Here is a 56,742-nt window from a genome sequence, read left to right on the forward strand (position 1 = left end):
TCGGCGGCCTGGCGACGGCGGTAGGCCACGGTGCCCGCGGCGACCGCACCAGCAGCGGCCAGCGCACCCACCCCGATCGCCGCCTGCTCCTCGATGCCACTGGTGGCACCGGCACCGGTGTCAGCACCACCGGCAGGCATCTGACCCATCTGCGAGGCGTTCAGCACCCCACACGCCGCCGGCGCAGTGGCCTCCAGCGGCAGCGAGGGGTCCAGCGAGCTCTGCCCGGCCTCGGCGTCGTACTCACCGTTGCCGTTCACATCGATACCGTGCACCACCAGCACCGCGGTACCGGCCGCGAACGCCTCCTGCGTGGCCTGGTCGATGCTGAAGGTCCGCTCGTAGGTGTAGCTGTCCCCCTCAGGCGTCGGGAAACGGTCCACCGCCAGACCACTGTCCGCCCCGGTGTCACCCTCGGTGGTCAACGACGCACCGATCATCCCGTAGAACGGCTGGCCCTCGGCGGTGCTGATGATGCCGTCGCCGTCCGAGTCGGCCGACGCCGGCGGGCACACGCCCTGCGCCCCGATGTGGAAGTGCTGAGCGTGCGGCGACCCGGCCAGCACACCGTTCGCCTCGACGGTGACGGTCGCCTGGTCCCCCTCCAGCGTGACCATGCTCGTACCGGTGACACCCGAATCGTTCAGCGAGCCCAGATCGGCCTGGTAGCTGCCGTCATGGGCAGCCGAGGCCGCACTCATCGTCAGCAGCGGGAACGCCGCAGCAGCGATCGCGACGGAGGGGATGGCGAATGCCTTGCGCATGGAGACTCCCTTGTCTCGGGCGCCTCCGTCCGGGAGGACGGAAGCATCGAAAACGGTTGTCGACCGTCTCCGGGATGGTGGAGGGGCGCGTTGTTGCACCACCGCCCATCAGGGCGTCGACCCTGGATGTGGCGAGCAGGTCCCCCCGGCTGCGAGTGCAGCGCCGGTCCCGCGCCTCCGTCTGACGCTTGATCACATGCCCGCGTCGGCCTGGCCAGCAAACCCCTCGCAACCCCATTGCGCGTTACGGTTTCATGACGGCCGTGACGCTGCCCGCGCGTGGGCTCGCGGGCAGTCACCGGTCCGCGACCGTCGTCCTCCTCCGCCCGCGACCCGTCGATCTGCCACCCTTCCCCGGGGCTCGTGCTGGCCGGCTCCAGCAGCGCGCCCGGGTGATGCCACACCCACGATCCCGGGGTCGGCGGTGCGCTCCACTCGTAGGCTCGGCCGGGTCGGCCCGCCGTACCCACCGGGGCGCCCCGATCTGCGGAGGTGAGATGGTCCGGAACAGCGACGTCTGGGACCTGCTGGTGATCGGGGGCGGTACCGCCGGGCTCGTCGGTGCGCACACCGCCGCCGCCCTCGGCGCGCGCACGATGCTGGTCGAGCAGGACCGCACCGGCGGCGACTGCCTGTGGACCGGGTGCGTGCCCTCCAAGGCCCTCCTCGCCGCCGCGACCGCCGCCGCCGACGCGCGGGCGGCCGGCCGCCTCGGGATAGGCACCGGCGACACCACCGTCGACTTCGCCCGCGTGCGCGCCCACGTCCGCGACGCGATCGCGGCCATCGAGCCGCAGGACTCCCCCGAGTCCCTCACCGCGGCCGGCGTCCACGTCGTGCTGGGCACGGCGGTGCTCACCGGCCGCGACACGGCGCTCGTCGACGGGCGCGCGGTCCGATTCCGGGCCGCCCTGCTGGCCACCGGCGCCGCGCCGCTGGTCCCGCCGATCGAGGGCATCGACACCGTCGAAGCGCTCACCAGCGAGACGCTGTGGGACGTCGAGGAGCTGCCCCACCGGCTCGTCGTGCTCGGTGCCGGCCCGATCGGCTGCGAGCTGGGCCAGGCCTTCGCCCGGCTCGGCGCGGAGGTCACCCTGGTCGACGGCTCCGACCGCGTGCTGGGCCCCGAGGACGCCGACGCCGCAGCCCTGGTGGACCGGGCGCTCCGCCGCGACGGCGTCCGGCTGCGGCTCGGCACGGAGGGGACGCGGGTGGAGCCCGGCCTGCTACACCTGGACGACGGCGGCTCGGTGCCCTTCGACCGGCTGCTGGTCGCGGTCGGTCGCCGGCCGCGGACGAGCGACCTCGGCCTGGCGGCCGCCGGCGTGGACCTGGACGAGCACGGCGCGGTCGCCGTCGACGGCTCGCTGCGCACGAGCAACCCGCGGGTCCTCGCCGCCGGTGACGTGACCGGCAAGCCCTTCTTCACCCACGTGTCCGGGATGCACGGCAGCATCGCGGCGAGCAACGCCGTCCTCGGGCTGCGCCGGACGGTGGACCCCGTGGTCCCGCGCGTCACCTTCACCTCCCCCGAGGTGGCCTCGGTGGGTGTGAGCCCGGCGCAGGCGCGCGAGCGCGGCCTCACCGTCCGCCGCGTCGAGCACGCCACGGTCGACCGGGCGGTCGCCGAGGGCGGAACGGACGGCTTCACCTCTCTGGTCGTCGACGGCCGGCGGCGGCTCGTCGGCGGCGTCGTCGTCGGCCCGCGCGCCGGCGAGACGCTCGGCGAGCTGACCCTGGCGATCCGCAAGGGGCTCACCACCGCCGACCTCGCCGGCACCACCCACGCCTATCCGAGCTACAACGACGCGCTGGTCGACGCGGCGATCGAGGACGTCCGCGCCCGCCTGACCCCGCCGCTGGTCCGCGGGCTGCTCCGCGCGTTCGTCGCCGTCCGTGGCCGGCGGCTCGACCGCCGCTGACCTCGGCGCGATCAGCGCAGCGCGCGGTACCCGGCCACCACCCGCTGCGCGGCCGACAACGCCACCACCGCCGCCCAGACCCATGCCACCTGCCAGGCCACCGCGGGCAGCAGCAGCCACAGCGCATGGACGGCGATCGTCTCGGTGCCCTCGGCCAGCCCGCCCAGGAAGGACAGCGACCGGCCGTCGTCGAGTTGCCGGCCGGCGCGCTCGGCGATCGAGGAGAACGCCAGGAACGCCGTCCCGTTGACGTAGTAGGCCAGCAGGACGACGGCGAACGGCTCCCACGGGGCGTCGAAGCCGCGGGTGGCCCCGATCGCCACGCCCAGCACCGTGCTGCCGTAGACGCAGAAGTCGGCGGTGATGTCGAAGAAACCGCCGCTGCCCGCATCCCCCGCGGCACCCGCCGCGCGCCGGCGCCGGGCCAGCGGCCCGTCCAGCCCGTCGGCCAGCCGGGACACCAGCCACAGCACGAGCGCCGGGAGCCACGCCTGCAGGCCGGCGGCCACCGCGCTGGCCAGGCCCAGGACGAGCCCCGCGGTGGTCAGCCGGTCGGGGCTCAGCCACGGCCGGTCCAGTGCACCGGCGACGCGGGTCAGCGGCGCGTCGAGCAGGCGCCGCGCCACGGGGTCGAGCACGTCACCGTCCCGAGGGTGCGGGCACCCGCCTGGCGGGTGCGATGTGGGTCGGGCACGATCCTGTCGCAGAGGACGTGTCGCGGCCACACCCACTGGCGCCGCTCCGGACGAGGAGGTCCCCGACCCATGGCCCGACGACGCCCCGCGAACCGGCGCGCCCGGTGGGCCGCACCGGCGGCCTGCGCGCTGACCCTGGCGCTGGCCGCCTGCTCGGCGCCGGCTGACGAGCCCGCGGTCGCCGCGGAGCGCGACTGGGACGACGTCCTCGCCGAGGCCGAGGGGCAGACCGTGCGGCTGTGGATGTACGGCGGCGACGACAAGGGGAACGCCTACATCGACGACGTCCTCGCCCCCGCGGCCGAGGAGCTCGGCGTGGCCCTGGAACGGGTGCCGATCGCCGACACCGCCGACGCGGTCAACCGGGTGCTCTCCGAGCGGCAGGCCGACGTTCCCGACGGCGAGGTGGACCTGATCTGGCTCAACGGCGAGAACTTCGCCACCGGCCAGCAGGCCGGTGCGTGGCTGTGCGGCTGGACGTCGATGCTGCCCAACATGGAGTACGTCGACCCCGACGACCCCCTGCTGACCACCGACTTCGGCCTCGACGTGAACGGCTGCGAGGCTCCCTGGCACAAGGCCCAGTTCGCCCTGGTCTACGACGAGGCGCGGGTCGAGGACCCGCCCGGCAGCATCGCGGAGCTGCTGGCCTGGTCCGAGGAGAACCCGGGCCGGTTCACCTATCCCGCTCCCCCGGACTTCACCGGCTCGGTCTTCGTGCGCCAGGTGCTGTACGAGGTCTCCGGCGGGGTGGACGACGTGCCGCTGGAGTTCTCCCAGGAGGCCTACGACGAACTGGCCCCCGAGCTGTTCCGCCGCCTCGAGGAGATCGAGCCGTCCCTGTGGCGGGAGGGGCAGACCTATCCGCAGGACCTCGGCGCGCTCGACCAGCTCTACGCCGACGGCCAGGTCGACTTCACCATGACCTACGGCCCGGCGACGCTGCCCGACCTCGTGGCCGACGGCACCTTCCCGGCGACCACCCGGGTGCTGCTGGTGGAGGACGGCACCATCGGCAACGCGAGCTTCCTGGCCATCCCGGCGACCTCGGGCAGCCAGGCCGGCGCGATGGTGGTGGCGAACCTGGCGCTCTCGCCCGAGCAGCAGCTGGCCAAGGCGCGGCCGGAGGTGTGGGGCCAGTACACGGTCCTCGAGCAGGACCTGCTGCCCGAGGAGGTGCAGGCCGGGTTCGAGGCCCTGCCGCAGTCGGAGATCCTGCCGCCCTACGAGGAGCTGAGCGAGGGTGCCGACCCGGAGGTGGAGGCCGTGTGGGTCACCGCGCTCGACGAGGGCTGGCGCCGGCAGATCGCCGCCGGCTGAGCTGGTCCCACGTGCCGCCGAACCGACTCCGGCCCCGCACGCGCGCGGTCCTCCTCGTCCTGCCCGCGCTGGTCCCGGTCGTGGCCGTCGTCGGCGCCGCACTCGCCTCGGCCGCGCTGCTGAGCCTGGGGCTCGCGCCCCTGGTCGGCGAGCCGCAGCTCTCCCTGGACGCCTACCGGGGCGCCGCCGGCGATCTCGGCACCGGCATCGGGCTCTCGCTGGGCATCGCGGCCGCCGCCACCCTCGTCGCCACCGTCGTGGGGCTCTGCCTGGCCCTCGCGGCGACCGCTGCGGTGCGGCGCAGCCGGCTGCTCGGCGCGCTGGCCGCGCTCACCATCCCGATCCCGCACCTGGTGGGTGCTGCGGCCATCGGCCTGCTGCTGGCCGACGCCGGCTTCCTCTCCCGGCTGCTGGGCGTCGACCCGTCCTCCTGGCCGCCGCTGGTGGGCGGCCCGCTGTGGGTGGCGGTGGTCGCCGAGTACGCCTGGAAGGAGTCGGCGTTCGTCGCGCTGGTGGTCGCCGGTGTGCTGTCCTCCCGGGCGGCGTCCTACGGCGAGACGGCGGCGCTGCTCGGCGCCGGCCGCTGGGCCAGGCTGCGGCACGTCACCCTGCCGCTGGCCGCGCCCGCGCTGGGCGCCACCGCCGCGGTCAGCTTCGTCTACACGCTCGGGTCCTACGAGGTCGCCGCCCTGCTCGGCCGCGCCCACCCCGAGCCGCTGCCGGTGCTGGCCTACCGGTTGTTCACCTCCATCGACCTGGCCGCCCGGCCGCAGGCGGCAGCGGTCGCACTGACGACGGCGGGGCTGGCGCTGGTCGTCGTCCTGCTGTCACTGCGGGCCCTGCGGCGGCTGGCGGCCGAGCGGTGACGGCCCCACGGGCGGTGCTCGCCGCCTCCCGCGCCGGGCGCACGCTGCTGGCGGGATGGCTGGTGCTGCCGCTGGTCCCGCTGCTGCTGTGGGCCTTCGCCGACCGGTGGACCTTCCCCGCCGTCCTGCCGCAGGAGTGGGGCACCCGCGGTGCCGAGGAGGCTCTGGCCGCAGGTGCCGGAGGCGCGTTCCTGACCTCGACGCTGCTCGGCACCGTCGTCGCGCTGCTGGCCACCCCGCTCGGCGCGGTGGCCGGGCGGGCGCTGGCCTCGCGGCAGGTGCCCGGCGGCACCGCCGTCCTCGCCGTGCTGCTCTCCCCGCTGGCGCTCCCCCCGTTCGCCGTGGCCCTGGGCCTGGACGTGCTGCTGCTGCGGCTGCGCATCCCGGCGGCAGCGGGCGTCGTGGTCCTGCTGCTGGTCGCCGCGCTGCCGTACACGGTCCTCACGATGCGAGCGGCCTACGCAGCGCACGACCGGGGCTTCGAGGACGAGGCGCGCGTGCTCGGTGCCACGCGCTGGCAGACCGTGCGCTCGGTGCAGCTCCCCCTGGTCGCCCCGGCGCTGGCCGGGGCGGCGTTCCTCGCGTTCCTGGTGGGCTGGAGCGACTACATCGTCACCGTGCTGGTCGGCGGCGGGCAGCTGACCACGCTGCCGCTGCTCGTGGCCTCCGCCGCGTCGGCGACCGGGAGCGACGCCCAGGTCGCGATCCTCTCGCTCACGTCGATCCTGCCGCCGGTCGCCCTGCTGCTCGTCGTCGGCTCGCTGGGCCGGAGGGGACGCCGGTGAGCCGGCGGGGACGTCGATGAACGGCAGCGAGCTCCGGCTGACCGGGCTGACGCGGGTGCACGGCACGGGCTCGGCGCCCGCGCTGGCCGATTTCTCCCTCGAGGTGCCCGCGGGCGCCTGCATGGCCATCCTCGGCCCCTCCGGGTCGGGCAAGAGCACGGTGCTGCGGCTCACCGCCGGGCTCGACGAGCCCACCGCGGGCAGCGTCCACCTCGACGGCGCCGACCTCGCCGGGGTCCTGCCCGAGCGCCGGGGCATGGCGATGGTCTTCCAGCGGCCGCTGCTGTTCCCGCACCTGTCGGTGCGGGACAACGTCGCCTTCGCCGACCGGGTGCGCGGGGTCCCGCGACGGACGGCCCGCCGGCGGGCGGAGGAGTTCCTCGGCCTGGTGCAGCTCGACGGGTTCGGCGACCGGCCGGCGCGGGCGCTGTCGGGCGGGCAGGAGCAGCGGGTGGCCCTGGCCCGGGCGCTGGCCGCCGAGCCCCGGGTCCTGCTGCTCGACGAGCCGTTCAGCGCGCTCGACGCCCGGCTGCGCGAGGAGATGCACGAGCTGCTGGCCGACCTGCGCATGCGGCTGGACCCGACGATCCTGCTGGTCACCCACGACCACGCGGAGGCCGGTGCGCTGGCCGACGGCGTCGCCGTGCTGGACCGCGGGCGGCTGCTGCAGGCCGGCCCGATGCGCGAGCTGTACGCCCGGCCCGCCTCGCTCGCGGTCAGCCGGCTGCTCGGCGGGCGCACCGAGGTGGCCGGCATGGTCCGCTCCGGCGTGCACCGTTCACCGCTGGGCGCGCTCGCGCTGCCCCGGAAGGTCCCGGACGGCCCCGCGGTGCTCGTCGTCCGGCACGAGGCGGTGCAGGTGACGACCGCGGCCGATCCCGCCGCCGACGCCGTCGGCACCGTGGTGCGGGCCCGGCGCCGGGGGATGCGCACGCTGGTCACCGTCGAGGTCCCGGGCGACGGCGGGACGGCGGCGGTGGACGCCGAGCTGGAGCCCGGCCAGGAGGTGCCGACCGGCCGGACGGTCGGGCTGCGGCTGCCGGTCGAGGGCCGGTGGGTCGTGCCGGTGGACGGCGTGGCCGTCGAGCCGGTCGCCGGTGCACCGCGGGCGTGAGCGGGGGACGGCGCGGGTAGAGCGGATGCCGTGACCGAGACCCCGGCCGACGGCGTCGGCAAGATCAGCGTGACCGCGGCGAGCACCGGCGGGATGGGCCAGCGGTACCTGGCCTCCGGGTCCCGGGTCGCCATGCGGCTCTGGTCGGAGCAGCCCACCAGCAGCGGCAAGCCGGAGGCGGCGCGCGACTACGAGACGGTCGGCTACGTGATCTCCGGACGGGCCCGGCTGCGTACCGGCGACGAGACGCTGGAGCTCGGGCCCGGCGACTCGTGGGTGGTGCCGGCGGGCGTCGAGCACACCTACGAGATCGTCGAGGAACTCACCGCCGTCGAGGCCACCGCTCCGCCGGCGCGGGAGGCCGGCCGCGACGCACCGACCGGCTGACCGCCGGGGTCACACCACGGTCAGCGGCAGGAGCTTCCGCAACCCGGCGTTCTCCGCCGGGTCCAGCACCGAGTGCTGGGCGCAGGCGGGCACCAGCTGCCCGGTCTCGGGGTGCGCCATCGAGTAGGTGCACGCCGCCAGCCGCTCCTGGGTGGCCCGCAGCTGCGGGTCCTCGGCCTCGATCCCCTGCTGCAACAGCTCCCAGGCCGGCCCGACGTCGGCGGCGTCCATGAAGCTGTGCACCTCGAAGGTCATCAGCCCCAGGCGACCGGCGCGGGCGCCGCGGACGACCGCCCGCAGCCCGCCGGTGCGACGCAGCAGGCTGCGCGCCCAGCGGAGCGCCGTGCGCAGGTCGCCGGGGTGGTGCCGCGCGGCCCGCAGCACCTTGACCACCAGCACCGCCGGTGGCGTGTTGCTGAAGGCGATCCCGCCGTAGTGGGCGAAGAAGGCGTCCCGCGCGGCGGTCTCGGCCGCGACGTCCGGGTCGACGACGGGGTGCCAGCGGCCGTCGAGGAGGAGACCGAAGGCCACCCGGTTGCACCGGGGATCGCCGAACTCGACGCCCTCGTGCGCGATCCGCTGACCCATGCCTTGCTCCAGCTCGGCCCAGACGGCGTCGGCGTCGACGGCGGTGTAGGACTCCTTCCAGCGTCGCTCGTCGCCGACGTGCGCGGCCGGCTGGAAGCTCATCATCGAGTAGCCCATGCCGACCACCGCGCGCACCGTGGCCGCCACCTGACTCAGGTTCGCCGGGGTGACGGTCATGTTGTGCGCCAGGTAGTACCGCAGCCCGGTCTCGGCGCGCAGGTCGCGGAACATCTGCACGAACCGTTCGCGGAACGGGTTGAGCTCGGCCTCGGTGCGCGGCCGCACCGCGCCCCGGCGGCCGCGCATGAGCGAGTCGAAGTGGGCCGCGAAGCTGACCCGGTCGAACCTGGGCTTCCCGTCCGGGCCGGTCACGAGGGCCCGCAGGTACTCGGGCTCGAAGTCACCGTGCGTCATCGACATCGGCGAGCGCCCGGCGTCCCGCATCGCCTGCAGCGCGGCGGCGTGGTCGTCCGGGGAGAGCAGGGTCACCTCGCCGCCGATGAGCTGGGCGTGGGCGTAGGGCCCGCGCCGCTCGCGCAGGTAGGCCATCTGCCGGCCGACCTCATGCAGGGTGTGCCCGCCGTCGATGCGCACCTTGTTGGCGTCGGCCGAGTGGTAGCAGGGCGTGCAGGTGAGGTTGCACTTGGGGAAGACGCCGTGCGTGCCCTCGCAGCCGACCGCGTGCCGGCCCAGGCTCTGCGCCGGCGTGCGCACGTGGTCCGGCAGCGCCGCCCACCGCTCGGCGAGTGCACGCTCGGTCTCCGGGTGCACCGGCCGGGTGCGTTCCCGCAGGCCGTGCCACCGTGCGCGCAGTCCGTGGCGCCGTCCCATGCTGCCTCCCGAGCTTTCGCGGTGCGGCGCGCGGGCGCGCCGTCCCCCCGACGCTCCCATCCCGATCGGTCGTGCGCCACCGACCGCCTCAGCCCAGGTCGCGCAGCACCGCCCGCGCGGCCGACCGGCCGCTCGTCCCGGCGATGCCGCCCACCGGCGCGGTCCCGGCCCCCGCGACGACCAGGCCGCGGACCGGCGTCCGGTGCCGGGCCAGCGCGCGGGTCGGCCGGAACGGGCCGAGCTGGTCGGGGTTCAGGTCGCCGTACATGGGGTGGGCCCCCGGCCAGCGCAGGTCGGCCGCCATCTGCTCCGGGGTGCACACCGCGCGCCCGGTGATCGAGGCGGTGAACCCGGGCGCCCGGGCTTCCACGGTCGCGATCATGCGGTCGGCGAACTCGTCGGCGACGGCGGCCCACCCCCCGCGCACCCGGTACGGCGCGCACGGGCAGGCCAGGTAGACGGTGTGCCGGCCGGGCGGGGCCAGCGTGTCGTCGATCGCGCTGGGGGTGAACGCGTAGGTGGGCACCGGGTCGTCGGGCAGGTACCGGGCCCCGGCCGCGGCGAACCCGTCGGCGAGGGAGTCGAGGCCGTCCACGAACGACTGCAGCCCGTTCCAGTCCCCCGGGCGGGCTTGCGGGTAGGCCGGCAGGGCGGTGGTCGCGACGTGCACCAGCATCTGGACGGCGTTGCTCCGGGTGGTGCTGCGCAGCCGGTCGGCCTCCGGCCCGTCCAGCGGGGGGTCGAGCAGGTCGAGCAGCGCCGTCCGGGGATCGAGGGCGGTGAGGACGGCGTCGGCGGGCAGCCGCTCGCCCGACTCGAGCTCCACCCCGGTGGCGCGGTCGCCCTGCCGGGTGATCCGCGCGACCGCCGCGCCGGTGCGCCAGGCCCCGCCCAGTGCCGCCAGGCGAGCGGCGAGCGCGTCGGTCAGCCCCTGCGCCCCGCCGACGGCGTGCCACTGGCCGACCTGGTGGTAGAAGGCCTGCCACATCGCGAAGGTGGCGCTGCCGGGGGCGTCCGGCGCCGCGGAGGCGTGCGCGGCGAAAGCCGAGACGGGCGCACGGACCAGGTCGGAGGCGAACCGCTGTTCCAGGAGCTTCCCGTACGGGGAGAGCAGCAGCTGCGCCAGACCGAGCGGGCCACCGTTGCGGGCCAGGGCCTGCAGCCCCGCGAGCGCCCGGCCGGGCAGCCGGGACGGCCGGCCGTCCAGCGCCCCTCGCATCGCGGTGACCACCGGCATGGCCTCGCGCATCCAGGCGGCGTACCGGCGGGCCTCGTCCCGGTCGGCCTCGGCGATGGAGTCGACGGTCGCGCCGACGTCCCGGAAGAACCGCACGATCGGCCCGTCCCGGAAGACCGCCACCGAGAACGGGTCCATCTCGCGGTACTCCAGCCCGGCCCCGGCCAGGTCGAGCTCCTCGATGATCCCGGTGGCTTGGATGATGTTGTGCGCCACGGAGTGGATGTCGAAGCGGTGCCCCGGGAGGACCTCCTCGGTCCGCGCGCCACCGCCGAGCCGGTCGGACTGCTCCAGCACGAGCACGTCGGCACCGCCCCGCGCGAGGTAGCAGGCCGCGACCAGCCCGTTGTGCCCACCGCCGACGACGAGGACGCGGGCGGCTCGGCGCGTCATCTATCCGCGCCTCCGGCCGGCCGCAGGGTCGTGCTCAACGCCTGCGCAGATTTCGCCACGCCCGGCGTGCCTCGGGCAGCGCGAGGGCGAGCGAGACGCCGGAGATCGCGGTGGCGGCCTGGCACCAGGCGCACAGCGCCTTGTTCTCCTGCCACTCCTCCCCGGCGAGCTTGATGTCGACGGCGACGTCGGAGGCCACCTTCGCGGCCATCAGCAGCGGCAGGAACGGCCTATGCCGGGGTCGGTCCGGGCCCCCGGCACCGGCCACCCAGGCCGTCAACGCGTAGGTGACGATCATGATGAGCCCGTCGGGCGTCGAGGCACGCGTGTAGGCGTACTCCGCGGCGTCGACCTCGTCGGAGTCGAACGGGCCGACCGGCGGATCGGGCAGGTGCTTGAGGATGCCCGTCTGGTAGGCGCCCACGACCTGGCCGATGGTCACGCCGGCCAGTGAGAGGCCGACCAGCCAGCGGCGCCGGCGCAGGTCCGGGTCGGATGCGGTGCGGAGGTACCGCGACAGCTGGGAGGGGCTCGGGTCGCTGCCGCCGTAGCGGGGGTCCGGAGCGTTCATCGGTGCGTGTTCGTCACGACGCCGCGCACGCGGTGGTCGCCCTCGGCAGCCTCGTCGGCGAGGTACCGCAGCCCCTCCTCACCGCGCGCGGCGGCGACGACCCGCGCGCCGGCGGCCGAGGCGGCGAGGACGGTCGCCCGGCCGATGCCGCTCGACGCGCCCATCACCACGATCACCTGCTGATCGAGCTGCTCGTGTCTCATCTCGAGAGTTCCTTCTCCGTGCCGGCAGACCGACGTGCCCTACCCGCTCGCGAAGGCGGGACACACCTCGCGGCTGCGTCCCGCGCGGTCGGGTCCTGCGGCACACCCCTGCGAGCGCCCGACGACGGCCTGGCCGTCAGCCTGCCGGCACGTCCGCCGGCACGTCCGGCGGAACGTCCGGCGGCAGCCGGTTCGGTCCGGCGTGCGGCGGGCGGGGTCGGTCCTGCGGGTGCAGCTGCAGTGCGATGAGAGCGACGTCGTCACCCGGGTCGGCCGGCAGCATCCGGGCCAGCACGACGTCGCAGAGCTGGTCGAGATCACGGCCGGCGTGCTCGGAGAGCGTCGACTGCAAGCGCGCGAGACCGGCGTCGAGGTCGGTGTCGCGTCGCTCCACCAGCCCGTCGGTGTAGAGCAGCACGACGCTGCCCCATGGCAAGGTCACCTCGGACTCGTGGCGCGGCGCGTCGGGGCGGACGCCGAGCAGCAGGTCGGGGCGGCCGCCGTCGAGCACCTGGACGCACCCGTCGGGGGTGATGGCCATCGGCGGTGGATGCCCGGCGTTGGACCAGCGCAGCCGCGCCACCCCCGCCGCCTGCTCCTCGTCGGTCCGCTCCAGGCGGGCCACCACCGCGGTCGCCAGGATCTGCGACTGCAGCGTCTGCATCACCTGTTCGACCTGGCCGAGGACCGCGGCCGGCCCCTCGGATCCACGGGCGGCCAGCGTCCGCACGATGGTCCGCACCTGGCCCATCGCCGCGGCGGCCTGCACGTCGTGCCCCACCACGTCGCCGATGACCAGCACCGTGGCACCCGTGGGCTGCACGAACGCGTCGTACCAGTCCCCGCCGACCTCGGCGGCCTCACCGGCAGGAACGTAGCGGACGACGATCTGCACGTGGTCCGGCTCGGGTGGCGGGGTCAGCAGGGACCGCTGGAAGCCCTCCGCGAGGCCGCGCTGCTGCCGGTACAGGCGGGCGTTGTCCAGCACCACCCCGGCGCGGGCAGCGACGTGGCGGGCGGTGACCAGGTCCTCCGGCAGGAGAGGCCCGCGGTCGAGGCCGGTGCACAGCGTCAGCACCCCGACGGGGCCGTTCCGGCCGGTGAGCGGCAGCACCGCGATCGACTCCGGTGCCAGATCGACCACGAGGTCCTGCGCCGGGCCGGGCTGCAACTTCTCCCGCACCTGGGCGGCGGCGTCCCGGGTGAGCACCTGCAGCTGCCCGGTCCGGATGGCGCGCACGACGAGCGAGTCCTCCCGCAGCGCACCCGGTCGCGCCTGCGCGTAGGCCTCCACGGCCTCGCGGAGCCGCGGATCGTGGTGCCAGGAGGCGGCGGTGCGCAGGGCGCGGCGGTCGCCGCCGGCCTCCTCGTCGTGGACGAGCGTGACGATGCCCCAGTCGGCGAGCCCGGGAACGACCAGCCGGGTCAACCGGCGCGCCGCCTCGTCGGCGTCCAGCGTCGCCGACAGCTCCGCGGTGATGCGGGAGAGCAGCCGCTCACGTCCAGCGGCCCGGGCCGTGAGCTCCTGGGCGCGCCGGCGGGCGGTGATGTCCAGGAAGTACAGCGCCACCCCGTCGGCGCTGGGGACGGCACGGACCTCGACCCAGACATCGAGAGGCCGGGGGTAGAAGGCTTCGAAGACCACCGGCTGGCCGGTCTCGGCGGCGCGACGGAAGTTGGACTCGAACTCGCTGCCGACCGTGGCCGGGAACGTCTCCCAGAGCGTGCGCCCGAGCAACCGCGCGCGTGACATGCCGGTGATCCGCTCGGCCTCGGCGTTGACGTGGGTCATCACCCAGCCGGGGTCCATCGCGACGAAGCCGACCGCCATCGACTCCACCAGGTGCGCGAGACGGTCCTGAGCATGCCGGCGGACGGAGATGTCCCACGCCGCGCCGAGCAGGCGGACCGCCGTACCGGCTTCGCCGGCCAGGGCCCGCCCGCGGGCGGCGACCCACCGCTGCTCGCCGTCCGGGAGGACCACCCTGTACTCCGCGGCGTATTCGCCCGCCGTCTCGATCGCCCGGTCCAGCAGTGCTCCGACCCGGTCGACGTCGTCGGGGTGCAGCCGGGCGTTGAACGCCTCGATGCTGCCGTCGAAGGTGACAGCGTCGTAACCGAACAGCTCGTTCAACCGGTCGTCCCAGCTCAGCGTCCCGGTCACCAGGTCCCAGTCGAACGTGCCGATCCCGGCTGCGTCGATCGCCAGGGTCAGCAAGTTCCACGCGGTGGCCGGCGACTGCAGCGCGCCGCCGCTCACGAGCACTGCCGGCCCCTGGTCGCGCTCGACCGCACTCCGGGCCATGACCGCCGCCAGCACTGCAGCGTGCCGACGACGGCCGACGGCAGCCGCCCGGAGCACCTGGAGCCGCTCGAGCAGGTCCGGTTCCCCGGCCTCGGCGACGAGCAACCCCAGCGGCACACCAGGAGAGAAGGACACCTGCCGGCGCAGCTCCGCCGGGCGGTCGGTGAGCACTGCGATCTCCGCTTCGGGGTGGAGCCGGTGCACGCGCTGCGCCGTGGCGGTGGCGGCGTCCACTCCTGACCCGAGGACGACCAGGTCGACCGGCCCGATCAGGCACTCGGGAAGGGCGCCCGCGTCGACGAGCTCCATCCCGACGAGCGGAGCCAGGACGGCGATCTCAGCCGGGGAGCCGTCGACGAGCAGGCAGCGCCCCGTCTCCGCAGCGGTCACTCGCCCAGCAGCGGCAGGCCCAGCGCCGCTCGGCCGGTCCAGATGCGCAGCAGGTCGGTGGTCGGGCTCATCACGTCGGCGGCGCGGGCATCACGCAGGTGCCGCTCCAGCGGCGACCGGTCGCGGTAACCGATGCCGCCCACCAACGTCATCGCCTCGTTCGTCACCTGCACCGCGCAGCCGGCGACCTCGGCCTTCGCGGAGGCCAGCGCGCTCAGCGCGGCGGGACCACCGGCATCGGCCTCCTCGGCGGCCCAGTACACCAGCCGGCGGGTGCGCTCGACCTGCGCCCACAGCTCGCCGAGGCGGTGCTGCAGCAACGGCTCGGCGGCCAGCCGGCGACCCGTGTGGGCGTGCGCACGCTTCCCGAGGTGTTCGATGGCCTCGTCCAGCGATGCCTGTGCCACACCGAGATAGGTGCCCGCCATCGCCATCAGGAAGAACGGTGCAACGACCTCGAAGACGAACCAGATCTGGTCACCTTCGGCGCCCAGGAGATGATCGGCGCCGACGCGGACACCGTCGAGGCGGGCACGGCGGGAGGAATTGCCGCGCATGCCGATGCCGTCCCAGCCGTCGGTCCAGCTCAGTCCTGTCGCGTCCCCGGGGACGAGCACGCAGGAGAACTCACCGAGCGGGGCGTCGGGGTCGGCGGCCACCGTGCTCACCACGTAGGAGTCGGCCTGCGACCCGTTGGTCACGAAGGATTTCTCCCCGTCGATGCGCAGCCCGTCGGGAGTGCGCGTCAGACGGGTCTGCGGCAGCCAGAAGTGCGCGCCCGTCCCCGGCTCGGACAACGCCAGGGTGGTCAGGTGCTCCCCGGCGACGATGGCGTCGAGGAACTCCTTGCGCTGCCGCTCGGTCGGCTTGGCCGCGACCACGGCGGTTGCGACGCAGTGCATGCCGAAGCACAGCCCCGCCGAGGCGTCGACCCGGCCCAGCGCCTCACCGGCGGCGACCACGCCGCGCAGGCCGAGGCCGCTGCCGCCTACCTGCTGCGGAGCGGCCAGGCCACCCAGCCCGGCAGCCTGGAGCGCGGCCAGCACCTCGGCCGGCCACACCCCGGAGTCCGTCCGACCCACCAGCGGCCGGGCGACCGTCTCCGCGACCTTGCTCACCCGCGCGACCACGTCCGCGATGCTGACCGGGGGCGCAGATGCCGTCACACCGCCAGAGTCTAGATCGGCGACGACGCCGACCCGTTCAGCCCGGACCGGAAGGTGTCGATGCCACGCCCCGGCCGATCGGCCGATGCCCCCGACCGGCGGCGTCGGCGGACGGGGGCTCGCCCAGCGCAGTCGCGCCGGGCCCCGCGCCACCATCCACCGCGAATGCCACTGGACTCCGACGGCCCGCAGGCGCGGAGCCGATAGGTTCTGACCATGACCGTGGTGCAGGGCGACTCGGAGGGCGGCTCCGGCTCCCAGGAGCGCCTCGGCGATGCGATGAGCCGCGTAGCGCGCCAGATCCAGGAGGAGCACGGCGACGTCGAAGCGACGCTGCAGGCCATCGCCGCCTCGGCGATCAGGATCGTGCCGAACGCGGAGGAATGCGGCACCACCTATGTCATCGGCCGAGCGAAGGTCGAGTCCCGGGCGTGGACCAGCGACCTGCCGAAGTCGGTCGATGCCTTGCAGCAGCGACTCGGGCAGGGCCCCTGCCTCGACGCGGTGTGGGAGCAGGAGATCGTCCGGGTCGACGACGTCGCCGGTGACGAGCGGTGGCCCGAGTTCGGGCACCACGCCTCCGGCCTGGGGATCGGGAGCATGTTGTGCTTCCAGCTGTTCGTCGATGGTGACCAGCTGGGTGCGCTGAACCTGTACTCCCGGACGCCCGGCGCGTTCGACGACGACTGCCAGGAGATCGGGTTGATGTTCGCCGCCCATGCAGCGATCGCGCTGGCCGGAGCCCAGCACGAGGAGCACCTGCGCACCGGGATGAGCAATCGCGACGTCATCGGCCAGGCCAAGGGCATCCTGATGGAGCGGCACAGGCTGACCGCCGACCAGGCGTTCGCTGTGCTGACCCGCGTCTCCCAGGACCTCAACCGGAAGCTGGTCGACATCGCCCGGGAACTCGCCAACACCGGGGCGGTGCCCGGCGGCGAACGCCGGCGGGACTGAGCTGGCCTCCGCCGTGCGCCGTGTAGGTCGACGGTGACCCCGGAGCCTCACCGCGCGGGCGCGTCCTGCGCGGTGTGCGAGTCGGCGTGAGCCGGCCTGCGCGCGGTTGCCTGTGCCCACGCGCGAGTCCCTCGAGCCACGCGGTACAGGACGGGTGGCCGGCTGCTGGTAATTCGCATCACCGGCTCGTCAGTGGTTGCGGCAGCACGGCATCACGGCCGTCAGTCGTCCCCTGGTTCCACTCGCAGCGACGGCAGGCCGACCACTTCGAAGGTGGCGGAGGCGAGGCCGATGCCGGCCGCGTCGAGCTCCGCGAGGACCTCCCGTGACATCGCGTCCTTGACGTCCCGAACCCCGTACACACCCGTCAGGAAACGGGCGGTGAGCTCCAGCCAGTTGTCGGTCAACCGCCAGTACACCCGTGGTTCGAAGTCCGCGCCCCGGACGAAGTAGCGCCGCTGCATGGCGGCCAGTGCTGCAGCGGGCATCTCCTCGGCCGCCACCGAATGACGCCTGGCCGCGGCAAGGAGGATCTGCTCTGCCCGACCCCGGTCGTCGGAGTACCGGACGGGGAGGGTCATCTCCTCCCACAGGTATGGGAAGTCGCGGGTGTAGTTGTAGACCGCCTCGTCGAACACCTTGTCGTTGGTGACCGTGACGACTCGACCGGTGTACTGCCGGCTGCGCACCCACTGCGGCGGCTCACCGCCCTGGACCGCGGGTGGCTGTCCCATCTCCATGATGGTGGTCCGGACGAAGCCCAGGGCGATGACGTCACCACGGACGCCGCCCATGGTGATCCGGTCTCCGACGTTGAACGTGTCGCCGCGCAGGATGACCACGTAGCCGGCCAGCGCGGTGATCACCTTCTGCAGCGCGAACGCCAGCCCGGCAGTCACCAACCCGATCCCGGTGGCCAACCGACTCGGGTCGTCGAACCAGATCGAGAGGAAACCCAGGAACAGCAACAACGCGACAACCAGATTGATCGCCTGCCGCGTCCAGAAGCGAGCTTTCTCGTTGTGGACCCCCCGCAGGAGCAGCCGGGAAGTCCCACGAGCGATCCAGCGCAGCGCCAACAGGGCCAGGACCAGAGCAGCGGTCAGCAGCAGCTTGGTGCCGTTCTCCTCGGTCAGGAAGAGCAGGCGGATCTCCTGACCGAAGACCTCGATCGTCATGCCGACGAGTCTGCCGAGGGGATCTCCGGCATCACGACCCGGGGCGGTGGCTGACGAGGAGATGCTTCCCGCGTGGCTGCGACACCCGCCACCGCATCCGCTACCGACTGACAGGGCACTGGAGAACGTCGGCGCCCGAGATCACCACCCGGCACAACTCCTGCACGCGCGGCGCGCGCCCTTCGACGGTGTTCGACCCCGCACCCCGTGACCATGACGCCTACCTCGGCCGCGGCACCGCCACCCCCAGGACCGCTGCGGTCACCCGCTGGCTCTGCAACACCCCCGCGCTCGCGCGCGCTCTGCTGCTCGTCACCACCGCCGGGCACCTGCCGGGGACGGCAGCCACTCCCCTGACCGGCTTCACCGCCCGCACGGCCGGCGAACCGGCGGCGCTCACCTCACGGCCCGTGGGAAGGCTCATCCAGCGCCGTGGCGCGCGCCCAGGGCCCCGGGTCCGTCGCGGCTGCAGCTGATGTCGGTAGCGGCCCGAAGCCGTCCACGAGCCGCTGACCTGCGGAGATGCTCCCCCGATTGGACTCGAACCAATAACCCTGCGATTAACAGTCGCATGCTCTGCCAATTGAGCTACGGGGGATCAGCGGGCGCGACCCGCTGGCGCCGACGAGAGTACCCCACGCCCCGAGGGCTCCCGCCGACGGCTCGCGGACGGCGGCGCGATGCTCGCCACAGGTACCGTGTCCGCTGTTCACCGCCCGTCCACCTGGAGGTTCCCGTGGCCAAGCTGTCGTTCCTCGCCGGATTCGGTGCTGGCTACGTGCTCGGATCCCGGGCCGGCCGCGAGCGCTACGAGCAGATCCGCCGCGCCTGGGAGCACGCCAAGGACGACCCGCGCCTGCAGAGCCTCGCGGGCATCGCGCAGGCCAAGGCCGATGACGCCGTCTCGACGCTCAAGTCCCAGCTGGGCAGCGAGCCCCCGCGCTGAGCCGCCGGCCGGCTCAGTCCGGCTGCTCGGCGGCGAGCGCCTCGGCGAGCCTCTGCCGCGCGATGTCGCGGGCCACCGGGTCGTCGCGGTCGGCGTCGTCGTCGAACACGACGGTCCACTCCCGGGCCACCTGACCCGGGACCCGCCGCGCCACCAGCAGCAGGCCGCCGCGATCGGGCAGCGGGCTGCGGCGGCTGGTGACGATCGTCTGGTCGACCCGCCGGCGCACGGTCGCCGGGAGGTCGCCGGCGTCGGTGAGCACGTGCCGCACGGCGGGCAGGCGGGCCTGCACGCCCGGCTCCATCTCGGCGAGCGGTGTCACGGTGAACGAGCCGCCGCCGTCGGTGGTCGCGGTCCAGCGGGCGTGCCCCACCTCGTGCCACGGCAGCAGGTCCTCCCCCGGACCGCCGACCGTCCGCAGGCCGCGGGAGGTGGCCACCAGCCAGCCGGCGTCGCGGGCGAGGATGCCCCAGGCGAGCACCCGCTCGTCGGGGTCGGCCACCACGGCGCGGACCTCCTCGGGCGGGCGCGCGAAGCGGCGACGGAGCTCGGCGAGGAGGCTCACGCGGCCCCACCCATCGCCCGCTTCCGCAACGAGATCGCCAGTTGCTCGAGGTCCATCAGCTTCTTGAACGCCCGCATGTACTCGTCCCCGGACTCCACCGGGTTCATCCGCTGCAACCGCCCCTTGAGCGCGGCGATCTCCCGCACGGTGGCCATCTCCTCCAACCGCGCCAGGATCGCGTTCACGTACACCGGGTCGCACTGTCCGGTGACCGAGCGCATGGGCTCCACCGCCAGCGCGGTCAGCAGCGCCCGGGCGCTCTCCCGCTCGCAGTGCGCGGCCACCTGGTCCAGCCAGGCGGGCCCGGTCACGGTCACCCCGCCGGCACCGCCCGCCCCGGCCACGGCCGCGGCGACGGCGGCGTAGTCGGGGTCGGTGTAGGCGCCCGGGGGGACGGCGTCGAACGCGGGCCCCGCGTACTCGGGGGCCTGCAGTGCGGCCTTGACCGCCTCCCGCTCGACGGCGACCGCGGCGTCGTCGGGGGTGCGCTTGGGTGCGCGCGGGCGGCCACGGGACGGCGCCCCTCCCCCGTCGCCGGTGAGCCGGCGCACCCGGCCCAGCACGTCGGCCTCGTCGGTGTTGCCGATCATCCCGGCGAGCTCCCGGGCGTAGGCGGGACGCAGCGCGTGGTCCTTGATGCCGGCGACCAGCGGCACCGTCTTCTCCAGCGCGGCGACCCGGCCCTCGACGGTGTCGAGGTCGTAGCCGGCCAGCGTGGTGCGCAGCACGAAGGCGATCAGCGGGGTCCGCCGGGCCACGAGGTCGCGGACGGCGGCGTCCCCCTGCTCCTGCCGCAGCTCGCACGGGTCGCGCCCCTCGGACTCGACCGCGACGAAGGTCTGCCCGACGAAGCGCTGGTCCTCGGCGAAGGTCTTCATCGCCGCCGCCTGGCCCGCCGCGTCGCCGTCGAAGGTGTAGACCACCTCGCCGCGGAACTCGTCCTGGTCCATCAGCAGCCGGCGGAGCACCCCGATGTGCTCGGCGCCGAAGGCGGTGCCGCAGGACGCGACCGCCGTCGTCACCCCGGCCAGGTGGCAGGCCATGACGTCGGTGTAGCCCTCTACGACGACCGCCTGGTGCCGGCGGGCGATGTCGCGCTTGGCGCGGTCGATGCCGTAGAGCACCGAGCTCTTCTTGTAGAGCGGCGTCTCCGGGGTGTTGAGGTACTTGGGGCCCGGGTCGTCGTCCATGAGCTTGCGGGCGCCGAAGCCGATGACGTCGCCGGTGATGTCCTTGATCGGCCAGACCAACCGGCGGTGGAACCGGTCGATGAGCGTGCCGCGGGAGGACTCCTTGGCCAGCCCCCCCGTCACCAGCTCGGCCTGGGTGAAGCCCTTCGCGCGCAGGTGGCGGGTGAGCCCGTCCCAGCCGCCGGGCGCGTAGCCGCAGCCGAAGTCCAGCGCGGCCTGCCGGTCGAAGGCGCGGTCGGCGAGGAACTGGCGGGCGGGCGCGGCCTCGGGGGTGCCCAGCTGCTCGGCGTAGAAGGCGGCCGCGGCGGTGTTCGCCGCGACCAGGCGCGCCCGCTGGCCCACCGATGCGCGGTCGGGCCCCGCAGTCGGCCGCCCGCCGTCGTCCTCGTACTTCAGCTCGATGTTGGCGCGGCCGGCCAGCAGCTCGACGGCCTCGGTGAAGGACAGGTGGTCGATCTGCTGGACGAAGGAGATGACGTCGCCGCCTACCCCGCAACCAAAACAATGGAAGAGGTTTCTCGATGGCGTGACCTGGAACGACGGCGACTTCTCGTCGTGGAACGGGCACAAGCCCTTGAGGCTGCCGCCACCGGCCCGCTTGAGCTGCAGGTGCTCGCCGACGATCTCGTCGATCTTGCTGCGCTCGCGCACCAGCGCGATGTCCGCGGCGCGGATGCGCCCCCGGCCGGCCATCAGGCCGCCCCCGCCGCTGCCGCGACCCGTCGTCGGATCACGTGCTCCCACCACAGCAGGAAGACCTGCTGATCCACCGGAAGCTCGCCGTCCACGGTGATCGTCGCCCGCGGGGTCCAGCCGGGGCTGGTGCCGCTCTCGGCGACCTGGCGGCCGTGCAGCAGGAACCGATGGGTGCCCTTCCAGCGGGACGCCGGCCGGACCTCGACCGTCGCGCCTTCCACGTCGATCTCCCAGGTCCCCTTCCAGGCCGAGGTCTGCCGCGCCCGCAGCCGGGCGGTGCCCTCGGGGTCACCCGACCTGCGTCCGGTGAGCTCCCGCTTCCGCCGGGCGTACTCCCACGTCGAGCCGTCGACGTCCACCGTCGCGGCCTCGGTCCACGTCGCGGACCGCATGGTCGCGACGACCCGGTCGTCGCGGAGCACGGGCAGGACGCCCTTCGGCAGCCCGTGCGTGCCGGCCTTGCCCAGTTCGAGCACCGCGTCCCTCCCTCAGCCGATGCCGGGTGCGCCGGCGACGCTCTCACCGGTCACGCGGTAGAGCAGGTAGGCAGCAGTCTCCCGCAGGATGTAGCGGAACTGGGTGGCGCGGGTCTGCACGGCCGGGCCCTGGCGGGTCGGGGAGCTCTCCGCCTCCATCCCGGCGTCCTCGGCCATGCGCTCGGCGCGCATCGCGTGCCAGGGGTCGGTGACCAGGACGGCCCGCTCCCAGCCCCGCGCGTCGAAGGCCGCGCCGACCACGCGCATGCTCTGCAGGGTGTCCACGCCCTCGGGCACCGCGAGCAGCGCCTCGGCGGGCACCCCGGCGGCGGCGAGGTAGTCGCGGCCGGCCTCGGCCTCGGTGAACTGGTCGCCGGCGGCCTTGCCGCCGACGGTGACGATCACCGGGGCGACGCCCTGCTCGTACAGCCGCAGCGCGTGCTCGAGGCGCGCCGCGAAGATCGACGACGGCACGCCGTTGTACTGGGCCGACCCGAGCACCACGATCGCGTCGGACTGCGGCCGGGCGTCCTGCCGCGCCGTCCACCAGATGGCGAGCGCCGTGGAGGCGACGAACAGCACGGCGGCCAGGACACCGGCCCCGACCACCCGCGCCAGCAGACTCCGCACACCCACGCGTCATGGGTACCACGCGGGGCCGACGTCCTGCCCCCTCCCGGGGCGGTGCGCCACACCATCCGTCGCACGCGCCCGTGTGCCGTACCACCACCCCGTAAATGAGAATGATTCCCGTTCTGATTAAGATCGCGGAGTCCCGTCCACTCCGTGAAGGAGCACCCGTGCGCCCCCTGGCCGCCCTACGCACCACCGCCCTCGCGGCGGTCGTCCCCCTCGCCGCCGTCACCGGCTGCGCGTCCACCGACCCCGGCGGCACCGTCGCGCCGGCGTCGGAGACGCCCGCCGCCGCTGGCCCGACCGAGGTGGGAGCCGGCAAGCCACGCCTGGCCGTCACCTACGACGGCGGGCTGCTGGTGGTGGACGCCACCACCCTCGAGGTGCTCGCCGACGAGCCGCTCGACGGCTTCAACCGGCTCAACCCCGCCGGCGACGGCCGTCACTTCCTCGTCACCACCCAGGGCGGGTTCCGCCTCCTCGACGGCGGGGCCTGGGCCGAGCCGCACGGCGACCACTCGCACTACTACACCGCCGACCCCGGGCTGACCGACGTGCTCTTCGAGGCCGAGAAGCCCGGGCACGTGGTCGCCCATGCCGGCCGCACCGTCCTCTTCGACGACGGCACCGGGCAGGTCACCGCCTTCGACAGCGCGCACATCGCCGACGACGACGTCGAGGTCCGCCGGTTCTCCACCCCGGAGGCCCACCACGGCGTCGCCGTCGAGCTCGAGGACGGCACGATGCTGGTCTCCGAGGGCACCGAGGAGGCGCGCAGCGGCGTCCGCATCCTCGACGCCGACGGCGAGGAGATCGCCGCCCGCGACGACTGCCCCGCCGTGCACGGGGAGACGGTGGCCGCGGACGAGGCGATCGTCATCGGCTGCCAGGACGGCGCCGTGCTCTACACCGGCGGCGAGCTCACCAAGATCCAGAGCCCGGATGCATACGGCCGCATCGGGAACCAGCTCGGCACCGAGGACTCCCCCATCGTGCTCGGCGACTACGAGCGCAGCGCGGAGGACCGCTCGAGCACCGTCGCACTGATCGACACCACCACCGCGGAGCTGCGGCTGGTCGACCTGCCGGCCCCGTACTGGTACCGCTCCTTCGGCCGGGGCACGAACGGCGAGGCCCTGGTCCTCACCTACGACGGCGCGCTGCAGATCGTCGACCCGGTGTCCGGCGCCATCACCCGCTCCATCCCCGTCACCGGCGCCTGGGAGGAGTCCGAGGACTGGCAGGACCCGCACCCGCAGGTGGTCGTGGTCGACGGCATGGTCTACGTGACCGAGCCGGCCACCCAGCAGATCCACGCGGTCGACATCGAGGGCGGGGAGGTCTGGAAGAGCGCCGACCTGGGGGTGACGCCCAACGAGCTCGGCGGGGTCTCCGGTGACGTCGAGGAGCACGCCGTCCACGCGCACGACGGCGGGGAGCACGACGAGGGCGGCAGGTGACCGGCGCCGGTGCCGCGCGGAGGGCAGCCCTCGCCGGGCTGCTCCTCTGCGCGGTCCCCGGCTGCGGCGCGGACCCGGCCGGGGTCGCGGACGAGACGCTCGACGTCCTCGTCTCCTCGTACCCGCTGCAGTACGTCGCCGCTGAGGTCGGGAGCGAGCACGTGGCGGTCGCGAACCTGACACCCCCCGGTGGTGACACGCACGGGCTGGAGCCGGCGCCCCGCGACGTCGCGGCGCTGGGCGAGGCCGACCTCGTCGTCCACCTCTCCGGTGGGCTGCAGCCGGGCGTCGACGAGGTCCTGGCGCAGCAACCGCCGGAGCACCTGGTGGACGCCGCCGCCGTGGCCGACCGGGGGCCGGACCCGCACTTCTGGCTCGACCCGCTGCGGCTGGCCGAGCTCGGGCGGCAGGTCGCCGACGAGCTGGCCGCGGTCGACCCCGACCACGCGGCGGACTACACCGCGTCGGCCGACCGGCTGGCCGGCTCGCTGGCCGAGCTGGACCGGGAGTACGCCGAGACCCTGGCGCCCTGCCGGGGCGCCACGCTGCTCGCCACGCACGAGGCGTTCGGCTACCTCACCGACCGGTACGGGCTGCGGCAGGTCGGGGTGGCCGGCCTCGACCCGCAGGTCGAGCCCCCGCCGAGCCGGGTGCGGGCCGCCGCCGACGCGGTCCGCGAGTCGGGAGCGCGCACGATCTTCTTCGAGACGGCGGCCGGCTCGTCGGTGGCGGAGGTGCTCGCCGCCGAGCTCGGGCTGGAGACCGACGTGCTGCACCCGATCGAGCGGGTGACGGCCGAGGAGAGCTATCCCGGGCTCATGGCCGCCAACCTGGCGGCACTGGAGCGCGGCCTCGTCTGCAGCGGCTGACCTACGGCGAGTCCCCGGCCGGCTACCGACCGGCCGGGGACTCGCGCGCCACCCCTCAGGAGCCTGCGCGCTCCGCGCCGAGAGCGGCCCGTCCGGCCTCCAGCCGTGCCACCGGCACCCGGAACGGCGAGCAGGAGACGTAGTCCAGGCCGACCTCGTGGAAGAAGTGCACCGAGTCGGGGTCGCCGCCGTGCTCGCCGCAGACGCCGAGCTTGAGGTCCGGCCGCGCCGCCCGGCCGCTCTCCGCGCCGATCCGCACCAGCCGGCCGACGCCGTCGCGGTCCAGCGACTCGAACGGCGAGATGCCGAAGATGCCCTTGTCCAGGTACTGGTGGAAGAACGCGGCCTCGACGTCGTCGCGGGAGAAGCCCCACGTCATCTGCGTGAGGTCGTTGGTGCCGAAGCTGAAGAACTCGGCGTGCTCGGCGATCTCGCCGGCGGTCAGCGCGGCGCGGGGCACCTCGATCATGGTGCCGATCAGCGGGCGCACGTCGATGCCGCACTCCTCGCAGACCTCGGCGAGCACGCGCTCGGCCTCCTCGCGGATGGCCTCCAGCTCCTGCACCGCCCCCACCAGCGGGATCATGATCTCCGGGCGCGGGTCGCCGCCGGCCCGCTTCCGCTCGCAGGCGGCCTCGGCGATGGCGCGCACCTGCATGGCGAACAGGCCCGGCACGACCAGGCCCAGCCGCACCCCGCGCAACCCCAGCATCGGGTTGGACTCGTGCATGCCGCGGACGGCGGCCAGCAGCCGCAGGTTGCCCTCGTCGGGCTCGCCGCGCTCCTCGGCCACCGCGACGCGCACCGACAGCTCGGTCAGGTCGGGGAGGAACTCGTGCAGCGGCGGGTCGAGCAGCCGGACGGTGACCGGCAGCCCGTCCATCGCCTCGAAGATCTCCAGGAAGTCCTGCTTCTGCAGCGGCTCCAGCGCGTCCAGCGCGGCCTGCCGCTCGTCGTCCCCGTCGGCCAGGATCAGCTTCTCCACCAGCTGCCGGCGGTCGCCGAGGAACATGTGCTCGGTACGGCACAGCCCGATGCCGCGGGCGCCGAAGCGGCGGGCGCGGGCGGAGTCCGCCGGGGTGTCGGCGTTGGTGCGCACGTCCAGCCGCCGCACCTCGTCGGCGTGGGTGAGGATCCGGTGCACGCTGCGCACCAGGTCGTCGGCGTCCTCGGACTCCGGGTCGAGCTCGCCCTCGAAGTAGCGGACCACCGACGAGGGCTCGACCGGGACCTCGCCGAGCCACACCTTGCCGGTGGAGCCGTCGATGGAGACGACGTCACCCTCCTCCACGACCGTGCCGTCGGGGGCGGTGAACCGCTTCGCCTTCGTGTCGACCTGCAGCTCCTCGGCGCCGCAGACGCAGGTCTTCCCCATGCCGCGGGCGACGACGGCGGCGTGCGAGGTCTTGCCGCCGCGGCTGGTCAGCACGCCCTCGGCGGCGATCATCCCGGAGAGGTCGTCGGGGTTGGTCTCCCGGCGCACCAGCACGACCTTCTCCCCGCGGTCGGCCCACCGCACGGCCTCCTCCGAGGAGAACACGGCCTTGCCCACGGCGGCGCCGGGCGAGGCGTTCATCCCCTGGGTCAGCTGCTGGGCGTCGCCACCGGAGACGAACCGCGGGAACATCAGCTGGGCGAGCTGGTCGCCGGTGACCCGGCGGACCGCCTCGTCCATGTCGATGAGGCCCTCGTCCACCAGCTGGGTGGCGATGCGGAACGCCGCGCCCGCGGTGCGCTTGCCGACCCGGGTCTGCAGCATCCAGAGCTTGTTGCGCTCGACGGTGAACTCGATGTCGCACAGGTCGCGGAAGTGGGACTCGAGCCGGCTCATGATGCCCATCAGCTCGTCGTAGGCGCCCTTGTCGATCGACTCGAGATCGGGCAGCGGCACGGTGTTGCGGATGCCGGCGACGACGTCCTCGCCCTGCGCGTTCTGCAGGTAGTCGCCGTACACGCCCTGCTCGCCACTGCCCGGGTCGCGGGTGAACGCCACCCCGGTGCCGGAGTCCATGCCGAGGTTGCCGAACACCATGGCGACGACGTTGACCGCGGTGCCGGCGTCGCCGGGGATGCGCTCCCGGCGACGGTAGAGGATGGCCCGCTCGGAGTTCCACGAGTCGAAGACGGCGTTGATCGCCAGGTCCATCTGCTCACGCGGGTCCTGCGGGAAGTCCCGGCCGGTGTGCTCCCGGACGATCGCCTTGAACCGGTCGACGACGTCGCGCAGGTGGTCGGCGCTGAGGTCGAGGTCGGACTCGGTGCCCTGCTCCTCCTTGACCGCGTCGAGGGCGTCGTCGAAGAGCTCGCCGTCGATGCCGAGCACCGTCTTGCCGAACATCTGGATGAGCCGGCGGTAGGAGTCCCAGGCGAAGCGCTCGCTGCCGGACTGCCCTGCCAGACCCTGCACGGAGTCGTCGTTGAGGCCGACGTTGAGGACGGTCTCCATCATCCCGGGCATGCTCGCCGCCGCCCCGGAACGGACGGAGACCAGCAGTGGGTCGGCCGGGTCGCCCAGGGTCTTGCACATCGCCTTCTCCAGCGCCGTCAGGTGCTCGCTGACCTGCTCGCCGAGCTCGGGCGGGGTGCCGCCGTGCTCCAGGTAGTGGCGGCAGGCGTCGGTGGTGATGGTGAAGCCGGGCGGCACGGGCAGGCCCAGGTTGGTCATCTCGGCGAGGTTGGCGCCCTTGCCGCCGAGCAGGTCCTTCTGGTCCTTGCTGCCCTCGCTGAAGTCGTAGACCCACGTCACGCCTGCCATCCGCGCACCTCCGCGTCCGCCCGTCCCCGGGGCCCGATCACCTGGGACAACAATGCCGTGCGGAGCAGACGTCCTAAACGTCCACCCGGGCGGCGTCCGTCGATCGTGGCGCACGGGCCGTGTCGGCGCGAGCCCTCTCCGGCGTGGCGCCGGCGGTCAGCTGATCCCGCAGACGCGCGGGCCGTCCTCGTTGACCACGGCCAGCCGCACCGATCCGCCGCCCTCCCAGCGGACCGTGACCTGCTGCACCCGGGCGCCCTCGCGGGCGTCGTCCTGCACCTCGGCGACCTCGGCCGCACCCGGGCGCAGGTACTCGTCCTCCATGCCGGTCACGTTCAGGCGCGCCTGCTCCTCCTCGCAGAGCAGCCCGTACGCCGTCTCGGTGTCGCCGTCGGCGAGCGCCGCCAGGAACACCCCGGTGACCTCCTCGGCCTGGTCGGCGGGGGCGCCGCGCACCAGGTACAGGACGCCGACCATGGCGAACGCCAGCACGACGGTGCCCACGAGCAGCCCGATCAGCCAGCCCTGGCGGTTGCGCGGCGCGCCGGTGTGCAGCGGCGCCGGGCCGTCGTCGTAGAGGAAGGGGCCCTGCGTCATCCGCCGCTCGTCTCCAGTTCAGCGCCCGCCGGGGGACGGGGGTCGTCGCGGTCGTCGAGCCAGCCCTCGGGCAGGGCGACGGGGCGCGGGGTGCTGGTGCGCCCGCGCGGCGCGCCGAGCACGGCGGTCGGGTAGGGCTGGTCGGGGATGCCGGCCAGCAGCTCGGCCAGCTCGTCGAGGCCGCTCACCATCGCCAGCGCGCGCCGGGTGCCCGACCCGACCGAGAAACCCTTGAGGTACCAGGCGACGTGCTTGCGGAAGTCGGTGCAGCCGTGCACCTCGCCGTGCTCCGCCGACAGCAGCTCGGCGTGCCGGTGCATGATCGCCGCCACCTCGCCGAAGGTGGGCAGGGCGCGCTCGCTGCGGCCGGCGAACGCCGCGGCGAGATCACCGAACAGCCACGGCCGGCCCAGGCACCCGCGGCCGATGACGACGCCGGCGCACCCGGTCGCTCCGACCATGCGCAGCGCGTCGTCGGCCTCCCAGATGTCGCCGTTGCCCAGGACCGGGATGTCGACGGCCTCCACCAGCCGGGCGATCGGCGCCCAGTCGGCGGTGCCGCTGTAGAGCTGGTCGGCGGTGCGGCCGTGCAGCGTGATCGCGGCGGCGCCCTCGTCCTGCGCGATGCGGCCGGCGTCGAGGTAGGTCACGTGATCGGCGTCGATGCCGATCCGGGTCTTGATGGTCACCGGGACGTCGCGGGCCGCGCGCACCGCCGACCGGACGATGTCGCGCAGCAGGACCCGGCGCCAGGGCAGGGCCGAGCCGCCGCCCTTGCGGGTCACCTTGGGCACCGGGCAGCCGAAGTTGAGGTCGATGTGCGCCGGGCGGGTGCCCGCAACCCCCTCGTCGACGAGCATCTCGACGGCGCGCCCGACGGTGGCCGGGTCGACGCCGTAGAGCTGGACGGAGAAGGCGTCTCTCTCGTCGGCGGTCGCGCGGATCATCCGCAGCGTCTTCTCGTTGCGCTCGACGAGCGCCCGCGTGGTGATCATCTCGCAGACGTAGAGGCCGGCGCCGAACTCGCGGCAGAGCGTGCGGAACGCCGGGTTGGTGATGCCCGCCATCGGCGCGAGCACGACGGCGGGGTCGACGGTCAGCGCCCCGAGCCGCAGCGGCGGGAGCGCCGTCGTCATCGGCTCGAGCGTGGCGGTCATGCCACCCAGAGTAGGTGGCGACCCTCGGCCGCACCGTGAGCCGGACGGGCTTATGGGAAGCCGCGCCACGGCAAGGCTCCCCATCGGGTGACGCGGCGTCTCACTACCACTCGGGCCGCAATCGCGGCCCATCGTCGTCCACCGCCGCCCCCGCCGTCCCCATCCTGCTCGATCTGCTGCCCGGCGCGGCGGTGCCACCCGATCGTCGGCCCGTGCTCTCACCACCGCGACTCCCGCTGTCCGTCGACGCACCCGTGCGGCACCGGCTGGGCATCTTCACCACCGCCGACCTGGCCGCCCGCGGGATCGGCGAGAGCGAGATCCGCAGCGCCGTCCGCACCGGGACGTGGGTGCGGCTGCGCACCGGCGTCTTCGTGACCGCGGACGACCTCGCCGAGGTCGAGCGGACCGATCGCCGTCCGGGACTCGATGCGCTGGCCGTGGTCGTCGGCCTGGACCGGAGGTCCGCCGTTCTCAGCGGCAGCACGGCGGCGTGGATGTGGGGCCTGCCCCGGCCCTTGTCCGAACCGGCGCACGTGCAGCTCACCGATCCGCAGAGGTGGCGCCGCGGTCGGGGCTGGCTGATGACCCGAGCCGCGCTGCCGGACGACGAGGTCACGGTGCGGGGCGCGTACCGGGCGACGACGGCGGCCCGCACCGTGATCGACGTGGCACGCGCCTGGCCCGAGGTGCACGCGGTTGCCGCCATCGACGCGGCGTTGCTGCGGGGCCTGACCACGCGCGAGGAGCTGGCGCGCGTGCTCGAGCGGCAGGCCCGGGTGGCCGGTGTCCCGCGGTCGGTCCGCGCGGTCGAGCTCGCCGATGGCCGGGCCGAGTCCTGGCTGGAGACCTGGGGGCGGCTGACCTTCGCCGCGCTTCGACTGCCCCCGTTCGTCCCGCAGGTGGAGCTCTGGGTCGACGAGAGGCTGGTGAAGGTCGTCGACGGTTGGTACCCCGGGGCCGGCCTGGCGATCGAGTTCGATGGGCGGGTCAAGTACCGGCGAGCGCGCTACGGGCGGACACCGGAGGAGGAGCTCTGGCGGGAGAAGCGCACCGAGGACGAACTTCGCTCGTTCGGTGTCCGTTTCGTCCGGGTCACGGCGGAGGATCTGCGCCCCGACCGCCGTCCAGACCTCGACCGCCTCGTCCGACGACAGCTGTCCAACGGCGGTTCCCGGGTGCGCGACGTCGTCGAGGTGCCGCGGGCGGAAGGGCGCTGGCGAGGGGACGCCGCCGGCGACGACGGCTGGCTCCCGCGCGCTGACGACCGCGTCGGCAGGTGAAGCCGGCTGACCTGATGGGGAGCCGCGCCGTAGCGCGGCTCCCCATCAGCCGGGGTGGCTCAGCAGCCGGGGAGCCGCGCTGCGAGGTAGGACTCGACCTGGTCCAGGGCTACGCGCTCCTGGCTCATCGAGTCACGCTCGCGGACGGTCACCGCCTGGTCCTCGAGAGTGTCGAAGTCGACGGTGAGGCAGAACGGCGTCCCGACCTCGTCCTGGCGCCGGTAGCGGCGGCCGATGGCACCGGCGTCGTCGAAGTCGACGTTCCAGTTCCGCCGCAGCGCGGCGGCCAGGTCGCGGGCCTTGGGCGAGAGGTCGGCGTTGCGCGACAGCGGCAGGACGGCGGCCTTCACCGGCGCCAGCCGCGGGTCCAGCTTCAGCACGGTGCGGGTGTCGACGCCACCCTTGGCGTTGGGCGCCTCGTCCTCGGTGTAGGCCTCGACGAGGAAGGCCATGAGGGAGCGGGTCAGCCCGGCCGCCGGCTCGATGACGTACGGCGTCCAGCGGGAGTTGCTGGCCTGGTCGAAGTAGGACAGGTCGGTGCCCGAGTGCTGGGTGTGCGTGGACAGGTCGAAGTCGGTGCGGTTCGCGATGCCCTCCAGCTCACCCCACTCCGAGCCCTGGAAGCCGAAGCGGTACTCGATGTCGACGGTGCGCTTGGAGTAGTGGGAGAGCTTCTCCTTGGCGTGCTCGTAGTGCCGCAGGTTCTCCGGGTCGATGCCCAGGTCGGTGTACCAGCGGGTGCGCTCGTCGATCCAGTACTGGTGCCACTCCTCGTCGGTGCCGGGCTCGACGAAGAACTCCATCTCCATCTGCTCGAACTCGCGGGTGCGGAAGATGAAGTTGCCCGGCGTGATCTCGTTGCGGAACGACTTGCCGATCTGGCCGATGCCGAACGGCGGCTTCTTGCGCGCGGCACCCATGACGTTGGCGAAGTTGACGAAGATGCCCTGCGCGGTCTCCGGGCGCAGGTAGTGCAGCCCCGACTCATCCTCGACCGGGCCGAGGTGGGTCTTGAGCATCATGTTGAAGTCGCGCGGCTCGGTCCACGCACCCTTGGTGCCGCAGTTCGGGCAGGCGATGTCGGCCAGGCCGTTCTCGGGGGCGCGGCCCTTGCGCGACTCGAACTCCTCCTCGAGGTGGTCGGCGCGGAACCGCTTGTGGCAGCTCTGGCACTCGGTGAGCGGGTCGGTGAAGACGCCGACGTGCCCCGACGCGACCCAGGTCTGGCGCGGGAGGATCACCGAGGAGTCCAGGCCCACGATGTCGTCCCGGCTCTGGACGACGGTGCGCCACCACTGGCGCTTGATGTTCTCCTTGAGCTCAACGCCGAGCGGGCCGTAGTCCCAGGCGGAGCGCGTACCGCCGTAGATCTCCCCGGACGGGAACACGAACCCCCGTCGCTTGCAGAGGTTGACGACCTTGTCGAGGCGGGCGGCGTCGTGCTTGGCGGTGCTCACGGGGAGGGGGCTCCATCCGGCTGGCGGTCGGCGGTTGACCTGCCCACGGTAGTTGGCCGGGAGCGCGGCGCCCTCAGTCGGTGGCCGCGGCCGGCTGCCCGGCCGTCCCCGGGCCGAACAGCAGCGCGAGGGAGGCCCGGATCTCGGCGTGCCGCACGAGGAAGGCCCGCTCGTCCAGCCGCTTGCGCCGCAGCCACGCGGGTGAAGGACCCCGTCCTCCCCACCCTTCGCACGCTCAGGGCGGGCCCCGGGACGGGGCCGCGCGGCACAACGCCCACGAGGCAGATCGGGAGCACGCAGTCGCGCTGCAGGGGCCGGCCGATGGCCCCGCAGTACGCGCACCCGCCCCACGCGTGCTCCAGCGCGGCCCACTGCGGGGCGCTCAGGTCGTGCTCGACGGCGTCCATGCGGCGCTTGCGCCGGCGGGCGTACCGGGCGGTGCGGGTGCGGCTGACCACGGCCCGACCGTAGGTGCTGACCGTCATTCGGTCAGGTAGGCGCCCGGCTCGTCGAGGGCGTGCACCCAGACCGGCGCACCGGCGATCTTCACCTCGGCCGCCGAGAGCCCCCGCCGGTAGGCACCCACGCCGTCCCACCGGGTCACCAGCGCCCACAGGGTCGGGTCGTCGGCGGCCCGGCCCAGCTCGCCGCCGCGGAAGCCGGGCCGGGCGCCCAGCGCCTCCAGCAGCCCGGCCACCGCCTCGGCGAGCGCCCCCGCCTCCTCCGCCGTCACCCGCAGCCGCGTCACCGCGAACACCCGTGCACTCCCCCGTCCAGCCGTCGTCGGCGTGCTCCGTCACCGTCCCGCCCCGGGCGGCATCCACCCCGGTCAGTAGAAGTCGCAGACCGTCCTGTCGGCGTCGACGTGCACCAGCAGCAGGAACGGCTCCCCGTCGTCGAGCTCCAGGGTGAAGGAGGCCATGTCGGTCACGGACTCCGCCTGGTGCTCGATCCCGTCGAAGGTGCCGCTGGTGAAGCCCTGCCCACCCAGGGTGACGCTCTGGAAGTAGTCGCCCAGCACCTGCGCCGAGTCCTCGTCCGCCGCCGCGGCGGCGGACGCCCCTTCCTGCACCTCGGAGCAGGAGAGATCGTAGGCGGTCTGGAAATCGCCCCGGCCGATCGCCTCCACCCAGGTGAGCGCCACCGTGCCCGGACCGAGGAGCTCCCCCTCGTCCGCGGGGAGGGGCCCGCCCATCCGGGCGCCGTCGGGCAGCTGCCCGGTCCCGCCGACGGGCGACGTCGACGACCGGGCCGGCTGCTCCTGCTGCCCGGTGGTCAGCACGGCGGCCTGCTCGGCACCGCGTCGCTCGGCGTCACCACCACCCAGCAGGAAGACCAGCAGGGTGCCGAGACCGGCGACCAGCAGCACCGCGGCACCGATCAGCCACGGCAGCAGGGTCCGCTTCCGCGGGCGACGAGGAGACTCCCCCGGCCCACCGCCGTGCCCGGGCGGGCCGTACGGCGGCGGCCCGGCCGGCGGGTGCTGGCCGTACCCTCCCGGCTGCCCCGGGGGCGGACCGACCGGGGCGGCCGGGAACGGCGCATCCGGCGGGGCCCAGCCACGCGCGTTCCCGGCCGACCCCTGCCGCCCGTCCGGATCCGGCGGGCCGGCGCGGTGGCTCCCGGAAGGTGGCTGCGTCATGGCGGTCGCTTCTCCGCTCGGTACCTCGTCCGGCCGGTTCGGGCCGTCGAGCGGAGACGTTACGTCCGGGTCGCGTCAGGCGGAACCGAACCGGCGCTGCCGCGAGGCGAACTCCTCGCACGCCGCCCACAGGTGCCGCCGGTCGAAGTCGGGCCAGAGCGTGTCCAGGAAGACGAACTCGGCGTAGGCGGACTGCCACAGCAGGAAGTTGCTGGTCCGGTTCTCCCCCGAGCTGCGCACGAAGAGATCGACGTCCTCCATGTCGGGCTCGTCCAGGAAGCGGGCGACCGTGGACTCGTCGACCTTGCCCGGGTCCAGCCGACCGGCGGCGACCTCGCGGGCGATCGCGGCCGCGGCGTCGGCGATCTCCGCCCGTCCGCCGTAGTTCACGCACATGGTGAGGGTGAGGACGTCGTTGTCGCGGGTGAGCTCCTCGGCGATCTCGAGCTCCTTGATGACGCTGCGCCACAGCCGCGGCCGGCGCCCCGCCCAGCGGACCCGCACCCCGAGCTCGTGCATCTCGTCACGGCGCCGGCGGATCACGTCGCGGTTGAAGCCCATGAGGAAGCGCACCTCCTCGGGGCTGCGCCGCCAGTTCTCGGTGGAGAAGGCGTACGCGCTGATCGCCCCGACGCCCAGCTCGATGGCGCCCTCGACGCAGTCGAAGAGCGAGGACTCCCCCGCCTCGTGCCCGGCGGTGCGGGGCAGGCCGCGAGAAGAGGCCCAGCGGCCGTTGCCGTCCATGACCAGCGCGATGTGCCGGGGCACCTTGTCCGGGGGCAGCTGCGGCGGGCGTGCACCGGACGGGTGCGGGTTCGGGGCCTTGACCTCACGCCTCATGCAGCAGGCTCATCTCCCGGCGGGGCGCCGACTCGGTGCGGTCCACCAGCGGCAGCGAGCGCAACCCGCGCTCCAGGTGCCACTGCAGCAGCGCGGCCACCAGGCCGCTGCCCTCCCGCCGGTTGGTGCCCTGGCTCGCCTCGGCCCGGGGCCAGTCACCGGTCAGCAGCGCGTCGAGCAGCTCGATGGTGACCGGGTTCGGCATGGCCGAGCCTGCCGGGCGGCAGGCCGGGCAGACGGTGCCGCCGGCGGGCACGGAGAAGTGCCGGTGCGGGCCGGCCTCGCCGCAGCGGGCGCAGTCGGCGAGCGCGGGCTCCCAGCCGGCCACCGACATCGCCCGCAGCAGGAAGGCGTCGAGCACCAGCGGCGCGGGGTGGGCCCGCTCCCCCAGCGCCCGCAGGGCACCGACCACGAGGAGGAACAGCCGCAGCGAGGGCTCCTTCTCCTCGGCGGTGAGCCGGTCGGCGGTCTCCAGGACGGCGGTGCCGGCGGTGTAGGCCGGGTAGTCGGCGACGATCTCCTGCCCGTAGGCGCGGATCGACTCCACCTGGCTCACGATGTCCAGGTTGCGGCCGGTGTAGAACTGCACGTCGACGTGGGTGAACGGCTCGAGCCGGGCGCCGAACTTGCTCTTGGTCCGGCGCACGCCCTTGGCCACCGCGCGCACCTTGCCGTGCCGCCGGGTGAGCACGGTGATGATGCGGTCGGCCTCGCCCAGCTTCTGGGTGCGCAGGACGATGCCCTCGTCCCGGTAGAGCGCCTTGGGGGTGTGTGCGCTCACGTCAGTACCCGAGCCGGTTGAGCTTCTTCGGGTCGTCCTGCCACTCCCCGAGGACGGTGACGTGCAGCTCCAGGTGCACCCGGGCGCCCAGCAGCGCCTCCATGCCGTGGCGCGCCTCGGTGCCGATCGCCTTGATGATCGACCCGCCCCTGCCCAGCAGCATCGGCTTCTGGCTGGGCCGCTCGCAGTGCAGCAGCGCGTGCACCTCGACCAGCTCCCGCCCGGTCTGCTTCGGGTCGGGACGGCGGTTCAGCTCCTCGATGGTGACCGCGAGGGAGTGCGGCACCTCCTGGAACACCTTCTCCAGCGCCGCCTCGCGCACCAGCTCGGCCAGCTGCCGCTCGGTGTCCTCGTCGGTGGTCTGCTCCTCCGGGTAGAGCGGCGGCCCCTCCGGCAGCAGGCCCACCAGCAGGTCCTCCAGGAGCTCCACCTGGTCGCCCTTCACCGCGCTGACCGGCACCACCTCGGCGGCCTCGACCAGCTGGCTGGCCGCGATCAGCTGCTCGGCCACGTGCTTCTTCGCCGCGGCGTCGGTCTTGGTGACCACGACGACCACGGGCGCCTTCACCTCCTGCAGCTGGCGGGCGATGAAGCGGTCACCGGTGCCGACGGGCTGGTCGGCCGGGACGCAGAAGACGACCACGTCGACGTCGGCCAGCGTGTCGCGCACGACGTCGTTGAGCCGGCGACCCAGCAGGCTCTTGGGCTTGTGCAGCCCCGGGGTGTCGACCAGCACGACCTGCCCGCCGGGCCGGTGGACGACGCCGCGGATGGCGTGCCGGGTGGTCTGCGGCCGGTTGCTGACGATGCCGACCTTCTCGCCGACCATCGCGTTGGTCAGCGTGGTCTTGCCGGCGTTGGGGCGCCCGACCAGGGCCACGAAGCCGCTGCGGTAGGGCTGGTCAGGGTCGGTCACACCGGTCAGTCTCCCACCGGTGGCCGACAACACCGCGCCCCGGCGGGCCACGGCACGGCGGGGCACGGTCAGGACCAGGGACGGCCGATCCGGTCGCGGCGCCCCGCGTCGAGCCGGGCGAGCTCCCGGGCGCCGGACAGCACCTCGCGGGCCAGCCGGCGCCCGGCCTCGGGCCAGGAGGACGCCGGCACCCCACGCCTCCCGGCGGGGCGGGCGAGCGCCCGCAGGACCAGGAGGAGCAGCAGCAGGAAGAGCAGCGTCGTCACGGCTCGACGGTCCCCTCCCGTGCACCCCGGCGGAAGTGGCAGGGACGACGGTCTGCGCAAGGTTCCTGCCACCCGGCTGCTCGCGCTCCCCCCGGGGCCGGGCCTCCGCTCCGGCTGGGACGATCGGTCCCGTGCCAGGACGACAGCGGGACAGGGCGCGGCCACCCCGCGCGGCGGCGGACCGCGCCCGGCGGTCGCACGTCGAGCAGGTGCGCGGGCACCGCTTCATCGCCGGCTGGGGGCCGAAGCGGTCGGCGACCGTCGTCCCCGCACCGCTGCGCTACTGGCAGTACCGGCCCGGGGGCCCGTTCGCGGCCGGCGCCGCCGTGCTCGTCGTCGTCCTCTGGTTGGGGCTGTTCGGCTGGCTCGCCGGCGGGGCGGCCGTCCGCGAGGAGCTGCCGCTGGCGCTCGTCGCGGGTGTCGCGGTGTACGTGCTCAACACCCGGCGGGTCACCGTCTCCGACCACGGGCTGTCGTTCGACGTGGCCGGGAGCCGGACCGACCCGGCCGACGTCGTCCCCTCCGTGCTGGTGCAGGAGGTGCACGCCGGCCCCGCCCCGGCGGACTGGCCGCCGGCGGACAGGCGTGGCGGGTGGTGGCCCGGGCGCACCCGGGTCGCCGTCCGGCACCTGGGCGACGACGGCGAGCGGGCGCTCACCGTGTGGCTGCGCGACCCGGCAGCCTTCGCCGACGCCCTCGGCGTCCCGCTGACGCGCTAGGCGGAGTCGCGCAGGGTGCCGTCGGGGCCGGCCAGGTGCACGGGCGCGCCGGCGGTGAGGTCGCGGACGGCGGCCAGCCCGGCCGGCTCCACGGCCTCGGCCGCGGAGACGACGACGGCGGCCTCCAGCCCCTCCACCCCGCTGGAGACGGCGGCGGCGACGGCGGCCTGGAGCGCGGTGAGGGTCAGCGACGGCAGCGCCACGCTCGCCGCCACGTAGGTGCGGCCGTCGGTGTCGCGCACCGCGGCGCCCTCGGTGGCGCCGGTGCGGGCGCGGGCCGAGCGGGCGAGGGTGACGAGCTTCGCGTCCTCGGGGTGCAGATCAGCCACAGAGTCATCCTCGTCCGGTGGGTCGGCCGTCCTGCAGGGGCCCGCCGCGAGCCTGCGAGCGGTGGGGGGCAGGAGGGTCCTTTCTCAGCCTTCCACCACGCCGGCAGGCTGCTCCGCGCGGGTGGCCCCCGACGCGTGCGGCCCGTCGGCGCCCTCGTCGCCGTCCTCCGACGGCTCCGGCAGCCGGCACACCAGCATGGTGTCGATCCGGTTGCGCCGCCCGCCGGTGCTCTCGGCGACCAGGCGCAGACCGGCGACCTCGGCCGCCGCGCCCTCGATCGGCACCCGCCCCAGCTCGCGGGCGAGCAGGCCGCCGACCGTCTCGACGTCGTCGTCCTCGGTGAGCTCCACGCCCGGGAACAGCTCGGCGAGGTCCTGCACGGGGAGCCGGGCGATGACCCGCACCGAGCCGTCCTCGAGCTGCTCGATCTCCGGGCGCTGGAACCTGTCGTGCTCGTCGGCGATCTCGCCGACGATCTCCTCGAGGATGTCCTCGATGGTCACCAGGCCGGCGAAGCCGCCGTACTCGTCGACCACGATCGCGATGTGGATGCGCTGCGCCTGCATGTCCCGCAGCAGCTCGTCGACCGGCTTGGACTCCGGGACGAACGTCGGCGGGCGCATCAGCTCCTCGACCTTGGGCCCGCTGCGGTCCTGGGCGTTCTGCGAGCGGCGGACCAGGTCCTTGAGGTAGACGACGCCGACGACGTCGTCCACGTTCTCGCCGATCACCGGGATCCGGCTGAAACCGCTGCGCAGCGCCAGGGCCAGCGCCTGCCGCACCGTCTTGCCGCGCTCGATCCAGACGACGTCGGTGCGCGGGACCATGACCTCGCGGGCGATCGTGTCGCCCAGCTCGAACACCGAGTGGATCATGTTGCGCTCGCCGGACTCGACCACGCCGCGCTCCTCGGCCATGTCGACCAGCTCGCGCAGCTCGACCTCGGAGGAGAAGGGGCCGTCGCGGAAGCCGCGGCCGGGGGTGATCGCGTTGCCGACGAGGATCAGCAGGCTCGCCACCGGGCCGAGCACCCGGCCCAGCAGCCGGATGATCCCCGCCGTGGCCAGCGCCGTGCCGTACGCGTGCTGGCGGCCCAGGGTGCGCGGGCCGACGCCGACCAGCACGTAGCTGACCACGGTCATGACCCCCGCCGCCGCCAGCACCGCCTGCAGGGTGCTGTCCCACAGGTCGAAGAAGAGCAGCGCGACGATCACCGCGGCGACCATCTCGCAGAGGATGCGCAGCAGCAGGAGCAGCGCGACGTGCCGCGCCCGCTCGGCGACGACCTCCTCCAGACCCGCGGCCCGCTTCACGCCGTCGCGGCGCAGCTCCTCCACGCGCGCCTTCGAGACCCGCTGGAGGGCCGCTTCCATCGCGCCGAACAGGCCGGCGAGGGGGATGAGGCAGATGGCGACCACCAGGCTTGTGATCGCGCCGGTAGTCATCGGGGACCGGTCTCCTTGGCCACCGGTGCACCGGTCACCGGCTCGCGCGGAGCCGCCCGCCAGGCGTCGATCAGCTTGCCCTGGAGGCCGAACATCTCCTTCTCCTCCTCGGGCTCCATGTGGTCGTAGCCCAGCAGGTGGAGGACGCCGTGGGTGGCCAGCAGCACCAGCTCGTCGTCCATCGAGTGCCCGGCGGCGCGGGCCTGCCGGACGGCGACGGCGGGGCAGAGCACGATGTCGCCGAGCAGGGCGGGCCCGGGCTCGGGGTCGTCGGGCCGGCCGCTGTCGAACTCGTCCATGGGGAAGGCCAGCACGTCGGTCGGGCCCTTCTCGCCCATCCACCGCTCGTGCAGGCTGCTCATGTAGTCGGGGTCGACGCAGAGCACGGACAGCTCGGCCATCGGGTTGATCTTCATCTCGCCGAGCACGAAGCGGCAGACGCCGGCCAGCTCGGCCTCGTCCACCGCGATCTCGGACTCGTTGGACACCTCGACGGGCACGGTGGTCAGCTCCCCTGCCGGCGTGGCCGGGCGGTACGGGCCGGCGCACCGGCGGCCGATCGGGTGGTGGGCGCCTGGCGGGTGGCGTCCCAGCGCTCGTAGGCGTCGACGATGTCGCCGACCAGCCGGTGGCGGACGACGTCCCCGCTGGTCAGGTTGGCGAAGTGCACGTCTTCGATGCCGTCGAGGATCTCGCGGACGATCTTCAGCCCGCTCTGCGCGCCCCCGGGCAGGTCGACCTGCGTGACGTCACCGGTGACCACGATCTTCGAGCCGAAGCCGAGCCGGGTGAGGAACATCTTCATCTGCTCGGCCGTGGTGTTCTGCGCCTCGTCGAGGATGACGAACGCGTCGTTGAGGGTGTTGTGGGTGACGAGGAAGTCGTCGGTCACGTACAGCGAGTCCTGCGCGCCCACCTGGATGCACATCGTCTCCATCTCGCCCACCGGCTCGATGCTCTCGATGAAGCGCATCGGCCGACCGCCGCCCGCCGCGTCGTAGGCCTGCCGCTTCCGCTCGAGGCGGAAGGGCTGCACGCCCTCGGGCAGGCGGATGTCCAGCACGTGGGCATCGGTCCTGCAGGGGACGTCCCGGCCCAGCGCCCGCCCGGGCCGGCGGCCTTCGGCCGCCCGGACGCGTGAGTAGACGACGCCACCCAGGGAGCGGACGAGGAACGTCACGTCGTCGCGCAGCCGCGTCGAGGTGGTGGAGTACTGGACGCGGCAGGTCCGCCCGCGCTGCGACACGGGACCGCCGTCGGTGTCGAGGAGACCCTGGAGGACCGCGAGCCGGACGTCTTCCGAGTTGTGCAGGTAGACCTCGGGGACGAACTTGGTCGCCGACCTGGTCCCGGCGAGGCCGAGCTCGCGGATCGTCTCGGTCACGGGGTTCGCGATCCGCAGCCCGCCGCGCCCACCATCGAGGTGCCGCAGGGTGTAGTCGTACCCGCCCTTGTGGTGGACTTCGATGCGGTCGAGAGCAGCCTCCAGGGCGACGGCGAGCTCAGGATCGGCGGTCGCGAAGGCGGGGGTCGTCGTGGTGGTCAGGCACCCGTCGCCGAGGAGCAGGCCCAGGGCGTACGGATCCAGCGGCACCTCTTCGGGCTCGAGCTGGACCGGCTGCACCACGGGCAGCTCGTACCGGTGCGCGTGCGACCACCGCAGCCGGCCGATCATCTCCTGGGTCTCCAGGGTGCGGGACGTCCCGCGACATCGGTCGTTCGGCGTCCGCACCGTCCAGAGGTGCTCGCCGCACGCGAGCGTCGAGCCGCCGTCCTGGGTGGTGACGCGGTACACCTGCTTGCGCCCCTGCGGGTACACGCCCAGGACCGGGGTCGGGGTCCCGTCGGAGCCGATCACCAGGTCACCCACCTGCAACGTGCCGATCGGCATGAAGCCGTTGGGAGTGAGCACCTTCGCGTCGTACGGCTGCGCACGGCCGCGCATGTAGGCCAGCGGCGCGACCTCGATGGTGCCCGACTGCATCAGCCGCGGGATCGACTCGGGGTCGACCATGTCGTGCAGCGCGTCGTAGAGCGGCCGCAGGTACGGGTCGATCTTCTCCGAGAGGGTGCCGGGCAGGTAGCCCAGCCGCTCCCCCGCCTCGACGGCCGGCCGGGTCAGGATGATGCGGTTGACCTGCTTGGTGGTCAGCGCCTGCACCGCCTTGGCCATGGCCAGGTAGGTCTTGCCGGTACCGGCCGGGCCGATGCCGAAGACGACGGTGTGCTGGTCGATGGCGTCGACGTAGCGCTTCTGGTTCAGCGTCTTGGGCCGGATCGTGCGGCCGCGACGGCTGATGATGTCCAGGCTCAGCACGTCGGCCGGGCGCTCGGCGCCCCCGGCCTTGAGCATGCCGATGACCCGGCGCACCGAGTCCGGCCGGAGCACCTGGCCGGTGCCCAGCAGGGCGATCAGCTCGTCGAAGACGCGGACGGCGAAGGCGTTGTCGGCCGGCTGCCCGGTGACGGCGATCTCGTTGCCGCGCACGTGGACGTCGGCGTCGAGCTCACCCTCCACGAGCCGGAGCAGCTCGTCGCCCGAGCCGAGGAGGGCGACCATCGAGACCCCGTCGGGCACGGTGATCGTCGCCCGGACGGGGGCGGTGGACGGGGTGGGCGGACCGGCGAGCGTGCCGTCCGCCGCGGCGGCCTGCGCCGAGGCCTCACGCGACGTGGGCGCTCCTGGCACGGGGACGTTCGGGGAGGTGTCGGGCAAGAACCCTCGACCCTGCCTTCCTGCGACGGCGAAGTGCGGACATCCGCACTGGTGACCCGCTCGACTCTACCCGCGCGGGGCTTCCCGGAACCCGCGTCGCCCGAAGGGGTCAGCGCCCGGTGTAGGTGGCCTTGCCCGGCCCGTCCGCGAGAAAGGAGGCGACGGCGCCGCGGAGGTCGTCGGTGGCGAAGAGCGGCCCGGAGATCTCCGGCACCAGCGCGTCGGCCGCGCGGGCGCCCTCGCGGACGGCGACGGTCGCCAGCCGCTTGGTGGCCGCGTGCGCCACGGTGGGCCCGGCCGCGACCCGGCGCGCGTACTCCCGCGCCGCCTCGGCGAAGCCCTCGTCGGGGAGTACCCGGTTCACGACGTTCCACCGCTCCAGGACGGCGGCCGGGTAGCGCCCGCCGGTGTAGACCAGCTCCTTTGCGCGGGCGGGGCCGGCCCGCTCGGCCAGCCGCTGGGGCCCGCCCATCGAGGGGGTGAGGCCGACGACGATCTCCACGAGGCCGAAGGAGGCCTTCTCGGCGGCCAGCAGGATGTCGCAGGACAACGCGAGCTCGAAGGCGGCGGTGAGGCAGAGCCCGTGCGCGGCGAAGACGGTGGGCACCGGGAGGTCCTCGAAGGCGTTGGCCACGCGCAGCAGCCGGGCCCACAGCTCCGCGCCGCGCTGGGCCGGCTCCGGCCCCTCGGCGATGTCGCGGAAGTACGTGACGTCCACCCCGCCGGAGACCACCTTGCCGCGCGCCTCGACCAGCACGGCTCGGGCGCGGTCAGCCCTGGCCGGATCGGTGAGCTGCACCAGCTCGGCGGCCACCGCTTCCATCGCGTCGAACGTCGCGGCGTCGAAGAGGTTCAGCGGCGGGTTGTCCAGGACGACGACGGCGACGTCGCCGTCCCGCTCGATCCGGAGGGGGGCTGCGGCGTCGGTCATGCGCCCACCTTCTCAAGCCGCACCGGGCCGGGCAGCACGACCCCGTCGATCAGCCGGGCGGCCAGCCGAGGCTGCGGCCGCCGAGCACGTGCAGGTGGAGGTGGTCCACCGACTGGCCGGCCTGCGGGCCGGTGTTGGTGACGACCCGGTAGCCCGGCTCGTTGCCGTCGCCGGCGACGAGGCCCTCGCCGACCGCCACCGCGTGCGCCCCGGACACGACCTCGCCGAGCAGCCCCGGGTCCGCGGCCGCCAGCGCACCGACGTTGCGGTGGTGCTCCTTCGGGATCACCAGCACGTGCGTCGGCGCCTGGGGGTTGATGTCGCGGAAGGCGAGCACCCGGTCGGTCTCGTGGACGACGTCGGCGGGGATCTCACCGGCGACCATGCGGCAGAACAGGCAGTCGGTCACCCTGTCGACCCTATAAGGACCCCGTCCCCCTCACCGTTCGCAAGCTCACGGCGAGCCTCTGGACGGGGCCGGGCCGTCAGGTGCCGCTCTCGACCCCCAGGTAGGCCTGCACGATGCGCTCGTCGGCGAGCAGGTCGGCCGCCGGGCCGGAGTGCACCACCTCGCCGCTCTGCAGCACGTACCCGTGGTCGGCGGCGCGCAGGGCGCGGCGGGCGTTCTGCTCCACCAGCACCACCGTGGTGCCCGACGCGCGGATCTCCTCGATGACCCGGAACACCTCGTCGACGATCTTGGGCGCCAGCCCCATCGACGGCTCGTCCATGAGCATCACCGTCGGCCCGGCGACCAGGGCGCGGGCGATGGCGAGCATCTGCTGCTCCCCGCCGGAGAGCGCCCCCGCCGGCAGCGCCCGCCGCTCGGCGAGCACCGGGAACCGGTCGTACATCGCGTCGACGCGGCGCGCGCCGCCGGTGCCCGAGTGCCACGTGCCCATCTGGAGGTTCTCCTCGATGGTGAGCGTCGCGAGGATCTGCCGCCCCTCGGGCACCTGCACCAGCCCCCGTCCGACCAGCTTGTGGGCGGGGGTCCGGGTGATGTCCTGGCCCTCGAAGGTGATCCGGCCGCCGGCCGGCCGCAGCATCCCGGAGACGGCGTTGATGACCGAGGACTTCCCTGCCCCGTTCGCCCCGACCAGCGTCACCAGCGAGCCCTGCTCGGCCCGGAAGGAGACGTCCCGCACCGCCTCGACCCGGCCGTAGGTCACCCGCAGGCCCTCCACGGTGAGGATCGGGTCGCTCATGTCGCATCCCTCGAGGTGTCGGGCGTGTCCAGGGTGCCGGCGGCGCCGGGCCGCACGTTCGCGACGGCGTCCGGGGGCGCGTCGCCGGCCCCGGCCGCGGTGGCGCCGGAGCGGGCGTCCCCGGCGAGGGGGCTCTCGCCCGCGTCGTCGTCGGCCGACCCCAGGTAGGCCTCGATGACCGCCGGGTCGGCGGCGACCTCGTCCGGCGCGCCGCTGGCGATGACCTCGCCGAAGTTGAGGACGACGACGCGGGTGCAGGTCTGCAGCACCATCCCGACGTTGTGCTCGATGAACAGGATGGTGAGCCCGTCCCGCGCCAGCGACCTGATCAGCTCCGAGAGCCGGGCCGCCTCGACGTGGTTCATCCCCGCGGCCGGCTCGTCCAGGATGAGCAGCGAGGGGTCCGAGGCCAGCGCGCGGGCGATCTCGAGCCGGCGCTGGTCGCCGTAGGACAGCGCCTCCGCCCGGCTGCCGGCGAGCTCGCTCAACCCGACGCGCTCCAGGCAGCGGGCCGCCTGCCGCAGCGCCGCGCGCTCGTCCCGCCGCGCCGACGGCAGCCAGAGCAGCCGCCGCAGGAAGGTGGGCCGGCTGACCAGGTGGGCCCCGACCAGCACGTTCTCCAGCGCCGACAGCCGGTTGAACAGCTTCGAGTGCTGGAACGTGCGGCTCACCCCGGCCGCCGCGATCCGGTGCACCGGTGTGCTGCCGATCGTCGTCCCGAGCACCGTCGCGCTGCCCGAGCTGGGCGGGACCAGCCCGCTGACCATGTTGACCAGCGTGGTCTTGCCGGCGCCGTTGGGGCCGATCAGGCCGACGACCTCGCCGGCGCGGATCTCCAGGTCCACGCCGCGGACGGCGTGCACGCCGCCGTACTCCTTGCTCAGGCCCGCGAGCGTGACCACCGGCTCGCCGGCCGCCGGGTGGCGTCGACCGGCGAGGCCGGCGGCGCTGTCGTCGCCGTCGCCGGAGGGCATCCGGGTCCGGCGCGGGATCAGGCTCGCGAGCCCTCCGGGCAGGAAGAGGATGACGACCAGCAGGAGCAGGCTGGCGAGGAACGGCCGGATCCACCCGGCCTCCACCCCGACCGCCCGCTGGATCTCCGGGACGATCGTCTGGAACCCGCTGCCCAGCAGCGGACCCAGGAACATCGTGGAGCCCCCGACGACGGCGGTGACCAGCCCCTCGACGGCCGCGACGAAGTCGAAGTCGTTGGGGGCGATGAGCCGGACGTAGTAGGCGTAGAGGACGCCGTACAGCCCGGCGACCGCGCCCGCGGTGATGAACGCGGCCAGCCGGTGGCGCCCCACGTCGATGCCCATCGAGCGGGCGGCCAGCTCGTCCTCCCGGATGGCCTCCAGCGCCCGGCCGTACCGGGAACGGCCCATCCGCCAGAACCAGTAGGCCACCAGGGCCAGCGCCGTCCAGGCCATGCCGACGGTGAGGACCCGGGGCACCCCGAGCCCCTGGGCGCCGCCGGTCCACTCCTGGTTGAGCAGCACGACGCGGACCGCCTCGGCGAAGCCGAGGGTCGCGATGGCCAGGAAGACCCCGCGCAGGTGCATGGTCGGCAGGCCGAGGACGACGGCGCCGAGCGCGCCGACCGACATGCCGATCGCCACGGCGATCAGCAGGGCGGGGACGTCGGCGACGTCGGCGGGTGCCAGGTAGGCCCCGGAGAACGCCGCGAGGGAGGCGAACCCGGCCTGGCCGAGGCTGAGCTGCCCGGCGATCAGGACGGCGTAGAAGGAGTAGGCGAAGATCGCGCCCAGCGCGATGAAGGTCAGCGTGGTGGCGTACTGGTCCAGCATCAGACCTCCCGGACCTTCCGCGCGCCGAGCAGCCCCTGCGGGCGCAGCAGCAGGATCACGAACAGCAGGCCGAAGGCGATGACGTTCACCCACGACGAGCCGATGTACTGGACGGCGAACACCTCGGCCAGGCCCAGCAGCAGCCCGCCGATGAGCGCGCCGGGCAGCGAGCCCATGCCGCCGACGATGATGACCGCCAGGCCCTTGAGCTCGATCGCCGCGCCCATGCCCAGCTGGGCGGTGTTCACGTTGATCGCGAACAGCACGCCGGCGACCGCGCCGAGCGCCGAGGAGATCGCGAAGGTGACCGCGGTGACCCGGTCGACGTTCACGCCGAGCACCCGCGCCGCGGTCGGGTTCTCCGCGACCGCGCGCATCCCCCGGCCCAGCCGTGTCCGCGTGACCATGTAGGTCAGGCCCACCATCAGGGCGAGCGAGACCACGAGGATGACCACCTGCACGAGGGTCACCTGGGCGCCGAACACCTCGAAGCGGGTGTCGGGGAAGGAGCCCGGCGGGAAGCGGCGGGTGTCGGGGCCGTAGCGCCACTGCAGCAGCGCGATGAGCATGCCCGCGAGCGCGATCGAGGAGATCAGCCCGGCGAAGTGGGCATCGGCCCGGTTCTTGAGCGGCCGGAACGCCACCCGCTCGATGACCAGGCCGACGACGGCGCCGAAGACGAACACGATCGGCAGCGCGGCCCAGAGGGACAGCCCGCCCCGCTCGACCAGCTCGATGCCGACGAAGGCGGAGGCGGCGAAGACCGCGGGGTGCGCGAGGTTCAGCCGGTCGAGGATGCCGAAGACCAGCGTGAACCCGATGGCGAACAACGCGTAGATCGAGCCGATGAAGATGCCGTTGAGGAGCTGCTGCACAGCGTTGCCTGTTCTCGTCGTGGGTGCCCGGGCACGGTAGCCGACGCACGGCCGGGGGCCCGGTCGCCAGGACCGGGCCCCCGGCGGGGTCGCAGCGCGGCGCCGGCCGGTCAGCCAACCCCGCGGAGCGGGTCACTCCAGGACGGTGAACTCGCCGTTCTCGACGACCTGGACGACGGCCGGGTGGTCGGCGTCGCGGTTCTCGTCGATGGAGAACTCGCCGAGGACGGTGGGCACGTCCTCGATCTGCCCGAGCGCCTCCTGGATGCTGTCGCGCTCGGCCGAGCAGTTGGCGCGTACGGCCTGGTCGACCAGCTTCAGCCCGGTGTAGGCCTGGGCGGCGAACTGGTCGGGCTGGGCGCCGTACTCGGCCTCGTAGGCCTCGAGGAACGCCTGGTTCTCCGGGTTGTCGGAGGAGGAGTTCCAGGCGGCGCCGACGACGACGCCCTCGGCTGCCTCACCGGCGTCGGCCATCAGCGTCGGGTTGTTGAACCCGTTGCCGCCGATGATCGGCACGTCGATGCCGAGCTCGCGGGCCTGGGTCACCAGCGGCACCGCCGCCTCGATCAGCGCCGAGACCACCAGCGCGTCGGGGTCGCTCTCCTGGGCCTGCGTCAGCAGGGCGCGGAAGTCGGTGTCGGACTTGGAGAAGGTGATCGTCTCGCTGATCTCCACGCCCTCCTCCTCCAGCGCGGCGGCGAACGCCTCGTAGCCGGACTCGGTGAAGGCGTCGTCGTTGCTGTACATGACGACCACGTTCTCGAGCCCGAACTGCTCGGTCGCCTGGGCGATCGTCTGCGGGATCACCGCCTGCTCGGTGAGCGAGTCGCGGAAGATGTAGTCGCCGATCTCGGTGACGCCCGCGGCGGTGTTGGAGATGCCCAGCACCGGGACGCCGGCATCCTGGGCGATCGGGTCGGCCTGGACGGCGGCGTTGGACAGGGTGGGCCCGATGATCAGGCTCACGCCGTCGTTGACGAACTCGTCGAAGAGCGTGATCGCCTGGCGGGGATCGGTCTGGTCGTCCTCGATCGTGAGGTCGTAGGTGACGCCGCCCTGCTCGGCCAGCTCCGCGGCGGCGAGCTCCAGGCCGCGCTGCTGCGACTCGCCGTAGCTGGCCGCGGCGCCGGTGAGGCTGAGCACCGCGCCGAGGGGCACCTCGCCCTCGATGGTGCAGGACTCCCCGCTGCCCTCGCCGGTGAGCGCCCCCGAGGCGGCGGACTCACCGCCGCCGGACTCACCGGAGCCGCAGGAGGCGAGGAGGAGGGCCGCGGCGCCGGCCGCGGCGACGGTGTGGAGCTTGGTGCGCATGTCTCTCCCTTGTCGAGCACGACGACCGCGCCGGCCGCGACGAGGCGGCCGCGCGTCACTGGCGGACGGGCCGGTCCGAGGCGCCCGGGCGTCGTGGGCCGACCGGAGCCGGTCGGCTGGTTACGGGAGTCACAGTAGGCACCCTGCGCCGCGCCTTCGGCAGGGGCGTGGCAAGCGTGCCCAGAACGTGACCGTCCGGAAATCGGCGGGTGCGCGTCGACGGCACGGGGCGCCGGGCCGACGACGCCGGGTGCAGGATGGGTCGTCCCGTCGCCCCCTCCCGGAGGTCCGCCGTGCCCGTCCCCCTCCCCCCCGCGAGGACGTAGTGCGTCCCGCTCGCGCCGCCCGGTCGGGTGGCTTCGTCCCCGGTTCCGACCCCCTCCCCACCTTCTCCCGCCGCACCCTGCTCACCGGCACGGGCGCCCTCCTCGCCGCCACGCTCGCCGGCTGCGGCACCGGCTCCGCCGCCGCACCGGGCGACCCGGGGCCGCTGCGCATCGGCGCGATCCCCGACCAGGACCCCGAGGTCCTGCAGCGGCTCTTCGGCACCGTGGCCGGCTCCCTCTCCGCGGACCTCGACCTCGACGTCGAGTACCGGCCGGTGACCGACTACGCCGCCGCCGTCTCGCTCTTCCGCACCGGCGACCTGGACCTGGTCTGGTTCGGCGGGCTCACCGGCGTCCAGGCCCGGCTGCAGGCCCGCGGCGCCGTCCCGATCGCCCAGCGCGACATCGACGAGGAGTTCCACTCGGTCTTCGTCGTCAACACCGCCACCGGGCTCGCGCCGGCCGACGACCTCGCCTCGCTGGCGGACCTCCGGTTCACCTACGGCAGCGAGACCTCCACCTCCGGCCGGCTGATGCCCGCCTACTACCTGCGCGAGGCCGGCGTCGACCCCGAGGGCTTCCCCGGCGGCCCAGGCTTCTCCGGCTCGCACGACGCGACGATCGCCCTCGTCGCCTCCGGCACGTACCAGGCCGGGGTGCTCAACGAGCAGGTGTGGCGGTCCCGGACGGAGAGCGGCGAGGTGGACCCGGCGGTGGTCGCCTACGCCCGCACCCCGGCATACCACGACTACCACTGGCTGCTCGGCCCCGGCGCCGTCGCGCGCTTCGGCGGCGGCCTGGGCGGCCGGCTCACCGGCTGGTTCACCGGGCTGTCCGCCGGTGACCCGGACGACGCGGCGGTGCTCGAGCTCTTCGGCGCGGGCTCCTTCCTCCCGACCGAGGCGGCGAACTACCGGCAGATCGAGGAGATCGGCCGCGACCTGGGGCTGGTCAGCTGAGCGAGGTCGTGCGGCTCACCGGCATCGAGGTCCGCTTCGGCGGCACGCCCGCCCTCGCCGGGGTGGACCTCGCGGTGGCCGCGGGCGAGCGCGTCGCCGTCGTCGGTGCCTCCGGTGCGGGCAAGTCGACGCTGCTCGGGGTGCTCAACGGCGCGGTGCCGCCGACGGCCGGCTCGGTGCGCGTGCTCGGGCAGGACCCGGCGGCCCTGCGCGGGCGGGAGCTGCGCCGGCTGCGGGCACGCACCGGCACGGTGCACCAGCACCTGGAGCTCGCCGGGCAGCTGCGGGTGGTGCACAACGTGAACGCCGGGCGGCTGGGCGCCTGGTCGGCCGCCCGGGCCGCGTGGTCGCTGGTCCACCCCCAGGGCGCCGACGACGTGCTGGCCGCGCTGAGCCGCGTGGGGCTCGCCGACCGGGCGTACGAGCGCACCGACCGGCTCTCCGGGGGTCAGCGGCAGCGGGTGGCGCTGGCCCGGCTGCTGGTGCAGCGGCCCGAGCTCGTGCTCGCCGACGAGCCGGCGTCGGCGCTGGACCCGGCGCTGGCCGACCAGGCGCTCGGGCTGCTCGGCGAGCTCGCGACCGGGCGCGGCGGCGCGCTGCTCGCCTGCCTGCACGACCCCGCGCTGGCGCTGCGGCACTGCGACCGCGTCGTCGGGCTGGCGGCCGGCCGGGTCGTGCTCGACGCCCCCGCCCACACCCTGACGGTCGCGGCGCTGGAGGGGTTCTACGGGGTCAGCCGGTGACCGCCGTCCTGCAGCGGGCCGCGCCGCCGGCCCCGCGGCTGCGCCGGGACCGGCGGCGGTGGGTTTGGGGGCTCGGCGGCCTCGCCCTGCTCGGCTGGGCGCTGGCCGGCAGCGGGCTGCTCTCCGGGCCGGTGCTCAACCCGGCCGGCACCGGACAGGTGGGCCGGTTCCTCGCCGCCGCCGTCCGGCCGGAGCTGGGCGCGGAGTTCCTCCGCGTGGTGGCGGGCTCCACGCTGGTGACCGTCGCGTACGCGGTGCTGGGCGCCGGGCTGGCCGTGCTGATCGGGGCGCTGGGTGCGATCCCGGCGTCGCGCACGACCTGGGGACGGCGGCGCAGCGGCTGGCTGCTCACCCGCGGCGGGCTGGCGCTGCCCCGCGGCCTGCACGAGGCGGTGTGGGGCCTGCTGCTGGTGAACGTGCTCGGCCTGGACCCGTGGGTGGGGGTGCTGGCGATCGCCGTGCCCTACGGCGCGATCACCGCCAAGGTCTTCGCCGACCTGCTCGACGAGGTGCCGCGCGGCGGGTACCGGGCGTTGCTCGCCGCGGGGGCCGGACGCGGGGCGGCGACCCTGTACGGCCTGCTCCCCCCGGCCGCCGGCGGGCTGCTCTCCTACTCGTTCTACCGGCTGGAGTGCGCGGTGCGGTCGGCCGTCGTCCTCGGCCTGATCGGCGCCGGCGGGTTGGGCTACCAGCTGGCCCTCTCGTTCACCTCGCTGCGCTGGGAGCAGGTCTGGACGACGGTCTACGCCTTGGCGCTGCTGTGCCTGCTGGCCGACGTCGCCGGCCGGGCCGTGCGCCGCCGCGTCGCCGCGCCGCGGCCCGGGTCGCGGCGCGACCCCCTCCTCACCGGCGCCGTGCTCGCGGTCCTGGCGCTGGCCGGCTGGGCGGTCGGGTACCTGGCGCTCTCCCCCGCGGCGCTGGTCTCCGCCCGCACCCGCGAGCAGGTCGCCTACGTCGCCTCGGCCGCCTGGCCCCCGGCGACCGACGGCGACCTGCTGGCGGCGGTGTGGTCGGCGTCGGTGGAGACGGTGCGGATGTCGGTGCTGGCGGTGGCGTTCGCGACCGCGGGGGCGGTGGCGCTGGCGGGGCTGGTGGCCCGTCCCGGCGGCCCGACCGGTCCGGGGCGCCGTGCGCTCGGGGTGCTCACCCGCCTCGCCCTGCTGCTGCTGCGCGCGGTCCCGCCGCCGGTGTGGGCGCTGGTGCTGCTGTTCGTGCTCCTGCCGGGCGTGCTGCCCGGGGCGCTCGCGCTCGGCGTCTACACGCTGGGTGTGCTGGGGCGGCTGGTCGGCGAGGCGGTCGAGGAGGCCGACCGGCGCCCCGGGGATGCGCTGCGGGCGTCGGGGGCGTCACCGGTGGGCGCGTGGCTGTACGGCAGCGTGCCGGCGCTGGCCGGGCCGGTGCTCGCGCTGGCGCTCTACCGCTGGGAGGTGGTCGTGCGGGACACCGTCTTCGTCGGCCTGCTCGGCGCCGGCGGGATCGGCGTGCTGCTGTCGGCGGCGACGTCCTCGTTCGACTGGCCGGCGGTCACCACGGTGCTGATCGCCATCGTGCTGCTGACCGTGGTCGTCGACCTGGTGGGTGCCCGCGCCCGCACCGCCCTGCGCTGACGCGATGACACTGCGGTCCTCCGGACCGCACCACGGCCAGGTGCCGTCCCCGCCTGCGACGAGTGCGTCCGCGTTCCCTGCCGGGAGCCCTCCGGGCCCCGCAGCAGGGAACGCCCTACCGCCAGCGGGTGCCCGCCGACAGGGCGGCGAGCGCGGCGGCACCCGCCGTGGAGGTCCGCAGCACCTCGGGGCCCAGCCGCACCGGCTCCGCCCCGGCCGCGCGGAAGGCGACGACCTCGCCGTCGGAGAGCCCGCCCTCGGGGCCGACGACGAGCACCACCGTCCCGGACGCCGGCACCGCCAGCCCGGCCAGCGGACGCCGGGCCTGCTCGTGCAGGACGACGGCGAGGTCGGCCTCGGCGAGCATGCCGGCGACCTCGCGCGTGCTCATCGGCGCGGTGACCTCGGGCAGCCGCGGGCGTCGGGACTGCTTGCTCGCCGACCGGGCCGCGGCCCGCCACTTGGCGACGCCCTTCTCGACCCGGTCGTCGCGCCAGCGGGTCACGCAGCGGGCGGCCTGCCACGGCACGATCCGGTCGACGCCGAGCTCGGTGGCCAGGTCGACCGCCAGCGGGCCCCGGTCGCCCTTGGGCAGCGCCTGCACGAGCACGAACTCCGGGTCGGGCGCGGGCACCTCGAAGCGGTCGCGCACGGCGACCCGCAGGCCCTCCGGCCCGGCGGCGACGACCTCGCCCTCCGCGACGGTCCCCGCGCCGTCCCCGACGTGCACCCGCTCGCCGGCCTGCAGCCGCAGCACGTCGACGGCGTGCCGCCCCTCCTGGCCCGCGACGAGCAGCTCCGGGACGTCGGGCAGCTCGTCGAGCAGGAACAGCGGGGCGCCGTCGAGCTCGGGGGCCTCGCTCACCGGGTCAGCGCCCGTGGAACGCGTCGCGGACCCGGGAGAACAGGCCGCCCTGCGCCTCGCGGTCGGCGCCGGGCTGGTCCTCGCCCCGCAGCGCGGCGAGCTCGCGCAGCAGCTTCTCCTGCTCGACGTCGAGCCGCGTCGGCGTCTGCACCTCGACGTGCACGAGCATGTCCCCGCGCCCGGTGGCCCGCAGCCGCGGCGCACCGTGCGCGCGCAGGGTGAGCACGCTGCCCGACTGGGTGCCCGGGCGGATGTCGAGCTCCTCCTCGCCGTCGAGCGTCTTGAGGTTCAGCGTGGTGCCCAGGGCCGCGGTCGTCATCGGGAGGGTCACCCGGCAGTGCAGGTCCTCGCCGTCGCGGGTGAACACCTCGTGCGGGCGCTCGTGCACCTCCACGTAGAGGTCGCCGGCCGGCCCGCCGCCGGGGCCGACCTCGCCCTGGCCGGTGAGCCGGATGCGCATCCCGTCCTCCACACCGGCCGGCACCTTCACCGACAGGGTGCGGCGGGCCCGCACCCGGCCGTCGCCGCCGCACTTCGGGCACGGCTGCGGGATGACCTGGCCGGTGCCCGCGCAGGTCGGGCAGGTGCGGCTGGAGACCACCTGGCCGAGGAAGCCGCGCTGCACGCTCTGCACCTCGCCGCGACCGGAGCAGGTCCCGCAGGTGGCCGGGTGGGTGCCCGGTGCGGTCCCGGCGCCGGTGCAGGCGTCGCAGAGGACGGCGGTGTCGACGGTGATGTCCTTGGTGGTGCCGAAGACGCTCTCGTCGAGCTCCAGCTCGACCGGGATCAGGGCGTCGCGACCGGCCCGGGTGCGGCTGCGCGGCCCGCGGGTCGTCGCGCCGCCGAAGAAGGCGTCCATGATGTCGCCCAGCCCGCCGAACCCGGGGCCGCCGAACCCGCCGGCGCCCCCGGACCCCGCGTCGAACGGGTCACCGCCCAGGTCCACGATCCGGCGCTTCTCCGGGTCGGTCAGCGCCTCGTAGGCGCGGGTGACCTCCTGGAAGCGCTCCTTGGCCTCCGGATCCGGGTTGACATCGGGGTGCAGGTCCCGGGCCAGCCGCCGGTAGGCGCGCTTGATGTCCTGGTCGGTCGCGCCCTGGGCCAGGCCCAGCACGCCGTAGTAGTCGGTCGCCATCGAAGAGTCTCGTCCTCAGCTCTCGGCCAGCAGGTGGCCGACGTAGCGGGCCACGGCTCGCACCGCGGCCATGTTTCCTGGGTAGTCCATGCGCGTCGGCCCGACGACGCCGAGGCCGCCGAGCGCGCGGTCGCCCGAGCCGTACCCGACGGTGACCAGCGAGGCCCCCGTCAGCGCCTCGTGGGCGTTCTCCTCGCCGATGCGCACCAGCACGGTGCCGGCGTCGACCTCGCTCATCAGGCGCAGGACGACGACCTGCTCCTCGAGGGCCTCCAACAGCGGCCGGAGCGTGCCGGAGAAGTCGGTGCCGCTGCCACGGGCGAGGTTCGCCGTCCCGCCGATGACCAGCCGGTCCTCGCTGGGCTCGACGAGGGTCTCGACCAGGGTGGCGCTGACGGCGGCGACCAGCCCCCGCAGGTGCGACGGCGCGGTCTCCAGCAGGCCGGGCACCTTGTCGCCGGCCTCGCCGAGCTTCACCCCGGCGAAGGCGGAGTTCAGCAGGGCGCGCAGCTCGGGGACGGCGGCGGCGTCGACGTCGGGCGGGCAGTCGACGACCCGCTGCTCCACCCGCCCGGTGTCGGTGATCAGGACCAGCAGCAGCCGGCCGACCGCCACCTGCACCACCTCGAGGTGGCGGACGGCGCTGCGGGACAGCGTCGGGTACTGGACGACCGCCACCTGGCGGGTGAGCTGCGCCAGCAGCCGCACGGTGCGGCCCAGCACGTCGTGCAGGTCGACGGCGCCGTCGAGGAAGCGCTCGATCGCCCGGCGCTCCGCGGACGACAGCGGCTTGACCGCCGAGAGCCGGTCGACGAAGAGCCGGTAGCCCTTGTCGGTGGGCACCCGGCCGGCGCTGGTGTGCGGCTGGGCGATGTAGCCCTGCTCCTCCAGCACCGCCATGTCGTTGCGGATGGTCGCCGGGGAGACCCCGAGGTCGTGCCGCTCGGCGAGAGCCTTGCTGCCCACCGGGTCGTTGGTGGAGACGAAGTCCTGGACGATGGCCCGGAGGACCTCCAGGCGGCGTTCGTCGTGCGCCACGGTGACACCTCCCCGTACCGGTCGACGTGCCGTGCCGCACCCCCGGGTGCGGGGCCGCCGCCGGCCCCGGGACACGCCCGGTCTGGCACTCGCACGGACAGAGTGCCAGGCCAGCATACGTCCGCCCGCGCCCGCCGTCGCGTGGCTCGCTGCCCGCCCGCGCGCGAGGACGGCGGCTGCCCGCGGCGGCTAGGGTGGTGGCGGTCGGTGCCCCTGGCCGGGGGCGGAGAGCGGAGGTCGGTCCCCTGATCTTCAAAGGCGTGCGGAACGGGCGCCCCTATCCCGACCACGGGCTGTCCACCCGCGACTGGGCGATGATCCCGCCCCGGCAGGTCCGGCTGGACACGCTGACCACCACCAAGCGGGAGCTGGCCCTCGACGCGCTGCTCGCCGACGACTCCACCTTCTACGGCGACCTCTTCCCGCACGCGGTGCAGTGGCAGGGGGAGCTGTACCTGGAGGACGGGCTGCACCGGGCGCTGCGCGCGGCGCTGCAGCAGCGCAACGTCATCCACGTGCGGGTCCTCGACCTCGACGCGCTCACCCCGGTGCAGGCGCCCGAGGGCCCGAGCACCGCCTCCCTGCCCGCGCAGCCCCCGGTCCCCGGCCCGCGCGGCCGCTGATCCGGGTCGGTCCCCTCCCAGGGTCCGTCGAAAGCCCGCGAGCCGTGGCCGGTACGGCGACACGTGGGCGGGAATCCACATTCGGCGCTGTCGACGGGGTCTCGGTGACCGGTGCGTCCACCCAGCGCAGACGGTCTGGGGCTTCCCGTGTGCGACGGCCGGCGGTGGTAGCGACACGCAGCTCTGCGCATGGCACTCGCCCCCGGAGGCGTGCCGCCACCGCCTCCCCTGCGCCACGCCTGGGTGGCCCTGCTGGACGGCGGGGTCACTGGGCCGCACGATGCGAGCTGTGGACGTACCCCGGCCGGCATGGCCCCTGCTGCCGGTGGCGGCGCTGCTGGCCGCAATGCCTGCGCTCGCCGCCTGCGGGGCCGGCGGCGGTGGGGCCGACCCCCTGCCCTACGTCGCGGAGTTCCGCCTCGGTGAGAACACGCCCGCGGCGCGGGAGTTCGTGCTCGCGCCGGTCCCCGGCCCACGGGTGCAGGTGCTCCCCGCGCCGTCCCCTGCGCCGCGCATCACGCCGGCACCCGAGGTCGATGGGGAGGTTCCTCTCGAGCTGTCGTACACGCCTTCCCCCGCGCCGGCACCTGACTCCGGTGGGAAGTCACCTCTCGAGTCGGCCTTCCAGCCCTCGGTCGCGTGGGTGAACGACGGTCAGTACCTCGGGGTGGTCACCTACGGCAGTTCGAGCTGCCCCACCGGTCCGCTCGGGATCGAGGTGGTCGGCGGCCAGGAGATCGAGATCCGCCTCGGCTCGCTGTTCCCCGACCGGGGCGTCTGCTCCGCGGACATGAGCGGGCACGTCACCGTGGTGGAGCTGCCGCCGGGGATCACGCCGACGAAGCCGCTGGTGGCCCGCCTGGGAAACCACGAGGTCACCATCGAGGCCGTGGGTCGCTGACCCGAGCCGCCGGGCTGCAGAGGCGGCGGGTCAGCGTCGTCCGTGCGAGCGTGCCAACTGCTCGGTCGGACGGCTCCTGCGAGATGCGGCACCACGCCCGAGACGCACGAGGCCCACGGTGGTGATCCACACCGAGCCGAGACCGAGGCTGGCACCGGCCACGATCGTGGGCGTCCATGACGGCTCCTGGCGGACGACGTCGCCGGCGGTCGGGGCGGTCCACGTGCAGGAGATCCCCAGTGGCAGCCACGAGGTGTCCGCCTCCGCGTACCAGTCCTCGTAGGGCGGGGTGTAGGGCACTCCGCGGTCGCGGCAGACCTGGCTTCGCCCGTCCCCGATCGACGGCGCCCATGCCGTCGCGAGCGTGCCGATGGCGATCACGATCGCCAGCACCAGCAGCGCCACGCCGGGGATCACGCGCACAGGCGCCGGCTGCGCGCCCGGTTCCGTCCCGTCGCCGCGGCGCTCCGCCAGCGGTCCGTCCGCCGTCGCCACACCCCTGATGATCCCGGGCGGACAGGCTGCCCTACTGCACGAACACGCCGGCCGAGCGGGCCCGCCCCGGGTCGACGGAACGTCGTCGAGGTCAGCAAGGACCGCGCAGCGTCGAACCCGGCCCGCGCAGATCGCGCGCCCTCCTACAGCCAGCCCTTCTCCTCCGCGACGCGGGCCGCCTCCACGCGCGTGCGGGCGCCGGTCTTGCCGATCGCCGAGGACAGGTAGTTGCGCACGGTCCCCTCGGACAGGAACAGCCGGCCGGCGATGTCGGCGACGGTCGCCCCGTCCGCGGCGGCGCGCAGCACGTCGGCCTCCCGCGCCGACAGCGGCGTCGCCCCGATCGCCAGCGCCGCCGCGGCGAGGTCGCGGTCGATGACCCGCTCCCCGGCCATGACCGCCCGGATGCCCTGGGCGAGCTCGCTCACGGGGGCGTCCTTCACCAGGAACCCGGCGGCCCCGACCTCCATGGCCCGGCGCAGGAAGCCCGGCCGGCCGAAGGTGGT

53 protein-coding genes, 1 tRNA gene and 3 pseudogenes (1 of these 57 only partly in view) are annotated in these 56,742 nt (G+C 74.3%); 17 read left to right on the plus strand and 40 right to left on the minus strand.

Translation table 11 applies throughout. From position 1 onward, the window contains the following. Positions 1 to 764 (minus strand): hypothetical protein (locus BMW62_RS16185; RefSeq protein ID WP_091932863.1); only part of this gene is annotated, 764 nt, incomplete at its 3' end. Between the two features lie 497 nt (positions 765 to 1,261). Here BMW62_RS16185 and BMW62_RS16190 point away from each other — a divergent pair. Continuing rightward, positions 1,262 to 2,686, plus strand: coding sequence for a dihydrolipoyl dehydrogenase family protein (locus BMW62_RS16190; RefSeq protein WP_091932866.1), 1,425 nt, complete (start codon positions 1,262 to 1,264; stop codon positions 2,684 to 2,686). An 11-nt stretch (positions 2,687 to 2,697) separates the two neighbouring features. Here the strand turns inward: BMW62_RS16190 and BMW62_RS16195 are convergent, their stop codons facing one another. Beyond that, the gene (locus BMW62_RS16195; protein WP_091932869.1) at positions 2,698 to 3,324 is read right to left on the minus strand and encodes a CDP-alcohol phosphatidyltransferase family protein; all 627 of its coding nucleotides are present in this window, start codon (positions 3,322 to 3,324) and stop codon (positions 2,698 to 2,700) included. A 126-nt stretch (positions 3,325 to 3,450) separates the two neighbouring features. Here BMW62_RS16195 and BMW62_RS16200 point away from each other — a divergent pair, with 126 nt between their 5' ends. From BMW62_RS16200 to BMW62_RS16220, 5 genes are read left to right on the plus strand one after another with little or no spacing between them, the layout of a single operon-like run. Then, a complete protein-coding gene (locus BMW62_RS16200) occupies positions 3,451 to 4,701 on the plus strand; it encodes an ABC transporter substrate-binding protein (RefSeq protein WP_091932872.1) in 1,251 nt (416 codons plus the stop codon). An 11-nt stretch (positions 4,702 to 4,712) separates the two neighbouring features. Beyond that, a complete protein-coding gene (locus BMW62_RS16205; protein ID WP_091932875.1) occupies positions 4,713 to 5,567 on the plus strand; it encodes an ABC transporter permease subunit in 855 nt (284 codons plus the stop codon). Further along, a complete protein-coding gene (locus BMW62_RS16210) occupies positions 5,564 to 6,352 on the plus strand; it encodes an ABC transporter permease (RefSeq protein ID WP_244524093.1) in 789 nt (262 codons plus the stop codon). Before BMW62_RS16205 ends, BMW62_RS16210 begins: the two co-directional genes overlap by 4 nt. Positions 6,353 to 6,368: 16 nt before the next feature. After that, positions 6,369 to 7,466: an ABC transporter ATP-binding protein gene (locus BMW62_RS16215; protein WP_091932877.1), complete on the plus strand. Its 1,098-nt coding sequence runs from the start codon at positions 6,369 to 6,371 to the stop codon at positions 7,464 to 7,466. Positions 7,467 to 7,496: 30 nt separating this feature from the next. Next, positions 7,497 to 7,853: a cupin domain-containing protein gene (locus tag BMW62_RS16220; protein WP_211435163.1), complete on the plus strand. Its 357-nt coding sequence runs from the start codon at positions 7,497 to 7,499 to the stop codon at positions 7,851 to 7,853. 9 nt (positions 7,854 to 7,862) lie between these two features. Here BMW62_RS16220 and BMW62_RS16225 read toward each other — a convergent pair whose 3' ends face one another. The 6 genes from BMW62_RS16225 to BMW62_RS16250 all read right to left on the minus strand — a co-directional run bounded on the left by BMW62_RS16225 (position 7,863) and on the right by BMW62_RS16250 (position 15,537). After that, on the minus strand, positions 7,863 to 9,272 hold the full coding sequence (locus BMW62_RS16225; RefSeq protein WP_091932880.1) for a radical SAM domain-containing protein: 1,410 nt from the start codon (positions 9,270 to 9,272) through the stop codon (positions 7,863 to 7,865). Between the two features lie 88 nt (positions 9,273 to 9,360). Beyond that, the gene (locus BMW62_RS16230; protein WP_091932883.1) at positions 9,361 to 10,902 is read right to left on the minus strand and encodes a phytoene desaturase family protein; all 1,542 of its coding nucleotides are present in this window, start codon (positions 10,900 to 10,902) and stop codon (positions 9,361 to 9,363) included. A 34-nt stretch (positions 10,903 to 10,936) separates the two neighbouring features. Then, positions 10,937 to 11,473 (minus strand): vitamin K epoxide reductase family protein, encoded by a 537-nt coding sequence (locus tag BMW62_RS16235; RefSeq protein ID WP_091932885.1) that lies wholly within the window; start codon positions 11,471 to 11,473, stop codon positions 10,937 to 10,939. Further along, entirely contained in the window at positions 11,470 to 11,676 is a 207-nt protein-coding gene (locus BMW62_RS16240) for an SDR family NAD(P)-dependent oxidoreductase (protein WP_091932888.1), read from the minus strand. Before BMW62_RS16240 ends, BMW62_RS16235 begins: the two co-directional genes overlap by 4 nt. 136 nt (positions 11,677 to 11,812) lie before the next feature. Further along, positions 11,813 to 14,371, minus strand: coding sequence for a SpoIIE family protein phosphatase (locus BMW62_RS16245; protein WP_091932891.1), 2,559 nt, complete (start codon positions 14,369 to 14,371; stop codon positions 11,813 to 11,815). Then, positions 14,368 to 15,537 (minus strand): acyl-CoA dehydrogenase family protein, encoded by a 1,170-nt coding sequence (locus tag BMW62_RS16250; RefSeq protein ID WP_244524094.1) that lies wholly within the window; start codon positions 15,535 to 15,537, stop codon positions 14,368 to 14,370. Before BMW62_RS16250 ends, BMW62_RS16245 begins: the two co-directional genes overlap by 4 nt. A gap of 216 nt (positions 15,538 to 15,753) precedes the next feature. Here BMW62_RS16250 and BMW62_RS16255 point away from each other — a divergent pair, with 216 nt between their 5' ends. Then, a complete protein-coding gene (locus BMW62_RS16255; RefSeq protein WP_091932897.1) occupies positions 15,754 to 16,494 on the plus strand; it encodes a GAF and ANTAR domain-containing protein in 741 nt (246 codons plus the stop codon). Positions 16,495 to 16,715: 221 nt separating this feature from the next. On the opposite strand, the gene BMW62_RS16260 is transcribed toward BMW62_RS16255, so the two are convergent. Both BMW62_RS16260 and BMW62_RS16265 read right to left on the minus strand, forming a co-directional pair. Then, positions 16,716 to 17,672, minus strand: a complete 957-nt coding sequence (locus BMW62_RS16260) for a mechanosensitive ion channel family protein (protein WP_091932900.1) — start codon at positions 17,670 to 17,672, stop codon at positions 16,716 to 16,718. A gap of 525 nt (positions 17,673 to 18,197) precedes the next feature. Then, positions 18,198 to 18,270, minus strand: a tRNA-Asn gene (locus BMW62_RS16265). 138 nt (positions 18,271 to 18,408) lie between these two features. Here BMW62_RS16265 and BMW62_RS16270 point away from each other — a divergent pair. After that, complete coding sequence (locus tag BMW62_RS16270) at positions 18,409 to 18,618, plus strand: hypothetical protein (RefSeq protein ID WP_091932903.1); 210 nt, start codon at positions 18,409 to 18,411, stop codon at positions 18,616 to 18,618. Between the two features lie 13 nt (positions 18,619 to 18,631). On the opposite strand, the gene BMW62_RS16275 is transcribed toward BMW62_RS16270, so the two are convergent. From BMW62_RS16275 to BMW62_RS16290, 4 genes are read right to left on the minus strand one after another with little or no spacing between them, the layout of a single operon-like run. Next, on the minus strand, positions 18,632 to 19,183 hold the full coding sequence (locus BMW62_RS16275) for a hypothetical protein (RefSeq protein ID WP_091932905.1): 552 nt from the start codon (positions 19,181 to 19,183) through the stop codon (positions 18,632 to 18,634). After that, a complete protein-coding gene (gene dnaG, locus BMW62_RS16280) occupies positions 19,180 to 21,066 on the minus strand; it encodes a DNA primase (protein ID WP_091932907.1) in 1,887 nt (628 codons plus the stop codon). Before dnaG ends, BMW62_RS16275 begins: the two co-directional genes overlap by 4 nt. Beyond that, positions 21,066 to 21,545 carry a hypothetical protein gene (locus BMW62_RS16285; RefSeq protein WP_091932910.1) on the minus strand — a complete coding sequence of 160 codons (480 nt, stop codon included), beginning with the start codon at positions 21,543 to 21,545 and terminating at the stop codon, positions 21,066 to 21,068. The genes dnaG and BMW62_RS16285 overlap by 1 nt, the downstream gene beginning before the upstream one ends. Before the next feature lie 12 nt (positions 21,546 to 21,557). Further along, positions 21,558 to 22,181, minus strand: coding sequence for a YdcF family protein (locus BMW62_RS16290; RefSeq protein WP_091932913.1), 624 nt, complete (start codon positions 22,179 to 22,181; stop codon positions 21,558 to 21,560). 164 nt (positions 22,182 to 22,345) lie between these two features. On the opposite strand from BMW62_RS16290, the gene aztD reads away from it, so the two are divergent. Both aztD and BMW62_RS16300 read left to right on the plus strand, forming a co-directional pair. Then, positions 22,346 to 23,638 carry a zinc metallochaperone AztD gene (aztD, locus tag BMW62_RS16295; protein ID WP_091932916.1) on the plus strand — a complete coding sequence of 431 codons (1,293 nt, stop codon included), beginning with the start codon at positions 22,346 to 22,348 and terminating at the stop codon, positions 23,636 to 23,638. After that, a complete protein-coding gene (locus BMW62_RS16300; protein WP_091932919.1) occupies positions 23,635 to 24,507 on the plus strand; it encodes a metal ABC transporter substrate-binding protein in 873 nt (290 codons plus the stop codon). The genes aztD and BMW62_RS16300 overlap by 4 nt, the downstream gene beginning before the upstream one ends. A gap of 55 nt (positions 24,508 to 24,562) precedes the next feature. Here BMW62_RS16300 and ppdK read toward each other — a convergent pair whose 3' ends face one another. From ppdK to dusB, 3 genes are all read right to left on the minus strand, one after another. Next, positions 24,563 to 27,262: a pyruvate, phosphate dikinase gene (gene ppdK, locus BMW62_RS16305; protein ID WP_091932922.1), complete on the minus strand. Its 2,700-nt coding sequence runs from the start codon at positions 27,260 to 27,262 to the stop codon at positions 24,563 to 24,565. A 156-nt stretch (positions 27,263 to 27,418) separates the two neighbouring features. After that, positions 27,419 to 27,859, minus strand: a complete 441-nt coding sequence (locus BMW62_RS16310) for an Rv0361 family membrane protein (RefSeq protein ID WP_091932925.1) — start codon at positions 27,857 to 27,859, stop codon at positions 27,419 to 27,421. Further along, positions 27,856 to 29,016, minus strand: coding sequence for a tRNA dihydrouridine synthase DusB (gene dusB / locus BMW62_RS16315; protein WP_170852428.1), 1,161 nt, complete (start codon positions 29,014 to 29,016; stop codon positions 27,856 to 27,858). The genes BMW62_RS16310 and dusB overlap by 4 nt, the downstream gene beginning before the upstream one ends. 212 nt (positions 29,017 to 29,228) lie before the next feature. Between dusB and BMW62_RS16320 the strand changes: the two genes are divergently transcribed. Continuing rightward, positions 29,229 to 30,299 carry a type IV toxin-antitoxin system AbiEi family antitoxin domain-containing protein gene (locus BMW62_RS16320; protein WP_170852429.1) on the plus strand — a complete coding sequence of 357 codons (1,071 nt, stop codon included), beginning with the start codon at positions 29,229 to 29,231 and terminating at the stop codon, positions 30,297 to 30,299. 59 nt (positions 30,300 to 30,358) lie between these two features. On the opposite strand, the gene BMW62_RS16325 is transcribed toward BMW62_RS16320, so the two are convergent. The 7 genes from BMW62_RS16325 to BMW62_RS16360 form a co-directional block, all read right to left on the minus strand. Beyond that, positions 30,359 to 31,756, minus strand: a complete 1,398-nt coding sequence (locus BMW62_RS16325) for a glycine--tRNA ligase (protein WP_091932930.1) — start codon at positions 31,754 to 31,756, stop codon at positions 30,359 to 30,361. Between the two features lie 481 nt (positions 31,757 to 32,237). Beyond that, positions 32,238 to 32,513 (minus strand): antibiotic biosynthesis monooxygenase family protein, encoded by a 276-nt coding sequence (locus BMW62_RS16335; protein ID WP_091932933.1) that lies wholly within the window; start codon positions 32,511 to 32,513, stop codon positions 32,238 to 32,240. Between the two features lie 72 nt (positions 32,514 to 32,585). Further along, positions 32,586 to 33,125, minus strand: a complete 540-nt coding sequence (locus BMW62_RS16340) for a hypothetical protein (RefSeq protein WP_170852430.1) — start codon at positions 33,123 to 33,125, stop codon at positions 32,586 to 32,588. A 348-nt stretch (positions 33,126 to 33,473) separates the two neighbouring features. Then, complete coding sequence (locus BMW62_RS16345; protein WP_091932938.1) at positions 33,474 to 34,238, minus strand: isoprenyl transferase; 765 nt, start codon at positions 34,236 to 34,238, stop codon at positions 33,474 to 33,476. Beyond that, positions 34,228 to 35,019 (minus strand): DNA repair protein RecO, encoded by a 792-nt coding sequence (gene recO, locus BMW62_RS16350; protein ID WP_091932941.1) that lies wholly within the window; start codon positions 35,017 to 35,019, stop codon positions 34,228 to 34,230. The genes BMW62_RS16345 and recO overlap by 11 nt, the downstream gene beginning before the upstream one ends. A gap of 1 nt (position 35,020) precedes the next feature. Continuing rightward, positions 35,021 to 35,935: a GTPase Era gene (gene era / locus BMW62_RS16355; RefSeq protein ID WP_091932944.1), complete on the minus strand. Its 915-nt coding sequence runs from the start codon at positions 35,933 to 35,935 to the stop codon at positions 35,021 to 35,023. Positions 35,936 to 36,003: 68 nt separating this feature from the next. Then, positions 36,004 to 36,201, minus strand: coding sequence for a hypothetical protein (locus tag BMW62_RS16360; RefSeq protein ID WP_091932946.1), 198 nt, complete (start codon positions 36,199 to 36,201; stop codon positions 36,004 to 36,006). A 131-nt stretch (positions 36,202 to 36,332) separates the two neighbouring features. Here BMW62_RS16360 and BMW62_RS16365 point away from each other — a divergent pair, with 131 nt between their 5' ends. Next, entirely contained in the window at positions 36,333 to 36,920 is a 588-nt protein-coding gene (locus BMW62_RS16365; protein WP_139206292.1) for a hypothetical protein, read from the plus strand. On the opposite strand, the gene BMW62_RS16370 is transcribed toward BMW62_RS16365, so the two are convergent. The 11 genes and pseudogenes from BMW62_RS16370 to BMW62_RS16415 form a co-directional block, all read right to left on the minus strand. Next, a complete protein-coding gene (locus BMW62_RS16370; RefSeq protein ID WP_091932951.1) occupies positions 36,917 to 37,249 on the minus strand; it encodes a cytidine deaminase in 333 nt (110 codons plus the stop codon). The two genes, BMW62_RS16365 and BMW62_RS16370, sit on opposite strands and share 4 nt — an antisense overlap. An 84-nt stretch (positions 37,250 to 37,333) precedes the next feature. Then, positions 37,334 to 38,695 carry a hemolysin family protein gene (locus BMW62_RS16375; protein WP_091932953.1) on the minus strand — a complete coding sequence of 454 codons (1,362 nt, stop codon included), beginning with the start codon at positions 38,693 to 38,695 and terminating at the stop codon, positions 37,334 to 37,336. Then, positions 38,692 to 39,195 carry an rRNA maturation RNase YbeY gene (ybeY, locus tag BMW62_RS16380; protein ID WP_091932956.1) on the minus strand — a complete coding sequence of 168 codons (504 nt, stop codon included), beginning with the start codon at positions 39,193 to 39,195 and terminating at the stop codon, positions 38,692 to 38,694. Before ybeY ends, BMW62_RS16375 begins: the two co-directional genes overlap by 4 nt. Positions 39,196 to 39,200: 5 nt before the next feature. After that, positions 39,201 to 39,557: pseudogene (locus BMW62_RS23515) on the minus strand (PhoH family protein); the annotation flags it as partial. Positions 39,558 to 39,836: 279 nt separating this feature from the next. Next, positions 39,837 to 41,255, minus strand: a pseudogene (locus BMW62_RS23520) (PhoH family protein); the annotation flags it as partial. Positions 41,256 to 41,520: 265 nt separating this feature from the next. Beyond that, entirely contained in the window at positions 41,521 to 42,342 is an 822-nt protein-coding gene (locus BMW62_RS16390) for an enoyl-CoA hydratase/isomerase family protein (RefSeq protein WP_091932958.1), read from the minus strand. Between the two features lie 49 nt (positions 42,343 to 42,391). Then, positions 42,392 to 42,751: a histidine triad nucleotide-binding protein gene (locus BMW62_RS16395; RefSeq protein ID WP_211435165.1), complete on the minus strand. Its 360-nt coding sequence runs from the start codon at positions 42,749 to 42,751 to the stop codon at positions 42,392 to 42,394. Between the two features lie 76 nt (positions 42,752 to 42,827). Continuing rightward, complete coding sequence (locus BMW62_RS16400; RefSeq protein WP_091932961.1) at positions 42,828 to 43,550, minus strand: ABC transporter ATP-binding protein; 723 nt, start codon at positions 43,548 to 43,550, stop codon at positions 42,828 to 42,830. After that, on the minus strand, positions 43,547 to 45,358 hold the full coding sequence (locus BMW62_RS16405; RefSeq protein ID WP_091932963.1) for a branched-chain amino acid ABC transporter ATP-binding protein/permease: 1,812 nt from the start codon (positions 45,356 to 45,358) through the stop codon (positions 43,547 to 43,549). The genes BMW62_RS16400 and BMW62_RS16405 overlap by 4 nt, the downstream gene beginning before the upstream one ends. Further along, entirely contained in the window at positions 45,358 to 46,233 is an 876-nt protein-coding gene (locus BMW62_RS16410; protein ID WP_091932966.1) for a branched-chain amino acid ABC transporter permease, read from the minus strand. Before BMW62_RS16410 ends, BMW62_RS16405 begins: the two co-directional genes overlap by 1 nt. Positions 46,234 to 46,365: 132 nt before the next feature. Further along, complete coding sequence (locus BMW62_RS16415; protein WP_091932969.1) at positions 46,366 to 47,544, minus strand: ABC transporter substrate-binding protein; 1,179 nt, start codon at positions 47,542 to 47,544, stop codon at positions 46,366 to 46,368. A gap of 325 nt (positions 47,545 to 47,869) precedes the next feature. Here BMW62_RS16415 and BMW62_RS16420 point away from each other — a divergent pair, with 325 nt between their 5' ends. Genes BMW62_RS16420 through BMW62_RS16430 form a run of 3 tightly spaced genes read left to right on the plus strand, consistent with a single transcriptional unit; the run spans position 47,870 to position 51,179 of the window. Further along, positions 47,870 to 48,829: a putative selenate ABC transporter substrate-binding protein gene (locus BMW62_RS16420; protein ID WP_244524095.1), complete on the plus strand. Its 960-nt coding sequence runs from the start codon at positions 47,870 to 47,872 to the stop codon at positions 48,827 to 48,829. Positions 48,830 to 48,837: 8 nt separating this feature from the next. Then, positions 48,838 to 49,572 carry a phosphonate ABC transporter ATP-binding protein gene (locus BMW62_RS16425; protein WP_244524096.1) on the plus strand — a complete coding sequence of 245 codons (735 nt, stop codon included), beginning with the start codon at positions 48,838 to 48,840 and terminating at the stop codon, positions 49,570 to 49,572. Continuing rightward, positions 49,569 to 51,179, plus strand: coding sequence for a PhnE/PtxC family ABC transporter permease (locus tag BMW62_RS16430; RefSeq protein WP_091932975.1), 1,611 nt, complete (start codon positions 49,569 to 49,571; stop codon positions 51,177 to 51,179). Before BMW62_RS16425 ends, BMW62_RS16430 begins: the two co-directional genes overlap by 4 nt. Positions 51,180 to 51,294: 115 nt before the next feature. Here the strand turns inward: BMW62_RS16430 and BMW62_RS16435 are convergent, their stop codons facing one another. Genes BMW62_RS16435 through hrcA form a run of 3 tightly spaced genes read right to left on the minus strand, consistent with a single transcriptional unit; the run spans position 51,295 to position 54,217 of the window. After that, on the minus strand, positions 51,295 to 52,044 hold the full coding sequence (locus tag BMW62_RS16435; protein ID WP_091932978.1) for a 16S rRNA (uracil(1498)-N(3))-methyltransferase: 750 nt from the start codon (positions 52,042 to 52,044) through the stop codon (positions 51,295 to 51,297). A gap of 4 nt (positions 52,045 to 52,048) precedes the next feature. Continuing rightward, positions 52,049 to 53,179 carry a molecular chaperone DnaJ gene (dnaJ, locus tag BMW62_RS16440; RefSeq protein ID WP_091932981.1) on the minus strand — a complete coding sequence of 377 codons (1,131 nt, stop codon included), beginning with the start codon at positions 53,177 to 53,179 and terminating at the stop codon, positions 52,049 to 52,051. Positions 53,180 to 53,194: 15 nt separating this feature from the next. Continuing rightward, positions 53,195 to 54,217, minus strand: a complete 1,023-nt coding sequence (gene hrcA, locus BMW62_RS16445; protein WP_091932983.1) for a heat-inducible transcriptional repressor HrcA — start codon at positions 54,215 to 54,217, stop codon at positions 53,195 to 53,197. A 245-nt stretch (positions 54,218 to 54,462) separates the two neighbouring features. Between hrcA and BMW62_RS16450 the strand changes: the two are divergent. Together BMW62_RS16450 and BMW62_RS16455 are read left to right on the plus strand one after the other, a co-directional pair. Beyond that, positions 54,463 to 54,753 (plus strand): annotated as a pseudogene (locus BMW62_RS16450) (type II toxin-antitoxin system VapB family antitoxin); the annotation flags it as partial. A gap of 376 nt (positions 54,754 to 55,129) precedes the next feature. Continuing rightward, positions 55,130 to 55,741 carry a hypothetical protein gene (locus tag BMW62_RS16455; RefSeq protein ID WP_091932986.1) on the plus strand — a complete coding sequence of 204 codons (612 nt, stop codon included), beginning with the start codon at positions 55,130 to 55,132 and terminating at the stop codon, positions 55,739 to 55,741. A gap of 30 nt (positions 55,742 to 55,771) precedes the next feature. Here the strand turns inward: BMW62_RS16455 and BMW62_RS16460 are convergent, their stop codons facing one another. Further along, positions 55,772 to 56,158, minus strand: coding sequence for a hypothetical protein (locus BMW62_RS16460; protein ID WP_139206293.1), 387 nt, complete (start codon positions 56,156 to 56,158; stop codon positions 55,772 to 55,774). A gap of 221 nt (positions 56,159 to 56,379) precedes the next feature. Next, positions 56,380 to 56,742: the 3' portion of a response regulator transcription factor gene (locus BMW62_RS16465; protein ID WP_091932992.1), read on the minus strand. 243 nt of this gene lie beyond the right edge of the window; 363 of the gene's 606 nt are visible here — the last part of the coding sequence; the start codon falls outside the window, past its right edge — the gene reads right to left on this strand; the stop codon is at positions 56,380 to 56,382.

The sequence above is a fragment of the Blastococcus sp. DSM 46786 genome, from assembly GCF_900109665.1.
GTDB lineage: Bacteria > Actinomycetota > Actinomycetes > Mycobacteriales > Geodermatophilaceae > Blastococcus > Blastococcus carthaginiensis.

Excerpts from the sequence above, each read along its gene's own strand:
- BMW62_RS16215 (WP_091932877.1), top strand. The coding sequence starts at position 6,369 with ATGAACGGCAGCGAGCTCCGGCTGACCGGGCTGACGCGGGTGCACGGC.
- BMW62_RS16240 (WP_091932888.1), bottom strand. The coding sequence starts at position 11,676 with ATGAGACACGAGCAGCTCGATCAGCAGGTGATCGTGGTGATGGGCGCG.
- BMW62_RS16345 (WP_091932938.1), bottom strand. The coding sequence starts at position 34,238 with ATGAGGCGTGAGGTCAAGGCCCCGAACCCGCACCCGTCCGGTGCACGC.
- BMW62_RS16260 (WP_091932900.1), bottom strand. The coding sequence starts at position 17,672 with ATGACGATCGAGGTCTTCGGTCAGGAGATCCGCCTGCTCTTCCTGACC.
- BMW62_RS16255 (WP_091932897.1), top strand. The coding sequence starts at position 15,754 with ATGACCGTGGTGCAGGGCGACTCGGAGGGCGGCTCCGGCTCCCAGGAG.
- BMW62_RS16200 (WP_091932872.1), top strand. The coding sequence starts at position 3,451 with ATGGCCCGACGACGCCCCGCGAACCGGCGCGCCCGGTGGGCCGCACCG.
- BMW62_RS16405 (WP_091932963.1), bottom strand. The coding sequence starts at position 45,358 with ATGCTGGACCAGTACGCCACCACGCTGACCTTCATCGCGCTGGGCGCG.
- BMW62_RS16225 (WP_091932880.1), bottom strand. The coding sequence starts at position 9,272 with ATGGGACGGCGCCACGGACTGCGCGCACGGTGGCACGGCCTGCGGGAA.
- BMW62_RS16190 (WP_091932866.1), top strand. The coding sequence starts at position 1,262 with ATGGTCCGGAACAGCGACGTCTGGGACCTGCTGGTGATCGGGGGCGGT.
- BMW62_RS16230 (WP_091932883.1), bottom strand. The coding sequence starts at position 10,902 with ATGACGCGCCGAGCCGCCCGCGTCCTCGTCGTCGGCGGTGGGCACAAC.
- BMW62_RS16235 (WP_091932885.1), bottom strand. The coding sequence starts at position 11,473 with ATGAACGCTCCGGACCCCCGCTACGGCGGCAGCGACCCGAGCCCCTCC.
- BMW62_RS16390 (WP_091932958.1), bottom strand. The coding sequence starts at position 42,342 with ATGACCGACGCCGCAGCCCCCCTCCGGATCGAGCGGGACGGCGACGTC.
- BMW62_RS16375 (WP_091932953.1), bottom strand. The coding sequence starts at position 38,695 with ATGACTACCGGCGCGATCACAAGCCTGGTGGTCGCCATCTGCCTCATC.
- dusB (WP_170852428.1), bottom strand. The coding sequence starts at position 29,016 with ATGACCGCCACGCTCGAGCCGATGACGACGGCGCTCCCGCCGCTGCGG.
- ppdK (WP_091932922.1), bottom strand. The coding sequence starts at position 27,262 with ATGGCAGGCGTGACGTGGGTCTACGACTTCAGCGAGGGCAGCAAGGAC.
- BMW62_RS16415 (WP_091932969.1), bottom strand. The coding sequence starts at position 47,544 with ATGCGCACCAAGCTCCACACCGTCGCCGCGGCCGGCGCCGCGGCCCTC.
- dnaJ (WP_091932981.1), bottom strand. The coding sequence starts at position 53,179 with ATGGCGACCGACTACTACGGCGTGCTGGGCCTGGCCCAGGGCGCGACC.
- BMW62_RS16310 (WP_091932925.1), bottom strand. The coding sequence starts at position 27,859 with ATGACGCAGGGCCCCTTCCTCTACGACGACGGCCCGGCGCCGCTGCAC.
- BMW62_RS16400 (WP_091932961.1), bottom strand. The coding sequence starts at position 43,550 with ATGAGCGACCCGATCCTCACCGTGGAGGGCCTGCGGGTGACCTACGGC.
- dnaG (WP_091932907.1), bottom strand. The coding sequence starts at position 21,066 with ATGGCCGGCCGGGGGCGCATCCGCGCCGCGGACATCGCGCTGGTGCGC.